The 57,671-nt window shown below is 40.5% G+C and carries 48 protein-coding genes, 3 pseudogenes and 1 riboswitch (1 of these 52 only partly in view); of the genes and pseudogenes, 38 read left to right on the forward strand and 13 right to left on the reverse strand.

Annotated elements, in window-relative coordinates; all coding sequences use genetic code 11:
• A pseudogene (locus BLW31_RS25165) lies at positions 1–288 on the forward strand (transposase); it begins 745 nt to the left of the window's first position.
• A 325-nt stretch (positions 289–613) separates the two neighbouring features.
• Here the strand turns inward: BLW31_RS25165 and BLW31_RS12605 are convergent.
• Positions 614–814: pseudogene (locus tag BLW31_RS12605) on the reverse strand (DNA polymerase III subunit epsilon); the annotation flags it as partial.
• A 74-nt stretch (positions 815–888) separates the two neighbouring features.
• Between BLW31_RS12605 and BLW31_RS12610 the strand changes: the two are divergent.
• Both BLW31_RS12610 and BLW31_RS12615 read left to right on the forward strand, forming a co-directional pair.
• The gene (locus tag BLW31_RS12610; protein WP_010538684.1) at positions 889–1,707 is read left to right on the forward strand and encodes a helix-turn-helix domain-containing protein; all 819 of its coding nucleotides are present in this window, start codon (positions 889–891) and stop codon (positions 1,705–1,707) included.
• 89 nt (positions 1,708–1,796) lie between these two features.
• Positions 1,797–2,213, forward strand: a complete 417-nt coding sequence (locus BLW31_RS12615) for a pyridoxamine 5'-phosphate oxidase family protein (RefSeq protein ID WP_010538683.1) — start codon at positions 1,797–1,799, stop codon at positions 2,211–2,213.
• A 151-nt stretch (positions 2,214–2,364) separates the two neighbouring features.
• Here BLW31_RS12615 and BLW31_RS12620 read toward each other — a convergent pair whose 3' ends face one another.
• Positions 2,365–2,640: a putative quinol monooxygenase gene (locus BLW31_RS12620; RefSeq protein WP_010538682.1), complete on the reverse strand. Its 276-nt coding sequence runs from the start codon at positions 2,638–2,640 to the stop codon at positions 2,365–2,367.
• A 393-nt stretch (positions 2,641–3,033) separates the two neighbouring features.
• Between BLW31_RS12620 and BLW31_RS12625 the strand changes: the two genes are divergently transcribed.
• The 3 genes from BLW31_RS12625 (at position 3,034) to BLW31_RS12635 (ending at position 5,391) form a co-directional block, all read left to right on the forward strand.
• On the forward strand, positions 3,034–3,873 hold the full coding sequence (locus tag BLW31_RS12625) for an RteC domain-containing protein (RefSeq protein ID WP_010538681.1): 840 nt from the start codon (positions 3,034–3,036) through the stop codon (positions 3,871–3,873).
• 107 nt (positions 3,874–3,980) lie between these two features.
• Positions 3,981–4,607 (forward strand): DUF1062 domain-containing protein, encoded by a 627-nt coding sequence (locus tag BLW31_RS12630; protein ID WP_010538680.1) that lies wholly within the window; start codon positions 3,981–3,983, stop codon positions 4,605–4,607.
• 85 nt (positions 4,608–4,692) lie between these two features.
• On the forward strand, positions 4,693–5,391 hold the full coding sequence (locus BLW31_RS12635; protein WP_010538679.1) for an SIMPL domain-containing protein: 699 nt from the start codon (positions 4,693–4,695) through the stop codon (positions 5,389–5,391).
• Between the two features lie 93 nt (positions 5,392–5,484).
• On the opposite strand, the gene BLW31_RS12640 is transcribed toward BLW31_RS12635, so the two are convergent.
• Positions 5,485–6,786, reverse strand: a complete 1,302-nt coding sequence (locus tag BLW31_RS12640) for a DUF4026 domain-containing protein (protein ID WP_010538678.1) — start codon at positions 6,784–6,786, stop codon at positions 5,485–5,487.
• Between the two features lie 168 nt (positions 6,787–6,954).
• Here BLW31_RS12640 and BLW31_RS25060 point away from each other — a divergent pair, with 168 nt between their 5' ends.
• From BLW31_RS25060 to BLW31_RS12680, 8 genes are all read left to right on the forward strand, one after another.
• A complete protein-coding gene (locus BLW31_RS25060) occupies positions 6,955–7,269 on the forward strand; it encodes a hypothetical protein (RefSeq protein ID WP_032837139.1) in 315 nt (104 codons plus the stop codon).
• An 86-nt stretch (positions 7,270–7,355) separates the two neighbouring features.
• Positions 7,356–9,512 carry a TonB-dependent receptor gene (locus BLW31_RS12650; RefSeq protein WP_010538677.1) on the forward strand — a complete coding sequence of 719 codons (2,157 nt, stop codon included), beginning with the start codon at positions 7,356–7,358 and terminating at the stop codon, positions 9,510–9,512.
• A complete protein-coding gene (locus tag BLW31_RS12655) occupies positions 9,512–10,006 on the forward strand; it encodes a DUF4625 domain-containing protein (protein WP_010538676.1) in 495 nt (164 codons plus the stop codon). The genes BLW31_RS12650 and BLW31_RS12655 overlap by 1 nt, the downstream gene beginning before the upstream one ends.
• A gap of 103 nt (positions 10,007–10,109) precedes the next feature.
• Positions 10,110–10,706, forward strand: a complete 597-nt coding sequence (gene nrfH / locus BLW31_RS12660) for a cytochrome c nitrite reductase small subunit (RefSeq protein WP_022302335.1) — start codon at positions 10,110–10,112, stop codon at positions 10,704–10,706.
• A gap of 44 nt (positions 10,707–10,750) precedes the next feature.
• Complete coding sequence (nrfA, locus tag BLW31_RS12665) at positions 10,751–12,232, forward strand: ammonia-forming cytochrome c nitrite reductase (RefSeq protein WP_010538674.1); 1,482 nt, start codon at positions 10,751–10,753, stop codon at positions 12,230–12,232.
• A gap of 12 nt (positions 12,233–12,244) precedes the next feature.
• On the forward strand, positions 12,245–13,480 hold the full coding sequence (locus BLW31_RS12670; RefSeq protein WP_010538673.1) for a cytochrome c biogenesis ResB family protein: 1,236 nt from the start codon (positions 12,245–12,247) through the stop codon (positions 13,478–13,480).
• A complete protein-coding gene (locus tag BLW31_RS12675) occupies positions 13,477–14,268 on the forward strand; it encodes a cytochrome c biogenesis protein (protein ID WP_010538672.1) in 792 nt (263 codons plus the stop codon). Before BLW31_RS12670 ends, BLW31_RS12675 begins: the two co-directional genes overlap by 4 nt.
• A 7-nt stretch (positions 14,269–14,275) precedes the next feature.
• On the forward strand, positions 14,276–15,565 hold the full coding sequence (locus BLW31_RS12680; protein ID WP_029425620.1) for an alginate export family protein: 1,290 nt from the start codon (positions 14,276–14,278) through the stop codon (positions 15,563–15,565).
• Between the two features lie 90 nt (positions 15,566–15,655).
• On the opposite strand, the gene BLW31_RS12685 is transcribed toward BLW31_RS12680, so the two are convergent.
• Positions 15,656–16,345: a Crp/Fnr family transcriptional regulator gene (locus BLW31_RS12685; RefSeq protein WP_010538670.1), complete on the reverse strand. Its 690-nt coding sequence runs from the start codon at positions 16,343–16,345 to the stop codon at positions 15,656–15,658.
• A gap of 226 nt (positions 16,346–16,571) precedes the next feature.
• Between BLW31_RS12685 and BLW31_RS12690 the strand changes: the two genes are divergently transcribed.
• On the forward strand, positions 16,572–17,111 hold the full coding sequence (locus BLW31_RS12690) for a flavodoxin family protein (protein WP_010538669.1): 540 nt from the start codon (positions 16,572–16,574) through the stop codon (positions 17,109–17,111).
• Between the two features lie 174 nt (positions 17,112–17,285).
• Here BLW31_RS12690 and BLW31_RS12695 read toward each other — a convergent pair whose 3' ends face one another.
• Positions 17,286–17,831, reverse strand: coding sequence for a methylated-DNA--[protein]-cysteine S-methyltransferase (locus BLW31_RS12695; RefSeq protein ID WP_010538668.1), 546 nt, complete (start codon positions 17,829–17,831; stop codon positions 17,286–17,288).
• A gap of 213 nt (positions 17,832–18,044) precedes the next feature.
• On the opposite strand from BLW31_RS12695, the gene BLW31_RS12700 reads away from it, so the two are divergent.
• The 5 genes and pseudogenes from BLW31_RS12700 to BLW31_RS12720 all read left to right on the forward strand — a co-directional run bounded on the left by BLW31_RS12700 (position 18,045) and on the right by BLW31_RS12720 (position 28,152).
• Positions 18,045–18,866: an MBL fold metallo-hydrolase gene (locus BLW31_RS12700; RefSeq protein ID WP_010538667.1), complete on the forward strand. Its 822-nt coding sequence runs from the start codon at positions 18,045–18,047 to the stop codon at positions 18,864–18,866.
• Positions 18,867–18,906: 40 nt separating this feature from the next.
• Positions 18,907–19,833, forward strand: coding sequence for a homocysteine S-methyltransferase family protein (locus BLW31_RS12705; RefSeq protein ID WP_010538666.1), 927 nt, complete (start codon positions 18,907–18,909; stop codon positions 19,831–19,833).
• Between the two features lie 67 nt (positions 19,834–19,900).
• A complete protein-coding gene (locus BLW31_RS12710; protein WP_010538665.1) occupies positions 19,901–23,197 on the forward strand; it encodes a S41 family peptidase in 3,297 nt (1,098 codons plus the stop codon).
• A gap of 118 nt (positions 23,198–23,315) precedes the next feature.
• Positions 23,316–27,542, forward strand: a pseudogene (locus BLW31_RS12715) (acyl-CoA dehydratase activase).
• Complete coding sequence (locus tag BLW31_RS12720; protein WP_010538664.1) at positions 27,529–28,152, forward strand: TetR/AcrR family transcriptional regulator; 624 nt, start codon at positions 27,529–27,531, stop codon at positions 28,150–28,152. Before BLW31_RS12715 ends, BLW31_RS12720 begins: the two are co-directional and overlap by 14 nt.
• Before the next feature lie 43 nt (positions 28,153–28,195).
• Here BLW31_RS12720 and BLW31_RS12725 read toward each other — a convergent pair whose 3' ends face one another.
• Positions 28,196–28,867 carry a YczE/YyaS/YitT family protein gene (locus BLW31_RS12725; RefSeq protein WP_029425619.1) on the reverse strand — a complete coding sequence of 224 codons (672 nt, stop codon included), beginning with the start codon at positions 28,865–28,867 and terminating at the stop codon, positions 28,196–28,198.
• A gap of 156 nt (positions 28,868–29,023) precedes the next feature.
• Here BLW31_RS12725 and BLW31_RS12730 point away from each other — a divergent pair, with 156 nt between their 5' ends.
• Complete coding sequence (locus BLW31_RS12730; RefSeq protein WP_010538662.1) at positions 29,024–29,938, forward strand: helix-turn-helix domain-containing protein; 915 nt, start codon at positions 29,024–29,026, stop codon at positions 29,936–29,938.
• 61 nt (positions 29,939–29,999) lie between these two features.
• Here BLW31_RS12730 and BLW31_RS12735 read toward each other — a convergent pair whose 3' ends face one another.
• The 3 genes from BLW31_RS12735 to BLW31_RS12745 form a co-directional block, all read right to left on the reverse strand.
• A complete protein-coding gene (locus tag BLW31_RS12735) occupies positions 30,000–31,757 on the reverse strand; it encodes a 1-deoxy-D-xylulose-5-phosphate synthase (RefSeq protein WP_010538661.1) in 1,758 nt (585 codons plus the stop codon).
• Between the two features lie 169 nt (positions 31,758–31,926).
• The gene (locus BLW31_RS12740; RefSeq protein ID WP_010538660.1) at positions 31,927–32,823 is read right to left on the reverse strand and encodes a helix-turn-helix domain-containing protein; all 897 of its coding nucleotides are present in this window, start codon (positions 32,821–32,823) and stop codon (positions 31,927–31,929) included.
• On the reverse strand, positions 32,820–33,725 hold the full coding sequence (locus tag BLW31_RS12745) for a helix-turn-helix domain-containing protein (protein WP_029425618.1): 906 nt from the start codon (positions 33,723–33,725) through the stop codon (positions 32,820–32,822). Before BLW31_RS12745 ends, BLW31_RS12740 begins: the two co-directional genes overlap by 4 nt.
• A gap of 307 nt (positions 33,726–34,032) precedes the next feature.
• Here BLW31_RS12745 and BLW31_RS12750 point away from each other — a divergent pair, with 307 nt between their 5' ends.
• From BLW31_RS12750 to BLW31_RS12790, 9 genes are all read left to right on the forward strand, one after another.
• Positions 34,033–34,749, forward strand: a complete 717-nt coding sequence (locus tag BLW31_RS12750) for a flavodoxin family protein (protein ID WP_224207192.1) — start codon at positions 34,033–34,035, stop codon at positions 34,747–34,749.
• 14 nt (positions 34,750–34,763) lie between these two features.
• Positions 34,764–35,969 (forward strand): MFS transporter, encoded by a 1,206-nt coding sequence (locus BLW31_RS12755; protein WP_074759570.1) that lies wholly within the window; start codon positions 34,764–34,766, stop codon positions 35,967–35,969.
• Between the two features lie 335 nt (positions 35,970–36,304).
• On the forward strand, positions 36,305–37,336 hold the full coding sequence (locus tag BLW31_RS12760) for an alpha/beta hydrolase (RefSeq protein ID WP_010538655.1): 1,032 nt from the start codon (positions 36,305–36,307) through the stop codon (positions 37,334–37,336).
• A 35-nt stretch (positions 37,337–37,371) separates the two neighbouring features.
• Positions 37,372–37,947, forward strand: coding sequence for a cyclophilin-like fold protein (locus BLW31_RS12765; RefSeq protein WP_029425617.1), 576 nt, complete (start codon positions 37,372–37,374; stop codon positions 37,945–37,947).
• Between the two features lie 71 nt (positions 37,948–38,018).
• Positions 38,019–38,882 (forward strand): DUF3737 family protein, encoded by an 864-nt coding sequence (locus tag BLW31_RS12770; protein ID WP_010538653.1) that lies wholly within the window; start codon positions 38,019–38,021, stop codon positions 38,880–38,882.
• 3 nt (positions 38,883–38,885) lie between these two features.
• Entirely contained in the window at positions 38,886–40,046 is a 1,161-nt protein-coding gene (locus BLW31_RS12775) for a MalY/PatB family protein (RefSeq protein ID WP_010538652.1), read from the forward strand.
• Positions 40,047–40,113: 67 nt separating this feature from the next.
• The gene (locus BLW31_RS12780) at positions 40,114–41,052 is read left to right on the forward strand and encodes an EamA family transporter (protein ID WP_010538651.1); all 939 of its coding nucleotides are present in this window, start codon (positions 40,114–40,116) and stop codon (positions 41,050–41,052) included.
• Positions 41,053–41,215: 163 nt separating this feature from the next.
• On the forward strand, positions 41,216–42,253 hold the full coding sequence (locus tag BLW31_RS12785; RefSeq protein ID WP_010538650.1) for a cyclophilin-like fold protein: 1,038 nt from the start codon (positions 41,216–41,218) through the stop codon (positions 42,251–42,253).
• A gap of 48 nt (positions 42,254–42,301) precedes the next feature.
• Positions 42,302–43,507, forward strand: coding sequence for a cupin domain-containing carboxymuconolactone decarboxylase family protein (locus tag BLW31_RS12790; RefSeq protein WP_010538649.1), 1,206 nt, complete (start codon positions 42,302–42,304; stop codon positions 43,505–43,507).
• 53 nt (positions 43,508–43,560) lie between these two features.
• Here the strand turns inward: BLW31_RS12790 and nrdG are convergent, their stop codons facing one another.
• Both nrdG and nrdD read right to left on the reverse strand, forming a co-directional pair.
• Positions 43,561–44,046: an anaerobic ribonucleoside-triphosphate reductase activating protein gene (nrdG, locus tag BLW31_RS12795; protein ID WP_010538648.1), complete on the reverse strand. Its 486-nt coding sequence runs from the start codon at positions 44,044–44,046 to the stop codon at positions 43,561–43,563.
• A complete protein-coding gene (gene nrdD, locus BLW31_RS12800; RefSeq protein ID WP_010538647.1) occupies positions 44,030–46,123 on the reverse strand; it encodes an anaerobic ribonucleoside-triphosphate reductase in 2,094 nt (697 codons plus the stop codon). Before nrdD ends, nrdG begins: the two co-directional genes overlap by 17 nt.
• Before the next feature lie 130 nt (positions 46,124–46,253).
• Positions 46,254–46,475: riboswitch (cobalamin riboswitch) on the reverse strand.
• 925 nt (positions 46,476–47,400) lie between these two features.
• Between nrdD and BLW31_RS12810 the strand changes: the two genes are divergently transcribed.
• The 7 genes from BLW31_RS12810 (at position 47,401) to BLW31_RS12840 (ending at position 53,409) form a co-directional block, all read left to right on the forward strand.
• On the forward strand, positions 47,401–48,534 hold the full coding sequence (locus tag BLW31_RS12810) for an OmpA family protein (RefSeq protein ID WP_010538646.1): 1,134 nt from the start codon (positions 47,401–47,403) through the stop codon (positions 48,532–48,534).
• A 195-nt stretch (positions 48,535–48,729) separates the two neighbouring features.
• Entirely contained in the window at positions 48,730–49,293 is a 564-nt protein-coding gene (locus tag BLW31_RS12815; protein ID WP_010538645.1) for a Crp/Fnr family transcriptional regulator, read from the forward strand.
• A 91-nt stretch (positions 49,294–49,384) separates the two neighbouring features.
• Positions 49,385–49,711 (forward strand): DMT family transporter, encoded by a 327-nt coding sequence (locus BLW31_RS12820; protein ID WP_010538644.1) that lies wholly within the window; start codon positions 49,385–49,387, stop codon positions 49,709–49,711.
• Between the two features lie 231 nt (positions 49,712–49,942).
• Positions 49,943–51,307, forward strand: a complete 1,365-nt coding sequence (locus BLW31_RS12825; RefSeq protein WP_010538643.1) for an MATE family efflux transporter — start codon at positions 49,943–49,945, stop codon at positions 51,305–51,307.
• Between the two features lie 38 nt (positions 51,308–51,345).
• Complete coding sequence (locus tag BLW31_RS12830; RefSeq protein WP_010538642.1) at positions 51,346–51,894, forward strand: Crp/Fnr family transcriptional regulator; 549 nt, start codon at positions 51,346–51,348, stop codon at positions 51,892–51,894.
• A 123-nt stretch (positions 51,895–52,017) separates the two neighbouring features.
• The gene (locus tag BLW31_RS12835; RefSeq protein WP_010538641.1) at positions 52,018–52,896 is read left to right on the forward strand and encodes an AraC family transcriptional regulator; all 879 of its coding nucleotides are present in this window, start codon (positions 52,018–52,020) and stop codon (positions 52,894–52,896) included.
• A 93-nt stretch (positions 52,897–52,989) separates the two neighbouring features.
• Positions 52,990–53,409 carry a pyridoxamine 5'-phosphate oxidase family protein gene (locus tag BLW31_RS12840; protein WP_010538640.1) on the forward strand — a complete coding sequence of 140 codons (420 nt, stop codon included), beginning with the start codon at positions 52,990–52,992 and terminating at the stop codon, positions 53,407–53,409.
• An 86-nt stretch (positions 53,410–53,495) separates the two neighbouring features.
• On the opposite strand, the gene BLW31_RS12845 is transcribed toward BLW31_RS12840, so the two are convergent.
• Positions 53,496–54,092, reverse strand: a complete 597-nt coding sequence (locus tag BLW31_RS12845) for a type 1 glutamine amidotransferase family protein (RefSeq protein WP_010538639.1) — start codon at positions 54,090–54,092, stop codon at positions 53,496–53,498.
• 282 nt (positions 54,093–54,374) lie between these two features.
• Between BLW31_RS12845 and BLW31_RS12850 the strand changes: the two genes are divergently transcribed.
• Entirely contained in the window at positions 54,375–55,739 is a 1,365-nt protein-coding gene (locus BLW31_RS12850; RefSeq protein WP_010538638.1) for an ATP-binding protein, read from the forward strand.
• Between the two features lie 772 nt (positions 55,740–56,511).
• Here the strand turns inward: BLW31_RS12850 and BLW31_RS12860 are convergent.
• Positions 56,512–57,447 (reverse strand): DUF6731 family protein, encoded by a 936-nt coding sequence (locus BLW31_RS12860; protein ID WP_010538636.1) that lies wholly within the window; start codon positions 57,445–57,447, stop codon positions 56,512–56,514.
• Positions 57,448–57,671: the final 224 nt, after the last annotated feature.

The raw sequence follows: 57,671 nt of genomic DNA on the forward strand, positions 1-57,671 counted from the left end.
GCTTCAAACCTCGAAATGAAGAGAGTGTAGGAGAAATCAAATCGCGTAGAATCCGCATGGTAATAAATATATTCGAAAGATAATGATTGAATGTGCATGGGGTGCAGCAAAACCCAGAACTGTTTCTTCTCGAAATTTAGTTATACACAAACTGTTATCAGAAAGAAAAATGCTATGAAAGTCAAAGTGGCTGTCGCTAGAAAAATGTAAATGGCTATTTGGTATGTATTATCAGAAAGCAAGCCTTATATCGATTATAAGAAGCCTGATACAATAGGCTACTCATAATATACCGCTTATTGTAAGGCCAGTATCTTTGTGGTAGTTTTTTGACACCGTCTTGTAAATAGACTGATGCTTTGCGGCTTAGGATGCCAGTGCTGGGACGTGAGAGCCCGAAGAGGAAAACGAAGAATAAAAAGCAACAAGACTACCCTGCTAAAGGTGCCCAAGAAACTCCATGTGCCTCAAAGAAGAAGAAAAGACAAGCGGGAGGCATAAAGACAGGCGTGATCTTGACTTAAATTCGTTTTCTTAGAGAAAAGATACTAATTTTGAAAGTAAATCACAACATGCTCTATATCTATTTGGGTATGTTTTAATAGATTGAAAACTCTGTTTCCATCGAATCTTTTTTATATGTCAATCCATGGATTTTTGTCATCCACTGAATATAATAATTGGGAGCCGGACGAATCATTCGGTATATCTTATCTACAATTTTCCCTCCTCTGACAATGACTACCCCAATGCTATATACACTGGTAAGTTTACCGTTGGCCGTTTCAAAGTTGATAGCTGCGAAGTTTTCCATTATTTCCGATGTTTTTAATTGTAAATATACAAATTAGCATTTATTCTCTTTATATTTGCGTATAAAATATACCGATGTACACAGAATATCAGCCCTCTTACTTACTTGCTCCCTATATCGATAATTATTGGGAATTTAAGGGAAAACCGGAATATGGTATGCGTATCCATATTTTGCCGGATGGTTGTACCGATTTTATTTTTACGTTGGGAGATGTGGTGAGTACGGTCAAAGAAGAAACGCTGGTCATGCAGCCTTATAGTGCTTACTTTGTAGGTCCGATGACGAAGTATTCGGAACTTGTTACTTATGCCGAATCTGTACATCAGTTCGGTGTCCGTTTTCTGCCTTGCGGATTATCCTGTTTTACAAAGTTACCTTTGCATGAATTTGCGAACCACAGAATCAGTACGAATGAGATGCAGGCAGTTTTCGATATTACCTTTATTGAAAGGTTGTGTGAGCAAAACCACGTGCAAGGCAGGATTCAGGTCGTTGAAGAATATCTCTTGACGTATCTTGCACATAATTACCAGCCTGTTGACTCTCAGGTTGCTGTAGCGGTGGATATGATCAATCAATCCGGTGGAAAACGTACGGTTCGCAGTCTGATGAATGAGGTATGCTTGTGCCAACGTCATTTTGAACGGAAATTTAAGTACTACACCGGGTTTACCCCTAAAGAATATAGCCGCATTGTTAAGTTCAGAAATGCAGTGGAATTACTGAGGAATACGACATCAGTCAATTTACTGACTACTGCTATTGATGCCGGGTATTATGATTTGGCGCATTTCTCAAAAGAGATCAAGTCATTGTCGGGCAATACACCTTCATCGTTTCTCTCGCTTACGGTTCCGGAAGATAGAACGCTGACATATATCGAGCCGTAGATCCCAATGAGTGAAAGTCGATTTTTTACAACAGAACGGTCTCATGTACTCTTATCTTTGTAGCGAAATAATATAAATACAATAAGAGTATGTCAACAAAAACGATGAAAGAGAAAGCTGCGGAATTATTGCAGAAATGTGAAATTGTAGTGCTGTCTTCTGTGAATAAAGAAGGTTATCCGCGTCCTGTACCAATGAGTAAAATCGCAGCGGAAGGGATTTCTGCTATCTGGATGTCTACCGGAGCAAATTCATTAAAGACGATTGATTTCTTGTCAAATCCGAAAGCCGGATTATGCTTTCAGGAAAAGGGGGACAGTGTGGCATTGATGGGAGAGGTGGAAGTCGTAACGGACGAGAAGTTAAAGAAGGAACTCTGGCAGGACTGGTTTATCGAACATTTTCTCGGTGGTCCTACAGATCCGGGGTATGTATTGCTGAAATTCACAGCCAATCACGCGACTTACTGGATTGAAGGTACTTTTATTCATAAAAAGCTTAATTAATCTTGTTGTAGAGTGATTGTGAAATACCGGACTTGATGAGTATCGGTACACTTGTATGAGAAAAAAGAGAAAAACAGATCCTCTTACAGACGGATTGTTCTTCTCTTTTATGTTTGGACTGAATGATTTATTTCGTCAGCCTGAAACTCATTTAGAATTCAAACTTTTCCAGCTTCATTTCAGCTAATTCCTGAATGATACCTACGTATTGGGCAAAATGAGCGGATTTCTCATGAGCTGCCAATACTTCGGCATTCTGCCATGTTTCGCAAATCATGAAAACATCACGGCGGGTACTACTTTCAAAAGTATCATAAGCAATACATCCTTCTTCTTTCAAAGAACAAGCTGTCAGTTCTTTTGCTGCTTCAATCGCTTTTTCGCGGTTTGTTTCGTTTACACGAACAAAAACATTTAATCTGATCATAGTCTTTTTGTTATTTATATGATTAAAAAGAACGGTTTCATCACTGTGTCTATGAAGAACCGAAGGCAAAGATACAATTTTTCTGTAGCTTCCAACAGGCTGTTTTCAAAATTTCATATAAACTTCACATAATCAAAAAAAACGGTTATATTTGCATCTAAATTCTAAAAGCAGCTATTTTGGGCACAATTCTTAAATTTGTTATAGCTTAATATTAGCCTCATAAACCACAGGCTAATTTCTTTTGTTTGAGTAGTTCTACTTGAACCGGTTTTTCATTTTATCAATTTTATTATTCACTGTATCGGTTTTTACAACGGATGCAATTGGGTATTCAGGCTTTTAGTCAGATTCCTTTTGACGGTCAGAAAGCTGCGGATACATGGAGAATGAATGGAAAATTTCGTAAGAAATACTAAGCTGAACATAGAAGAAGAAATAAAAAGGATAGAGCAACAGCCGATTGAAACTCTTGATAAGATAAAGAAGATCATCGATGTCATACAGGTTTCGCTTGCTTTGCTGAAAACGGCCGTTATCGGATATCAATTTCAAAATCCTGAAGAAGAGATTCTTTTCTTTAAGGTCTGGAAACCGCAGATTTCCGGGCTGCTGATGTTTTATGTCCGTTTATATCAGATTGAAAAGAATCGTGCTGACAAGTCCCTGTCAGTCCAATGCAGATATTTGAAGATGGAACTGGAGAATATACAGAAGTCTTTTTTGAATAATAGCTTTTATGATTATTACCGTGCCGGTCAGACTGTACTTGACAACCAATATTTTATCCGTGCGAATTATGATATTCTTTCTGACATTCATTATCATTTGCTGGACAGGGATTCCTTTTTTACCACTTTGCACGATTCAAGTGTCGCGATGATTCTGGCAAATCAGCATTTGATAGAATATATATCGGGTGAAATAGATTCGCTATCGGAAAAATTACAGTTTAAATTCATCTCCATAGTAGACAGTAAGTTGCTGCAATGGACGGATAGTAAAGTGGCTTTGGTGGAATTTATTTATGCACTGTATGCAGGGAAATGCTTTAATAATGGAAATACCAGTCTGAAGGACATTGCTTTCTGTTGTGAGGCTCTTTTCAATATTGAGATTGGCGACTTTTATCGTATCTTCCTGGAAATCAGAAACCGGAAGAAGAGCCGAACACAATTTCTGGATAAGTTGAAGGATAAAATACAAAAGATGATGGACGAACTTGACGGATAAATTTCATGGTATCTTGTGACATCTTGTGAATTTTACAAATGGCTTATATCCAACTTTGCGGAGACAAATAATTGATTCACAAAGAAAGATAACAGATTTGTATATTTATGGATGCAACATTTACCTGGGAGATAAAAGCAAAGAACTCTCCTTTATTAATTAAGAAATGCAGTCATTGTGATAGTGACCGATTCTATTGTAGTGATAAATTTAGAATGAATGCGCAGAAGAAGAACATTGATGTCTGGCTGATATATAGATGTGTGAAATGTGATCATACGTGCAATATTACTTTGCTGTCGCGTACCAAACCGGATCTGATAGATAAAACTCTGTTTCACAGCTTTTCCATGAATGATTGGAAAGCGGCCTGGAAATATGCTTTTTCAACCGAACTTGCCGGCAGGAATAATCTGAAACCAGATTATGATAGTGTGGAGTATGAGGTTGCAGGGCATTTTTCAAAAGAAGATATAGCTCATGTATCTGATGAGACAATAAAGATTCAGGTCAGATGTGAGTTTGAGTTTAATCTGAAACTGTCCTCCTTATTAAAAAGGAATTTTCTTCTCTCCAGTACTCGGTTAAAGCGCTTGTTCGAACAGGGAGCGATTTCGCTTCTTTCCGGTAAAGTACCACAGAAATATAAAGTAAAGGATGGGGATATCATATTGATAGACAAAGAATATTTGCTTGGTATGATGGATTTTGTTGATAGCTTTATTGCAAAATAGGGCATTGATTAATTTATTATTACTACTTTTGTTTTATGAGGAATAGATGAGTTCATAAACTAAGTAATATTATAAATTCAGAAGTATGAGAAAGTTATTTTTATTAGTTTTTGCTTTATGTGTATGGAGTGTCTTTGCCGATGCTCAGGAGGGTGCGGGAAGATATATTGAGGTGACCGGTTCTTCTGAAATTGAAGTTGTTCCGGATGAAATTCATTTTTTGATTCAGATAAAAGAATATTGGCAAGAGGAGTTCGTTCCGAAATCCAAGCCGGAGGATTATAAAACAAAGGTTCCATTGGAATGGATTGAGAAGGATTTACGGCGGGTTTTGAGTAGAGCCGGAATCTCGGATGAGGCTATTCGTGTACAGGAAATAGGAGATTATTGGCGTCAGAAAGGAAAAGAGTTTCTGATAGGTAAGCAACTGGATATCCGGCTCACAGATTTTGAACAGATCAATACTATCATTAAGAAAGTTGATACGAGAGGCATTGAGTCTATGCGTATTGGAGAGTTGAAGCACAAGGATTTGCCGAATTATCGGAAGCAAGGTAAAATAGAAGCATTGAAAGCGGCTCGTGAAAAGGCCTCTTATCTTGTGGAAGCGATGGGACAAAAACTGGGTGAGGTCATTCGTATCGTCGAACCTGCTTCGAGCTATGTAAGTCCTTATACTCTTTTTCAGGCACAAAGTAATGTCAGTATGGGATCGGCTGCCACCGAGCAATATCGTGTTATCAAACTACGATACGAGATGACGGCCCGTTTTGCTATTGAATAATAATGAATGAGGCGAAAATACCCACAAGAAAGTATTTTCGCCTTTATGATTACTCATAAGAGAGTACTACAAAAAATACTGTCACAATCTTATTTATGGTAGTTTTAGCAGATAGACGTCATCAGGAGAAACGACTTGTCCGTCAGTATACAGTTTCCAGTCTGTGATTAGTCGGGTGGGGTAAGTACCGACAGAGCCTTCGTGCATATTTTTAATATAATATGGTTCCTGAATAAGCACTCCCGTAATAGAGTCTTCGGTTACTTTTTCGACTTTAAACCAAATATGTTCCAGGTTGGAATTGCCTTCTTCTTTAAATTCTTCGTCAACGGTTAAACTGATTTTTACGAGGGCTGAACTTCCTTCTTTTTGCAATCCTTCTATTAGATAAGAAAGTTGTTCATGAGCCATGGCATTTAATCTTTCTGTTTCTTTGTCTGTGAAAAACAAAAGGGGATTCTCCATCGCAGATTCTTTAATACTCGTGATAAGCGAGTATTTTTGTTTCTCATAGGCTTTCTCTGAATGATAGATAAAGATAATACTTGTATTTTGATTATGTGCTTCATCCCTGTCTTCTGCTCCACCCAATATGTTTTTCTTGTAGCTTTTAAGACCTTCTTCCCAAGAAACCCAAGTTATCATTATGGGCTGGTGATTGTCCAGCCATCCAAAGTGCAGATTTTCTTTTGTAGGAGGGAGAGAGCCTTCGCTAATCACGTAATTTACTAAATGGCTTAAAAGGTTGGTATAAAAATCATAGTTCTTTTTAGAAATTTCACCTATCAGTTCTAGTTCCGGGATACCGCAGCAGTTGAGTCCGTGAGTATGTAGCCAATAGCTGGATTTACTGAAAGGTAACCATTTATTTTTATCTTCGTAAACAGCATGAATAGTGTACAGGCAGTTTGGAGATGGAGGGGTGGTAGTAGCAGCGGCACACTTTGCCCATACAGGAGACAAAAGGGAGTAACTGTTGCAATTGAATATTCCGATTTGTTTGGGTACGAGCAGGCATATAATTTTCAATAGCAGGTGAACGGATGTTTGTGCATCTGTTGTATAGAGCATTGAGAATTTTATTCCATTTGTAGCCTGTTGCAACGTAGCTATATTTTCTGTAGAAAATTGTTGGACCATAGTGTCTTCCACAAAATGGTATTCATACCAGTCAACATCTATCGGATAAACTTCTTTTTTATATTCAATGTATAATGTTGGACAATCAATGATATCATTGTGACGTATGTCAACGACATTGAAGTCCGTAGCATTGGCTAATGGCTCCAATAGTTTTTCCCAATTCTTTGTATTACCGGCTTCCTGAGGAAGAATGGCTATGAGTTCGGCCATACTTTTCCGGAAATAATCTTTTGATGATCCTTCGCTTTCCATAAACAGATTTGTTTGTTACTATTCAATGAAGCAAATGTAATGAATTAAAATTAAAGTTTCGTTTATTGCAGATTCTTTTAATAACACATATTAAGTCAGATAATTTGCATCTTCTATCTCATACAATTATCTTTGCCCCACTATTCTGTTAAAAAACGATAGGGGAGAATGTATCATAAGAGAAAAATAAGAGCATACATAGCATGGATGTTATTCATAACATTCATTCCCTTCTTTGTAGTGAAAACCTTTCACTATCATGGAAGTGAAGATGAAACGTCATGCTCTCATACCGACCATTCCCGGAGTCATGCTGAGGATTGTGCGATATGTAAATACTCTCTTTCCCTATTTACAGAACCTCAATCAGTAGAATATCATTGCACATTAACGCTCGTTCCTTACGAGCCGATTATTTATCAGGATAAGGTTGTCTGCAAACGAACTTATTCGCATCATTTACGCGCGCCTCCCGCTACATAATTACATATTCAGATTTTCAAAGAAGACAAGTGCGCGGTAACTTGTCCTCACATTCATTTTACACATTATATAAAAGATTGTAATTGATGCGTATCGGAATTATTTCGGGCGTAATAGGGCTGTTTGTAACCTTATCCGTCCATGCACAAAAGTCCGATTCAATCAAGAGCATGCTTTTGCCTGATGTTGTTGTGACGGAGTCGTATCAGCAACGTCAAGCCAAAAAGTCTGCACTCACGGTTGAAGTGGTAGAACAGGAATTTTTGCGCAAACATTTTACGGGAAACTTCATGCAGGCAATGGAGAACATTCCCGGAGTACAAGCCATGGACATAGGTTCCGGCTTCTCTAAACCAATGATCAGGGGAATGGGATTCAACCGGATCGCCGTGCTGGAAAATGGAATCAAGCAGGAAGGGCAACAGTGGGGAGCCGATCACGGGCTAGAACTGGACGCCTTTAATATTGGGGCGGTCAATGTCTTGAAAGGTCCTTCCTCGTTACTTTACGGTAGTGATGCTATGGGCGGGGTGATTGATATAACCCCTCCTTTGATTCCTTCTGTGGATATGCTGTTTGGTGATGTTACTCTGTTGGGGAAGTCCGTCAACGGAACGCTTGCGGGTTCGTTGATGCTGGGTCTTAAAAAGAATGCCTGGTATGCGCAAATCCGTTATTCCGAACAACATTTCGGTGATTATCGTATTCCTGCGGATACCATTGTCTACCTGACTCAGAAGATGCCCGTTTATGGGCGTAAGCTGAAAAATACGGCAGGAATAGAACGTAACATCGGACTTTTCGCCCAATATCAGCGAAAGGGATATAGAGCGGACTATTCCGTAAGTAATGTCTATCAGAAGACAGGCTTCTTTCCGGGTGCACATGGTGTCCCCGACGCGTCGCGGGTAGAAGATGATGGGAACAGCAGGAATATTGAGCTGCCTTACAGCAAGGTCAATCATCTGAAAGTAACCACTCACCAGCAATATGCATGGGAGAAGTTAATCCTGTCGGGTGATTTGGGATTTCAGAATAATCATCGGGAAGAATGGAGTGCTTTTCATACCCATTACGGCTCGCAGCCTGTACCGGAGAAGAACCCTGACAAAGAACTGGCTTTTGATCTTAACACTTATAGTGCTTCGGTAAAAGCTCGTATTATAGGTTCTTCTTCATGGGAACATACGCTGGGGTGGGATGGCCAGCATCAGCAGAACGATATTTCCGGCTATTCATTCCTGTTGCCGGAATACCATCGTTCTACTACCGGATTGCTTTGGCTTACGACATATAGACCTGATAATGTTTGGTCTGTCAGTGGAGGTATGCGATATGATTATGGTTATATTGACATTTCCTCTCATGAGGACGTTTATCTGGCCGATTATCTTCGGAAACAAGGATATGATGAAGAACAGATAAACTTCTACAAGTGGAACAGCCATCCGGTAAAAAAGCATTTCGGCGACTATTCCTTTTCTTTGGGACTGGTATGGACACCCTCCGAACAACATATGGTAAAAGTGAACATCGGACGTAGCTTTCGACTACCGGGGGCCAATGAATTGGCTGCTAATGGAGTACATCACGGTACTTTTCGTCATGAGCAGGGAGATGCTTCTCTGAAATCCGAACAAGGATGGCAGATGGATGCTTCTTATAACCTGCGATATCACGGACTTTCTGTTTCCGTTTCTCCTTTTGTCAGTTGGTTCAGCAACTATATCTTTCTGCGTCCTACGGGCGAATGGTCAGTTCTGCCGCATGCAGGACAGATTTACCGCTATACAGGTGCCGAAGCACTGTTTGCCGGAACAGAAGCTACGATAGACATTGATCTTCCGTATCATTTCAATTACCGTATCTCCGGTGAATATGTTTATACCTACAACTGTGACGAGCATATACCGTTAAGTTTTTCTCCTCCGTTCGGGATGCGGAATACTCTGACATGGCAGAAGAAACGCTATATGTTTTATGCGGAATGGCAATCGATTGCCCGTCAGAATCGTGTAGACCGTAATGAAGACCGTACACCGAGCGCCAACCTGTTTCATTTGGGCGGCTCGCTGAATATTCCGGTAGGTGGGAATAACAAAATAGAAATAACCCTGACCGCCCGCAATATTTTCAATACGCGATATTACAATCATCTTAGTTTTTACAGGAAAGTAGAAATCCCGGAACCGGGACGCAATTTCCAATTATTAATCAAAATCCCATTTAAAAAATTACTGTAATGAAAACAAAACTTTACCTCCCGATAATCAGCCTTTTGGCTATGTCAGTGTTTGCATTTATATCTTGTGACGATTCAGATAGCGATACTACCAAACCGGTGATTGAATTGCACGAACCGGAAGAAGGACAGGAACTAAAAATAGGTGGCGAGAACGGAGTACATTTTGAAATGGACTTGTCGGATGACGTTATGTTAAAGTCTTACATGATAGAGATACATAGTAATTTCGATCACCATTCGCATGGGAAGAGCAGGGCCGTCGGTACGGGCGAAGCAACTGTTGATTTCAGTTTCAACAGGTCTTATGATATTTCCGGAAAGAAAACGGCGCATATTCATCACCACGATATTGTGATTCCGGTAAATGCTACTCCGGGTGATTATCATCTGATGGTTTATTGTACGGATGCCGCAGGAAATGAAGCTTATATTGCACGCAATATTGTTTTGAGCACTACCGCCGAAGAGGATGATCATCATCACGATGAGTAAATAAATACTTTCTTTATTCGTATAATTTTCTTTAAAAGGTGTAATAGTTATTACACCTTTTGTGTTTTCAAAGCTTTACTTTTGTGAAAAATACTTTTTCACTATGATGAAGTTACCATTTATAAACCGAATTTTTCCTTCGTACAGGTCAAAGATTATAGCCGTCATGATTGGCGGTGTTATAGTGGGCGGAGGAGCTTTATTTATGTACATGCTTCGTGCGCATACATATCTGGGCGATGATCCGGCGGCATGTGTGAATTGTCACATCATGTCTCCTTATTATGCTACATGGTTTCACAGTTCACATGCACGGGATGCTACCTGTAACGACTGCCATGTTCCTCATGAGAACATAGTAAAGAAATGGACATTCAAGGGAATGGATGGGATGAAGCACGTTGCAGCCTTCCTCACCAAAAGCGAGCCACAAGTGATACAAGCTCATGAAGCCAGTTCACAGGTGATTATGAACAATTGTATACGTTGCCATACCCAGCTGAATACGGAATTCGTAAAGACAGGGAAGATAGATTATATGATGTCCATGGCAGGAGATGGAAAGGCTTGTTGGGATTGTCATCGGGATGTGCCTCATGGTGGTAAGAATTCACTGTCCGCTACTCCGGGAGCCATTGTTCCTCTTCCCGAATCGCCCGTACCGGAGTGGCTTCGGAAGATGATCGATCATAAAGAATGAGTATCTACATTAACTACGTAATAAAATAATAAAACCGATATACAATGGAAAAGAAATTAAAATCATGGCAAGGATGGCTATTGTTCGGAGGTTCAATGGTCGTTGTTTTTGTTTTAGGATTATGTGTTTCTGCGTTGATGGAACGGAGGGCGGAAGTCGCCAGTATCTTTAATAACCGTAAAACTGTCATCAAAGGAATTGAAGCACGCAACGAACTGTTTAAAGATGATTTTCCCCGTGAATATCAGACTTGGACAGAAACGGCTAAGACTGATTTTGAAAGTGAATTCAATGGAAATATAGCTGTCGACGCTTTGGAAAAACGTCCGGAGATGGTTATTCTGTGGGCAGGATATGCATTCTCAAAAGACTATTCTACTCCGCGCGGGCACATGCATGCTATCGAAGATATCACCGCATCACTTCGTACCGGTTCGCCCGCCGGTCCGCACGATGGACCTCAGCCGTCTACCTGTTGGACCTGTAAGAGCCCGGATGTCCCTCGCATGATGGAAGCATTGGGAGTAGATTCTTTCTATAATAATAAATGGGCTGCTTTTGGTGATGAAATCGTGAACCCGATTGGTTGTTCCGACTGTCACGATCCTGAGACAATGAATCTTCATATCAGCCGTCCGGCATTGATCGAAGCCTTCCAACGTCAGGGAAGGGATATCACTAAAGCTACTCCACAGGAAATGCGTTCATTGGTTTGTGCGCAGTGCCACGTAGAATATTACTTCAAGGGTGATGGCAAATATTTGACTTTCCCGTGGGATAAAGGTTTCACTGTGGAAGATATGGAAGCATATTATGATGAAGCTGGTTTCTATGATTATATTCATAAGCTGAGCCGCACTCCGATTCTGAAAGCGCAGCATCCTGATTATGAAATAGCACAGATGGGCATTCATGGTCAAAGAGGTGTTTCTTGTGCCGACTGTCACATGCCTTATAAGAGTGAGGGTGGCGTGAAGTTCAGTGACCATCATATTCAGAGTCCGTTGGCAATGATTGACCGTACTTGTCAAACTTGCCACCGTGAGAGTGAAGAAACCTTACGTAATAATGTTTACGAACGTCAGCGCAAAGCAAATGAAATCCGTAACCGTCTGGAACAGGAACTGGCGAAAGCGCATATCGAAGCAAAATTTGCTTGGGATAAGGGAGCTACGGAAGATCAGATGAAAGATGTACTTGCATTGATTCGTCAGGCACAATGGCGTTGGGATTTCGGTGTGGCATCTCATGGAGGTTCTTTTCATGCACCGCAGGAGATTCAGCGGATTCTTTCCCACGGTCTGGACCGCGCTATGCAGGCTCGTCTGGCTGTATCTAAGGTTTTAGCAAAACATGGATATACGGAAGACGTTCCGATGCCGGATATTTCGACAAAGGCAAAAGCACAGGAATATATCGGTCTTGATATGGACGCTGAAAGGGCGGCTAAGGAGAAATTCCTGAAAACGACTGTTCCGGCATGGTTGGAGAAAGCAAAGGCTAACGGACGTCTGGCACAAAAATAAAAAAGGTGATATATGTGGAGCAAACCGTGGAGTTATAAAGAAGGACTGGTGATTGGTGCAGGATTGCTGGTGATAGGTGCTTTGCTGCAAATGTCAGTGGGAACTATCAATTGGAGTCTGTTTGCTTGTCCGGTTAATGTAATTGTGTTGGTGGTTTACCTCATTGCCTTGATAGCCATGCACCTCCTTCGTAAACGTATCTATCTGTTTGGATGGTTGAGCCATTATTCTGCCGCTGTTTCTTCCTTGGTATGGGTAGTCGGTATGACAGTGATAATGGGACTGATCCGGCAGGCTCCTTCCGGCCATGCTTCGAATGATATGCTGGGATTTTCACAAATGATTTCGTCCTGGCCTTTTGTCTTGCTTTACTTCTGGATGGTTACAGCATTGGGATTAACGATACTTCGTGCCGGTTTCCCTTTCAGAATTGGCAGACTTTCGTTTCTTCTCAATCATACCGGATTGTTTGTCGCATTGATTACGGCTACTTTGGGAAATGCCGATATGCAACGGTTGAAGATGACCACCCGGATGGGAAATGCAGAATGGCGGGCTACGGATGATAAAGGGAAGTTAATAGAACTTCCGCTGGCTATCGAACTGAAAGATTTCACGATTGACGAATATCCTCCGAAACTGATGTTGATTGATAATGAAACCGGTGGAGTACTTCCCGCAAAGTCTCCTGTGCATTTATTGCTTGAGGAAGGAGTTTCCGATGGTCATTTGCTCGATTGGGAACTGTCTGTCGAACAGTCTATTCCAATGGCTGCTTCCGTGACTACTGAAGACACACTGAAGTTTACGGATTTTCATTCGATGGGAGCAACATATGCAGTATATCTGAAAGCTGTCAACCGGAAAAATCAACAGACGAAGGAAGGCTGGGTGAGTTGTGGGAGTTTTCTCTTTCCTTATAAGGCATTGCGTCTTGACTCTTTGACGAGTCTGGTGATGCCGGAACGGGAACCGCAGCGCTTTGCGTCGGAAGTAAAAGTCTATACACAGGAAGGAACGATAACAGAAGGTACGATTGAAGTGAACCGTCCGATGGAGATAGAAGGATGGAAAATCTATCAACTTAGTTATGATGAGTCGAAAGGGCGATGGAGTGATATCAGTGTCTTTGAACTGGTTCGTGACCCATGGTTACCTGTTGTTTATGCGGGAATTATCATGATGATGCTCGGAGCTGTCTGTTTGTTTGTCAATGCACAAAAGAGAAAAGGGGAGGATAAGGAATGAGCTGGGAACATTTTATACTGTTTGCGATAGCCGCATTGATTTGCTGGGGCTTGGGAGCTTTTACTGCATGGAAAGGCAAGAAGCCGGCATGGACTTATGGTTTTACTTTGTTGGGACTGGCTATCTTCTTCAGTTTTATACTTGGCATGTGGATTTCGTTGGAACGTCCTCCGATGCGGACGATGGGAGAGACGCGGTTATGGTATTCCTTCTTTCTTCCGTTGGCAGGATTGATAACGTATGTGCGTTGGAAATATAAATGGATTCTTAGTTTCAGTTGCATTCTCTCTTTGGTATTTATTTGCATCAATCTTTTTAAACCGGAGATTCACAATAAAACATTGATGCCTGCATTGCAGAGCCCGTGGTTTGCTCCTCACGTCATTGTGTATATGTTTGCTTATGCGATGCTGGGAGCTGCGGTGGTAATGGCTGTTTATCTGCTTTGGTTCAAAAAGAAAGAGATTGAACGGAAAGAAATGGATTTATGTGATAACCTCACTTATGTAGGTTTGGCGTTTATGACATTGGGAATGCTGACAGGGGCTATTTGGGCGAAAGAGGCTTGGGGACATTACTGGGCCTGGGACCCCAAAGAAACATGGGCGGCAGCTACCTGGTTCTCTTATCTGGTGTATATCCATTTCAGATTGGGCAGACCGTTGAAGAGTCGTCCGGCATTAATCATTCTGTTAGTATCATTTGTCTTATTACAAATGTGCTGGTATGGAATCAATTATCTTCCATCAGCACAGGGAGTTAGTGTACATACTTATAACTTAAATTGAAATATCAATGAAAACATTTTATTGGTCACTCGTTCTTATGCTATTGCCAAGCATGGCATACACACAAACTACAGAGAAGGAAAACGAATTTTCGATGTCTATGCAAATCAGACCTCGTGCGGAGTATCGGAATGGTGCCTTGTTTCCTCGTCTTGAAGGGCAGGAAGCTGCATCATTTATTAATAACCGTGCCCGGCTGTCGATGGATTACAAACGTTCGGATTTAGAAATAAAGATGTCGGCGCAACATGTCGGAGTCTGGGGACAAGACCCGCAGATTGATAAAAATGGGCGATTTATATTGAATGAGGCATGGGCAAAACTGGATTTTGGAAAAGGTTTCTTCGCTCAGTTAGGTCGTCAGACCTTATCTTATGATGACGAACGAATCTTGGGTGGGCTGGATTGGAATGTAGCCGGACGTTATCATGATGCGTTGAAGTTGGGGTATGCCAATAAGAAGAATGAATTACATGTTATTCTTGCTTTCAATCAGAATGATGAGAAAACGGCAGGTGGTACTTATTATTATTCAGATGCCGCTACAGGTCAGCCTTATAAGAATATGCAGACGGTCTGGTATCACTATAAAGCAGACAATGTTCCTTTCGGAGCTTCTTTGTTGTTTATGAATTTGGGATTGGAGACAGGAGACAAGTCCACGCAAGACTCTCACACCCGTTATTTGCAAACAATGGGAACTTACTTTACTTATAAGAATAGCAGTTGGAATTTCGATGGTGCTTTTTATTATCAGATGGGTAAGAATAAGAATGCTCAGAAAGTTTCAGCCTTCATGGTTAGTGCTACGGCTGCTTATGCGTTCAATAATACTTGGGGTGCAGTGGTTGGTTTTGATTATCTGAGTGGTGATAAAGGTGGTGGTGACAAATTTAAGGCGTTTGACCCTCTTTATGGTACGCATCATAAGTTCTATGGAGCAATGGACTATTTTTATGCTTCTGCTTTCAAATATGGAGCTCCCGGATTGATAGACGGTCGTCTTGGCATTCGTTTACGTCCCTCTTCCAAAGTGGATATGGAACTCAATTACCACTATTTTGCTACGGCTGCCGATATGGACATTAATGAGGATTTGAAGATGGTATTAGGTTCGGAAGTCGATTACCAGATCAATTGGACAATAATGAAAGATGTGAAACTTTCTGCAGGATACTCTTTCATGCTCGGTACGAAGATGATGGATTTTGTGAAAGGGGGCAATCATAATAGTTGGCAAGATTGGGGATGGGTATCTATAAATATCAATCCGAAAGTATTCTTTGCAAAATGGTAATTGAAAGTTAGTCAGGGTTCTGATTAAACCATTGGTAGAAATAAGGAAGTGGCACCGCTTTGAAGTTGAGGCTGTGTCACTTTCTTTTTATTATAAGTATTTCTCCAGAGCCATTTTATTCAGAATCTCGATTTTTTTTCCTTCCATTGTGATAAGTCCTTCCTTGATTATTTTATTAATTTCTTTAGATAAAGCAGGACGTGACACATTCAGATATTCGGCAAGTTGAGATTGAGTATGCATGATTTCCACTGTCAGAGAGTCTGTCTTTTTGTGCTCGAATAAGTAAACAATAAACCTTTCACGTACAGTCTTGCGTGACAGAGGCTTCAGACGTGACACGGTGCATATATTACAATTTCCAGCGATACAAAGAAAGTTGTGTAATACCTGAGGGTCCTGACTGATGACTTTAAAAGTGGAATCTTTGGTTGCCATAAGTACTACACTGTCTTCCAAAGCTGTGAAAGTAGCAGGTAAAGTATTGTTAGAACTGAAAAGGTGGGGAGTGGCAAAGGTACGAGGTGCAATGATATACTCAATCATCACTTCATTTCCTAGTCCGTCAATGATATCAGTACGTAGTTTTCCTTCCAATAACACATATAGTTTGTTACAAGGTGTGCCTTGTGTAACAACTATTTCTTTTTTATCCGCTGCATAGATGACGAATTCCAGTTTATCTAACAGAGATTCCTTAATATTCAGAGGTAAATCCCGAAATAAAGGGATTTGAAATAGCTTTTCTTTATGTGAGTTGGTCAGCTGTATTTTTTTCATTGTACTATGTTGTTCGTATCATGGACAAAGATATAAATTATAAATTAGTAGAAAAAAAATACAGGAAGTATTGTTTGTAAGGTGGATAAGATAATGAAGAAAGTAAAATCAGTAATTAGGGTACATATCTCTGTAATTTATCTACATTCATTATATTATTATTTGTCTATTTTTGCAGAGTTAAAAAACTGACTAATAAAATACTAAAGATAAAAGTAATAAAGTTATGTCTAAAAAAGTTCTGATTATTTCGTCCAGTCCGCGAAAGGGCGGTAATTCTGATTTGCTTTGTGACGGATTTGAGAAAGGCGCCCTCGAAGCTGGTAATGAAGTGGAAAAGATTTTTCTGAAAGACAAAACGGTTCATCCTTGTACGGGATGCAGTGTTTGTAGTATGTATGGTAAGCCATGTCCGCAGAAGGATGATGCAGCCGAAATTGTAGAGAAAATGATTGTGGCTGATGTCATTGTAATGGCAACTCCGGTTTATTTCTATACGATGTGCGGACAGATGAAGATTATGATTGACCGCTGCTGTGCACGTTATACAGAAATTACGAATAAGGAGTTCTATTTTATTATTGCAGCAGCAGAGAATGATAAGTCGATGATGGAACGTACTATTGATGGTTTTCGCGGTTTCCTTGATTGTCTGGAGAATCCACAGGAGAAAGGAGTGATCTATGGAATAGGTGCATGGAAGGTGGGAGAAATAAAAGATACTCCCTATCTACAGGAAGCTTATGAAATGGGGAAATTGGTGTAAACGTTAGTTTTAGATACGCATTTTCTGTATCATATAACAGACTTTCGGGATGGTGTCACTATACTGATCATATAGTGACGCTATACCTGTAGGATAGTGACACTATAGTAATGGGATAGCGACACTATCTTTTTGATATATATTTGTATAAAAAAATCAGTTTAATTACCCTGATTATAATAATCTTCTTTCGTTCGATTCCAGCTCCAATAATGTCTTTTTGGCTGTAAGACCACCTGCATATCCGGTCAATTTATGGTCACTGCCGATCACTCTGTGACAAGGAATAAGTATTGAAATCGAATTTGCTCCATTAGAAGAGGCTACTGCACGGATAGCTTTCGGATTGTTCAGCCTTTGTGATAATTGAGTATACGATATCGTTGTTCCATAGGGGATATTTTGCAGTTCATTCCACACACTTTTCTGAAATTCCGTCCCGACAAGAAGCAGAGGAACATCGAATGCTATTCTTTGGCGGGAAAAATATTCATCTAACTGGCTAATCGTTTTTGCGATTACTTCAGAGTTTTCTGTTACATATTGAGCGTTTAGGGCTTTTTGTATCCGTTTGTCAATTGCAGCTCTGCGTTTTTCACTCACCACCCAGTCACACATACAGAGTTTGTCTTCAAAAGAACCGAGTATCAATTTCCCGCATGGAGATTGATAGTACTGTATCTGAACTGCTTTTGCTTTACCTTTTTCTTCTTTCTCCATTTTAATTCTTTATTTGAAGGGTTAAATATGGATGTAAAAGTAATTATTTACATTCAAACTACAAAATGAATCATTCGGCAGTGAAAGCCTGAAACAATAGATTTTACCCCTACAATGGATTTAAATCGGTTGATTGCTTGTTCTGCCATAGAATTATTCTAATTTTGTAGCAGAACTTTTTATTTCGTATTATTTGATTAATAACCAAGCTACATGAACTATAAAATAACGACTCTTGTAGAAAATTGTGTCTATGGACGTAAATTGCAGGCAGAACATGGGCTTTCACTCTATATTGAGACTCCGGAAAATAGATTACTTTTTGATACGGGAGCTTCCGATTTATTTATCCGTAATGCCCGTTTATTACATATTGATCTGCAAAAGGTGGATTATCTGGTATTATCTCATGGTCACAGTGACCATACAGGCGGATTGCGTTATTTTATGGAATTGAATACGAAAGCGACAGTTGCCTGCAAACGCGAAGTGTTTTTACCTAAGTTTAAAGATGAACGTGAAAATGGAATAAAGCATACCCATTCGTTTGATCTTTCCCGATTCCATTTTATTGATGATTTGACTGAGCTAGTTCCCGGAGTATTTCTTTTCCCTTCTGTGGATATTATAGACCGGAGAGATACCCATTTTGAACGGTTTTGGATTCAGAAAGAAGAAGGTTCTAAAGTGCCGGATACTTTTTCTGACGAATTAGCTATGACATTGGTTGCGCCTGAAGGACTTTCTGTTTTAAGTGCTTGTTCTCATCGTGGTATTACCAATATATTGCGGACTGTACGAACCGTATTTCCGGGACTACCCTGCAATTTACTTTTAGGTGGTTTTCATATTCATAAAGCAGAAGAATTTAAATATAAAATTATTGCTGATTATCTGCATGAATATTTACCTCAAAAGATGGGTGTCTGCCATTGTACGGGAGTAGATAAATATGCTTTCTTTTATAAGGAGTTTGGTGATAGAGTATTTTATAATCACACAGGGAACTTGATTCAGACGAATTCTTTGATATAATTATCTAAGATGACTTGACAGAATGTAAAAAATGAACTGGATGAACTTTAAAGACTGCATAGATTCTTATCCCTTTATACTGATGGAAGGTGCTTTAGGAGAGCGACTAAAGAGGGAGTTTGATTTGGATATCAGTGGTACCGTTGCAATGGCTGACCTAATTTATCAGCAAAAAGGCAGAATGGCATTAAAAACGCTATGGAATGAATATATGGATATTGCACATAGATATCAGTTGCCATTTCTTGCAATAACTCCAACAAGAAGGGCCAACAAAGAGCGGGTTTATATGGCTGGATACAATGAATCCATCATCACAGACAATGTGGATTTTCTTCGTACAATAAAAGAAACGGTGAATGTGAACATGTATATCGGTGGTTTGATGGGATGTAAGGGAGATGCATATACAAGTGAAAGAGCTCTAAACCAAGAAGAGGCAATAGCCTTTCACAGTTGGCAAGCCAGTCTGTTCAAATCCGTTGGAGTTGATTTTTTATATGCGGGTATAATGCCTGTATTGTCGGAGGCTATCGGAATGGCAGTCGCTATGTCTGATACAGATATTCCATATATTATCAGTTTTACCATTCAAAGAAACGGAAAATTGATAGACGGCCATACAATTAATGATGCTATATATTACATTAATAATCATGTATCAAACAAGCCAGTGTGCTATATGACAAATTGCGTTCATCCTGATATCGTTTACGAAGCACTTTCTCATAAGTTCAATCAAACACAGATGGTAAAAAATCGCTTTTGGGGTATACAGGCAAATACTTCCAGACTTTCATATAAGGAATTGGATGGAGCAAAGAATTTGCGTACTTCTTCGGCAGTCGATTTAGGTAAGGCTATTTTAAGGTTAAAATCAGATTATCATCTTAAAATATTTGGTGGGTGTTGTGGAACAGACAGCAGGCACATGGAAGAAATCGCTGGAATATCAAAAGTGGTTTAAAGCAGCTTTAAATATAGTCTTCTTGTGAAATTTAGAATATAAATTAAATATATAAACATACAATAATATGAAGAAACTTATAACTTCTTTAGCATTGGTACTGGTTGCATTATCCAGCCATGCTATTACCCCTCTGTGGATGCGTGATGCACGTATTTCACCGGATGGATCGGAAATCGTCTTTTGTTATAAAGGGGATATCTACAAAGTTCCTGCACAGGGAGGAGCTGCTGTTCAGTTAACGACACAAGCCTCTTATGAGGCTAATCCTGTTTGGTCGCCTGACGGAAAACAAATAGCCTTTGCCAGCGACCGAAATGGTAATTTCGATCTCTTTATTATGCCGGCTGACGGTGGAATAGCACGTAGATTGACCTTTCATTCCGCTTCGGAGATTCCTTCAGCTTTTACTCCTGACGGTAAATTTGTACTTTTTTCTGCATCTATTCAGGACCCGGCGAACAGTGCCCTGTTTCCTACCGGAGCAATGACGGAGTTGTATAAAGTTCCGGTTTCCGGAGGACGTACCGAACAGGTGCTGGCTACTCCTGCCGAATGGGTGTGCTTTGATAAATCGGGGAAAAATTTCCTTTATCAGGATCGTAAAGGTTTTGAAGATGAATGGAGGAAACATCACACATCTTCTATAACAAGAGATATCTGGTTATATGATACCCAAACCGGGAAACATACCAATCTGACCAACCGGGGAGGGGAGGATCGTAACCCGGTATATGCACCGGACGGCACTTCTGTTTATTTTTTAAGTGAGCGTAACAACGGTTCATTCAATGTATATAACTTTGATTTGAACGCTCCGCAAGAAGTGAAAGCTATTACTACTTTCCGCACGCATCCGGTACGTTTCTTGTCCATCAGTGACAAAGGAACATTGTGTTATACGTATGACGGAGAGCTTTATACGCAGGAGCCCAACGCCCGTCCGAAGAAAGTGAGCGTTGACCTTGTACGTGATGATGAAAAAGAGATGGCTGCTCTTCGATTTTCTCAGGGGGCAACTTCCGCTTCTGTGTCTCCGGATGGTAAACAGGTGGCTTTTATTGTACGTGGTGATGTTTTTGTGACTTCAACTGATTATGCTACAACCAAGCAAATAACGAATACTCCGGCAAAGGAAGCCAGTGTATCTTTTGCTCCCGACAATCGTACACTTGTATATGCAAGCGAACGGACTGGTAACTGGCAACTTTATACCGCTAAGATAGCTCGTAAAGAGGAGGCAAACTTTCCCAATGCAACTCTTATTGAGGAAGAGGTGCTGCTTCCTTCTAAGACCGTAGAGCGCGCTTATCCGCAATATTCTCCGGATGGTAAGGAACTGGCTTTTATTGAAGACCGTAACCGGTTGATGGTACTTGACCTGAAAACAAAGAAAGTGCGTCAGGTGACAGACGGTTCTACTTGGTACAACACCGGTGGCGGATTCGACTACGAATGGTCACCCGATGGCAAGTGGTTTACGCTTGAATTTATCGGCAATCGTCACGATCCTTATTCTGATATCGGTATTGTCAGCGCGCAGGGAGGTACTATCATTAATTTGACTAATAGTGGTTATATTAGCGGTTCTCCACGTTGGGTGCTGGATGGAAATGCCATTCTGTTCCAGACGGAGCGTTATGGTATGCGTGCGCATGCTTCCTGGGGTTCTCAGCAGGATGTGATGATGGTGTTTTTGAATCAGGATGCTTACGACCGTTACCGTTTGAGCAAAGAGGATTTTGAACTGCTCAAAGAATTTGAAAAGGAACAGAAGAAAGCAAAGAAGAAAGACGATGATAAGAAAAAAGACGGAAACAAGTCTAAAAAGGAAAAGGCAGATAAAGAAAAAGATAAGGCAGACAAAGCGGGAGATGAAGAGGAGTTGGAGGATAAGAATGACATTATTGTAGAACTCAATGGCATTGAAGACCGTATTGTACGCTTGACTCCCAACTCTTCTGATCTGGGTAGTGCCATCCTCTCAAAGGATGGGGAGAATCTGTATTATTTCTCTGCCTTTGAGGAAGGCTATGACCTTTGGAAAATGAATCTTCGTGAAAAGGATACGAAGCGTCTCCATAAACTTAATTCCGGCTGGGCATCGCTGATGCTGGACAAAAAAGGAGATATCTTTTTACTGGGAAGCAGAAATATGCAGAAAATGGATGCTAAATCGGATGCTCTGAAATCTATCAGTTATCAGGCTGAAATGAAAATGGATTTAGCTGCTGAACGTGAGGCGATGTTCGACCATGTGTATAAACAGCATCAAAAGCGTTTTTATAATCTTAATATGCATGGAATAGACTGGGATGCTATGACGGCTGCCTATCGCAAATTTTTGCCGCATATAGATAATAACTACGACTTTGCAGAGCTGTTAAGCGAATGGTTGGGTGAACTGAATGTTTCGCATACCGGAGGTCGCTATTCTCCAAGAAGCAATGGAGATGTGACTTCTAATCTGGGATTACTGTTTGACTGGAATTATCAGGGAAAGGGCATGCAGATTGCTGAAATGATAGAGAAAGGTCCGTTCGACCATTCTCGCACCAAGGTAAAGGCAGGATGCATTATCGAGAAAATCAACGGAGACGAAATAGCTCCGGATAAAGACATCACTGCTCTCTTGAATAATAAGGCAGGAAAGAAAACGCTGATTTCGCTGTACGACCCACAGAACAAGGAGCGCTGGGAAGAAGTGGTTAAGCCTATCACAAGCGGACAGCTCAATGGCCTGCTGTATAAACGTTGGGTAAAGCAACGTGCTGCAGATGTGGAGAAATGGTCTGGCGGTCGTTTAGGATACGTTCATATTCAATCGATGGGAGATGGAAGTTTTCGTACTGTTTATTCGGATATTCTGGGAAAATATAATAACTGTGATGGAATTGTGATCGACACTCGCTTTAATGGGGGTGGTCGCCTGCATGAAGATATTGAAATACTTTTTAGTGGTCAGAAATATTTTACTCAGGTGGTACGCGGACGTGAAGCCTGCGATATGCCAAGCCGCCGCTGGAATAAACCTTCTATTATGTTGCAGTGTGAAGCCAATTATTCGAATGCTCATGGTACTCCGTGGGTGTATAAGCATCGGAATATTGGAAAGCTTGTGGGAATGCCTGTTCCGGGAACAATGACAAGTGTGTCTTGGGAAACATTACAAGACCCTTCATTGGTATTCGGAATTCCTATCATCGGTTATCGTTTGCCTGACGGCAGCTATCTGGAAAATACTCAACTGGAACCTGATATTAAAGTTGCCAATAGCCCGGAAACAGTGGTGAAAGGTGAGGATACACAACTGAAAATGGCTGTGGATGAATTGCTTAAAGAGATAGACAGCCAGAAGAAGTAGATATCTTCGTTTGTGTTAAAAGAATCGAAAAGAACACTCCTGTTGAAATGATGTATCAAAGTTATTTCTACTTTTATGTTTGACAATAGTGTCAAGCTAAGGGGACATAGTGTAGAACATGATTAAAATAGGAATTGACGTAGGTTCAACAACTGTGAAGTTAGTTGCTATCGATGAAAATGATAATTTATTATTTTCGAAGTACGAGAGACACAATGCGAAAGCAAAAGAGACAATTTTATCATTCCTGAAAGAGCTGTTATCCGAAATTGGAGATAAAGATATCTCCTTAAGAATAACGGGCTCTATCGGAATGGGAATTTCCGAGAAATGTTCATTGCCATTTGTACAGGAAGTTGTTGCAGCGGCGAAAGCGATACAAAAAGATTATTCTCATGTGACTTCTATGATAGACATCGGAGGGGAAGATGCGAAAGTTGTCTTCTTCAAAGATGGCGAAGCGACTGATTTGCGCATGAACGGAAATTGCGCAGGAGGAACAGGTGCTTTTATTGATCAGATGTCGATCATACTGGGGGGAATATTGATGAATTGAATCATCTTGCCATGAATGCGAAACAGGTGTATCCGATTGCCTCCCGTTGCGGTGTTTTCTGTAAAACAGATATTCAGAATCTGATTGCTAAAAATGTAAGTCGTGAGAATATTGCGGCTTCTATCTTTCGTGCAGTAGCTGTTCAGACAGTCGTGACACTGGCACATGGCTGTGATATAACAACTCCCGTATTGTTTTGCGGTGGTCCGTTGACTTTCATTCCGGCACTGAGAAAAGCCTTTATTGATTATTTATCTTTTGATGAACAAGAGATAATACTGCCTGCCAACGGTACTTTACTTCCTGCATTGGGGGCTGCTTTATTTCATATCGAGGGTGAGGATTATTATAAACTGTCTCATTTGATCGATAAGATCGACACTACTTTAAACTGTGCAGGAAATCTTACTGCAACAGGGCTGAACCCCATTTTTACGAGTAGTGAGGAATATGAAATATGGAAAGAGAGAATATCTCGTCATAAGATGATGTCTTCCGGTTTGAAAGCCGGAAAACAAGATGTTTTTATTGGCATTGATTCCGGTTCTACCACGACAAAGATTGTTGTATTGGATGGAGATTCAAGAGTATTGTATTCTTACTATAATATGAATGGAGGAAATCCGATAAAGGCCGTAGAGGATGGTTTGAATCGGTTGGGCGAAGAATGTTTGAAGCAGGGCGCTGTACTCGATATAAAAGGAAGTTGCTCTACCGGATATGGTGAAGACCTTATAAAATCGGCCTTTCAGCTTCATTCGGGAATTATCGAAACGATTGCTCATTATATGGCAGCACACTATCTGAATAAGAATGTGTCTTTCATCCTCGATATCGGAGGACAGGATATGAAAGCCATTTTTGTGAATAATGGAGTGATTGACCGGATGGAGATTAATGAAGCGTGCTCATCCGGATGTGGTTCATTTCTTGAAACATTTGCTAAGTCTTTGGGGTATTCAGCGCAAGAATTTTCATTGGCAGCCTGCCGCTCGGAAGCACCGTGCGATTTGGGAACAAGGTGCACTGTTTTCATGAACTCAAAAGTGAAACAGGTGCTCAGGGAGGGAGCAACTATCAATGATATTGCCGCCGGACTGGCATATTCTGTTGTTAAGAATTGCTTGTATAAGGTACTAAAACTGAAAGATATATCTGTTTTGGGGAACGATATTGTTGTACAGGGGGGGGACCATGCGCAATGATGCGGTGGTCCGTGCTATTGAACTTCTCACAGGAGCAGAAGTTGCAAGATGTGATACTCCTGAGTTGATGGGAGCCTTCGGATGTGCATTATATGCGATGAAGCATCAGGGGGAATCCGTATCATTGAATGAGATTATAAATAAAGCTCAATATTCGGCACGTTCTCTGTATTGTAAAGGTTGTGATAACCGCTGTCTGGTCATTCGTTATCAGTTCGAAAGCGGTAAAAGTTACTATTCGGGAAACAGATGTGAGAAAGTTTTCACGAATGGGGAGAGCAGTAATCGAAAAGGTCTGAATGTTTATCGACAAAAAGAAGAACTTTTGTTTCACCGCAGTGTGGAGATTGCAGTTCCTAAACAGATCATCGGTATCCCCCGATGCCTGAATATGTACGAGGAATATCCTTTCTGGCATACTCTCTTCACTTCCTGTGATATACAAGTCTGCTTGTCTGATCCATCCAATTTCAGGAGGTATGAGCATAGTGCACGGATGGTGATGTCGGACAATATCTGTTTTCCGGCTAAGTTGGTACATAGCCATGTACAGAACCTGATAGAAAAGAAGGTGGACCGGATATTTATGCCTTTTGTCATCTTTGAAAGAAAAGGGAAGGAACAAAACAGTTATAATTGTCCTATTGTAATAGGGTATTCGGAGGTTATCAAGAGTGTACAGTCCGAAGGTATACCCATTGACTCTCCTGCAATAACTTTCAAAGACCGGAGGCTGCTATTTAAGCAATGCCGTGAATATCTGAGCAGTTTGAATGTGGATGATAAAATGATTCAGCAGGCATTCAATAAGGCGGAAAGCGAACAGATTTCTTTTATTAATACATTGGTTGAGTATAATAAAAATATATTGAAGCATGCAGGGGGAGGGGAGACGCTGACTGTCATGCTTGCCGGACGCCCTTATCATACCGATTCTCTGATACAGCATAAAGTATCGGACATGCTTTCGGATATGGGAGTGAATGTGATAATGGATGATTGGGTGCGTCATTTGGATATTCCGGTGGATGATGCGCATTTTGTTGCTCAATGGGCCTATACGAATCGTATTTTAAAAGCAGCGAAATGGTGCGCAACACAAGGACAGAATGTTCAGTTTGTAGAAATGACGTCATTCGGGTGTGGTCCGGATGCCTTTCTGGTAGATGAAGTGAGAGATTTGCTGATGCGTCATAATAAATCGCTGACCTTATTGAAGCTGGATGATATCAATAATATCGGTTCAATGAAGTTGAGGGTACGTTCAATGATCGAAAGCCTCAAACTTGCGAATATGAATGAAACAGAAGATATCGGTGTAAAAGACTTTGCGACTGTCCCTGTTTATGATGAGTTTTACCGTGACCGTAAAATATTAGTTCCTTACTTTACTCCATTTATTTCACCTTTGATTCCTGCTATAATGAAAGTAGCCGGTTATGATGCGGAAAATCTTCCTCTCAGTGATAGTGATTCAAGTGAATGGGGATTGAAGTATGCCAATAATGAGGTCTGTTATCCGGCTACTTTGATAGTTGGTGATATCCTGAAAGCGCTTAAAAGTGGAAAATATGATGTAGCCAAAATAGCAGTGGCAATCACTCAAACGGGAGGGCAGTGCCGTGCTAGTAACTATATTTCTTTGATAAAAAAGGCACTGATGGATGCCGGATATACGGATATTCCTGTAATCTCTATTTCTGTGGGCAGTGAAATAGATAATAATCAACCTGCCTTCAAGGTCAACTGGATGAAAGTAATTCCGATTACTTTTCATGCTGTTTTGTATAGTGACTGCATTGCAAAGTTTTATTATGCGTCGGTAGTACGTGAGAAAGAGGCAGGTGTATCGGCTAGGTTACGTGATAAATATTTGCAGCTTGCATCTGAAGTGATACTGAGAAGAGATATAAAAGGACTTCATTCTTTGTTGCAATCGGCTATCGCTGAATTTAATAGTATATGTAAGGCTGTTGATACCCCTAAAGTTGGAATTGTAGGAGAAATTTTTTTGAAATTCAATCCTTTTGCTCAAAAAGAGATCATTGATTGGCTGATAGACCGGAAGATAGAAGTGGTTCCACCGATTTTAGTTGACTTTTTTATGCAGGGATTTGTGAATAGGAAGATCAATACGGACTCTTATGTAAAAAACAGGCAATTGCCTGAGTTTATTTACGATTGGATTTACAGGTTTGTAAAAAAACAGATTGATAAAATAAACAAGACTGCAAATCAGTTCCGTTACTTTGTCCCCTTCAATGATATTTTTGAAGAGGCGGAGGGAGCTAAAAATATTATTTCCTTGAATGCTCAATTCGGTGAAGGTTGGTTATTACCGGCTGAAATCGTGTCTTACGCCCGGCAAGGAGTGAAAAATGTCGTGAGTTTGCAACCTTTTGGCTGCATAGCAAATCACATCGTATCCAGAGGAGTCGAAAAACGTATAAAAAGTTTCTATCCGGATATAAATTTACTATCTTTAGACTTTGATAGTGGTGTGAGCGACGTAAACATAACAAACCGTATGCTTTTATTTATTGATAATCTGAAAAATGCGACAATGAATTATGACAACAACTAATAACAATGAAGATGTGGAGAAAAAGATAGTTGAGGCTGCCAAGGAACTATTTATAGAGAATGGTTTTGCGGAAACCAGTATGAGTGATATTGCTGCTAAAGTTGGTATCAACAGACCGGTGCTTCATTATTATTTCAGAACGAAGGATAAGATGTTCCAGGCCGTTTTTGGCAACATCATACTTTCTTTTATTCCCCGAATACATGATATCATCATTCAGCAGGACAAATCTGTTTCCGAGAGTATTGGTGAAATTGTAGATGCTTATTATAAAGTATTTACTGAAAACCCATGTTTACCATTGTTTATGGTGAGAGAAATGCATCGTGATATGGACCATTTAAGTACTACGATCAAAGAGTTACGTTTGGAACAATATCTCCATAAGATTATGGATGTTTTGCAGGAAGAAATGAATGGTGGGAGACTTAAAACAGTTCCTCTGCCATTTGTGTTTTATACTTTTTATAGCGCATTGACAGTACCCTTTCTGACAAAAAATCTTAGTGCTTCTTTCTTTTTGGAGAAGGAGGATACTTTTGAGGATATACTTGTTCAGTGGAAACCTTATATAGTCAGGCAGATGGAAGCGTTACTGGTAGTAGGTTAGAGAAATAAAAACTTATTTCTCTAACAGTTTACTCTTATGCAATTTACTTCAATGCGGGTAATAACTTGTAGAGAGTCTTCCTTGTCATTATTTTCTGATTCAGGAAACTGACGATATATCCTGTGATACAGGCGGCGATAAGAGAGCCCTCGCGAACACCTTCGATACATTGAGAAAGCAGGAGAGAGAGTATGACTGCCAGAGTGACCAGCGTAACATCAAAACAGACTTTGAACTTTCCAAACTCTTTGTTGTAGCGTCGGGAGGCATACTTCACAAAAGCCTCTGCGCTCATCATAGCTACTTTAGGTTTGAGTTCGAGTACTACTCCTATGGATTGTATCATACATCCTGTGAGTAATAAGGCTATTGACATCCCGTAATTGTCGGGATGTAGATCACTGGTGAGTGCCATATTGAAATCAATGAATGCTGAAAAGATAAGGGAGAACGGCAATTGAAGAAGTATTTCAATGGTATCCTGTTTGGTATTATTTTTTCTGATTAACCAAAACTGTCCCATAATAAGCAGCATATTGATGAGAAATGTACAAGTCCCTAATGACAAGGGACTGTTCAGACTTAATACATAATTGACGCTGGATATAGGTGTCGTTCCCAACGCGGAACGCACGATCAATACTATTCCGGCAGCCAGAAAATACAATCCGATAACAAATACTAAATACCTTTTAAAAACGTCCTTCATTTCCATGTCTTTATACTCTATATGATTGGTTTCTTTTCCATTCTGTAAAGAAGAGTATGCAAAGGTCCCGTTTTTTTGCCTGAAATGAGTTATCCAATTCCACACAGTTTTTGTCATATCCGAAACAAATTGTATTTTTACGTCGAAAAGGAGGAGGCATAAATGGTAAAATCCCGTATTTTTGATAATAGGCAGTTGCTAAAGGAACATCCGGAAATTCCTCATTATAAAGAGGAGGTAGTCTGCTTTATGAGTGAATATAAAGATAGAAGTTATCCGGAAAATGAACGTTACTTTAACCGTGAACTTTATATGATCCTCGTTCTTGAAGGTCGTTCCGAGATTTTGCTGAATGGTGAGTTTATTGCGATAGAGCCTGATATGCTACTTGTTCATGGAGCGAATTATCTCACTGATCATCTTTATTCGAGTCCGGATATAAAGTTTATCACCCTCTCTATTTCCGAATCCATGCGGACAGACGATTCTTATCTTACCCAGATAACAGCCATCCTGTTGGCTACGATGAGGCAGAATAGGCAATACACCATACAACTAACCGCCTACGAAGCTCAAATTATCCGCAATGAATTGGAAGTGCTGATGCATCTGCTGAATATAGAACATCAGTTTCTTTTCCGGAGAATACAGGCGGCATGTAATGCTTTGTTTCTGGATATAGCCGATTTTCTTTCCCGGAAAACCATTATCAGAAAGCAGGTCAGCCATAAAGACCACGTTTTACAGGAGTTTCATGCGCTTGTTACCCGAAATTTCAGAGAGGAACATTTTGTCAGTTTCTATGCGGATAAGCTGGCTATCAGTGAACAATATCTTGCACGTATCGTTCGTGCCGGAACAGGAAAAAGTGTGAATACTATTATTAATGAATTGTTGGTAATGGAAGCCCGTACCTTGTTAAGTTCCACTAAACTCACGGTAGGGGATATTGCCTCCCGGCTAGGTTTTAGTGATGCTGCCGGTTTCTGTAAATTTTTCAAGAGAAATACAGGACGGACTCCACTCAGCTATCGGAAAGGATTATTGATTTTGATTGAAAAAAGTAGGTTGATGTAGCCTCATAACGAGCGGATACATCAACCTGCATGAAATTATATAGTGAACCGGTTTTGACTCATTAGCCAACCAAGGATATGATATCTTCTACAATCTGTTTATCTGTCAGGTGATTGGAGCGGAGCAATTCTTGTACGTCGTAACGGTCTACAAATTCCTTTTTGGCTCCGTAGTTGAGAACTTTCATATCCGTCGCTCCATAATAACGGGCAATCTTTTCACCAAAACCGCCATCCAGCACTCCGTCTTCCAGTGTAATTACTAATTCGTGGTCAGCTTTCAGTTCATCCATTAATTCGCTGTCTACGCCTGTGATATAACGAGGATTGATAAGGGTGGCATCAATATTGGCTTTATTTTTCAGCAATGACAGAACTGACTGACCTAATCCAAAGAAGGAACCTAATGCAACGATAGCTACTTTGGAACCGCGGTGGACAACTTTATAACGATTGAGATTGCTATAGTCAGACTCTGCCGGTTCGCCGTAACTGATAACCTCTGTGGCAGGTACACGGATAGCAACCGGATGTTCATTCTGGCGGATACTCCATTCCAGCATGGCAAGATATTCCTCTTTGCAGGTGGGTGCCAAGTAAACCATATTGGGGATATTGCTGATCAGTGGAATATCGAAGAAGCAGAGGTGAGTAACATCATTCATGCCGGATAATGTTCCCCAAAATACCAACAGAACTGCCGGATTGTTATTGATGCAAAGATCTTGCGAGAGTTGGTCGTATGAACGTTGTATAAATGTACTGTATACTCCGTAAACCGGTTTTCCACCATTGGCTGCAATGCCAGAAGCAAGAGCTACTGCGTGTTCTTCGGCAATGCCGACATCTACAAACTGCTTGCCTGCTTCCTGGCGACGGGCAGGAGTAAATCCCAAAACAGCAGGAGTACCGGAAGTAATAGTAACCACCCTTTTATCTTCTTTCATCTTTTTCAGCAGATATTGAGCGGTCACTTCACTATAGTCTTCTGCATCATCGTTTACTTTCGATTCTCCAGTTACTATATCAAACGGTGTACGCCAGTGATATTTTTCCTTATTTTGTTCCGCAGGCTCGTAACCTTTGCCTTTTAATGTATTAATGTGGATTACGATCGGATGCAGGATGTCTTTTACTTTAGAGAAAGCTTCAATCAGTGCTTCTACATTATTGCCGTCATTCACATACATATAGTCCAGTCCCATCGCTTTGAAAAAGTTACATTCACATTGGCCGTTGCTGTCGCGTAAGTCTTTTAAATTCTTATATAAGCCTCCATGATTTTCGGCAATAGACATCTGATTGTCATTGACAATAATAATCATGTTAGTACCCATTTCTGCAACATAATCCAATCCTTCGAATGCTTCGCCTCCGCTTAATGAGCCGTCGCCTATTACAGCGATGATGTTTTCGTTGCCACCTGTCAGATCACGTCCTTTAGCTAATCCACTTGCCAGACTGACAGAAGTAGAAGTATGACCGATCACAAAGAAATCATGTTCACTTTCCTGTGGTTCCGAGTAGCCGGATACATTGTCATATTCAGCCGGATGCAGGAAAGCATCTTTACGACCGGTCAGCATTTTATGTACGTAACTCTGATGTGATACATCATATACAATTTTATCTTTCGGTGAATTGAAGACATAGTGCAAAGCAATAGTTGCCTCCACCATTCCGAAGTTAGGACCGAAGTGTCCGCCGTGTTCACTCAACTTTTGTAAAAGTGATGTGCGGATTTCATGACTTAAGTCATTTAGTTCCTGAAACGATAATTTCTTTACGTCTGCAGGAGAGTCGATATTTTCCAGATACATATCAATTTGTTTTTTATGTTTATACCTATATTTTTATTTCACTGCAAAGATACTGCCCGATTTGAAATCAGTTTGTATATGAATTACAGATTCTTTTACCCATATTACAGTTCTGCATAGAATAGGGATTGATCAAAGCATTAATAGGGGGAGAGGATATAGAAAGAAGTTAGTTTTGGGATATCTGATATTCGTTGGGAGTTATTCCTGTCATCTTTCTGAATAGGCGGCTAAAAAACTGTACGCTGGGGAATCCTAACTGATCAGCGATCAGACTGGTTGTGAGTTTTCCTGTCAATAACATCTTTTTGGCTGTCTCTATTCGTTTAAATTGAAAATACTCATCAGAGTTTTTTCCTGTTTCAATCTTTAACAGGTCATTAAAATAATGAGGTGACAAATGAAGTTTTTCCCCACAATATTCTATTGAAGGTAAACCTTTACTTTTTAATAGTCCCATTTCGATATACTCAACCAGAAAATTATCAGTCTGCTTTAATATCATTTTATTCGCCTCATTTCTCGTAATGAACTGGCGTTCGTAAAAGCGGGAACAATAGTCTAACAATAGTTCAATGTAACGTGAAATCAAGGTTTTACTATGGCAGTCTATCGCATGTTTTAATTCTTGTTCTATGTTACAGATGCATTCTATGGCCTTCGTCTTTTCGCGCAGAGAGAGATGAAGGGATTCATTCAGTTGATAGAAAAGAAATGTATACCTATCTATATGTTCATCTAAGGAAGTACCGCAAAGCAGCGTAGGATGGAATGCCAATAACCATCCTTTTTGTGGGAAGATTTTATCCTCACTCATGTTAATAGATTGTCCCGGAGTAAGAAATATCATCGTTGCATTGGAGTAGTCATAATATTTGCGTCCGCATATAAAGTCCTCCGCTTGTCCTTCCATCAGCAAGATAGTGTAAAAGTCAAACTTGAGGGTACGTTCCGTCAGGTTTGCTTTAGACAAGTCGATGGCGCTAACCAATGGATGCAAGGTTTTATTTCCCATGCAATGGTTACATTGATGTACAGTCTTTAAGTTTAATATTTTTTCTTTCATGTAAATGCTTGATTTCTATATTCGTTCGGAGTACATCCGACACGCTTTTTGAATAGTCGGCAAAGATGTTGCGGATACTGGAATCCGAGTGAGTAGGCTATCTGGCTGACGGTTTCCTCTGTGTCAACAATACGTTCTTTTGCAAGTTCGATCACCTTTGTCTGAATATGTTCTTGTGGAGTTTTTCCTGTTTCCTTTTTCACCATATCTCCGAAATAGTTGGAAGAAAGGCAGATCTTGTCTGCGAAGTACTTCACGGAAGGCAGACCGTCCTGCATGGGAAGTTGACTCTGAAAGTATTCATCCAGAAGTTGTTCGAATTTGGTGAGAGCATCTTTATTAATGTTGCTTCGTGTGATGAACTGCCGTTCGTAGAAACGCATACAGTAATTTAGCAGCAATTCAATATTCATAGCAATTAATGCTTTGCTGTGTTTGTCTATGGCATGTTCCAATTCTATGCTGATTTTCTTCAGGCAATCCATCACTATTTCCTTTTCCTGATCTGACAGGTGCAATGCTTCGTTCACTGCGTAAGAAAAGAAAGTATATTTTTTTATTTCTTTTCCCAGAGAAGTACCGCGAATCAAGTCGGGGTGAAAAACAATGCCATAGACAGGTGGACTTACCTCGTCTTCAAAGGTTTCTACACTTGCTGTCTGACCGGGACCAAAACAAACGATAGTGCCTTCCTGATAATCATAATATTGGCGGCCATATTTGATATCGCAACTTTTAGTCTCTTTCAGAAAAAGTGCATAAAGACCATAATTCATTTGGATGTGGTTAACGGATTTAGTAGCTTTAGTCAAGTCGACGATGCTAACCAAAGGGTGCAAGGTTTCAAGTCCGTATAAGCTATTATACAGGTCTACATTCTCTAATTTTATAACTTTATCCATACCTGTTGATAGTTGAATTGTAACAAAGATACACATAAAAAAACGATCTTCATAGAGGTGGAACTGCGAATCTGTAATTGAGGTTATGATATCCGTAATCTGTATACACAAAGCAGGTGATACGTGTGCGTAATCATTTATATAATAGCAGAATGTGATTCTATCATAATTTCTAATCTTGTGTGGAAAAAGACAAAAAACGCTAATCTGTAATTGGGGTAATTATACCCGTAATTTGTCTACAATCCTTTCATCTTATTCTTCCGACCTTTGTACCGTCGAACGAAACTCTATACTTTTTGGGTATATGAGATTAATTATAAAGAATATGGATAGAAAAGGCTTTTTAAAAAATACGATGATAGCAACCGGAAGTTTACTATTAGGAGGGGCGGGCATCTATCGGTTGCTGAATGATAAAGGACCGGCAGATAATCCGCTTCCCCGAACAATAGAAAAAATACATCATGGAAATATGAAAAAGGTACTTGTCATTATGAGTGCGGGGACAAAACTAGGTAATACAGATCGGTTGACCGATGCTTATATAAAAGGATTGGTTGAACGGGGACATTCGGTGACAAAAGTCTATCTGGGCAGTATGCGGATAGAAGGATGCAGAGGATGCGGGGTATGTCAGCGGCTCGCTCATCAATGTGCGGTGAAGGACGGTATGCACGACATATATCCTTTGTTTGCAGAATGTGATACTGTAGTAATGGCTTCGCCTCTGTACTTCTGGACGATCACATCGCAGTTGAAAGCTTTTATAGAGAGGCTTTACGCCATCTCTGCCGACGACAAATATCCGCAGAAGGATTCAGTATTGCTGATGACAGCCGGTGATGATAATGAGAGCACCTTTGAGCAGCCCAAACGCTATTTTCGGTTTCTGAATCAGGCGTTGGGCTGGAATGAAGTCGGAGTATATTGTGCCGGTGGTTGTACCGGATGTGAGAAGTTGGTACGGCAAATAGATAAAGAACATCTTGAAAATGCCTATAAAATGGGATTGGAGTTGTAAATAGCAGATTAAATATGGAACAAAAGAATAAATTAAAACTTAATTCGGGCGGTTTGCTCGTATTTATCCTCACAGTCGGTGTTTTTGGAATTATAAATACCGAAATGGGAGTGGTGGGCATACTGCCTTTAATAGCTGAAACTTTTAAGGTCTCCGTACCGCAGGCAGGCTGGACGGTGAGTGTTTTTGCATTGGTGGTAGCGGCATCGGCTCCTATCACTCCGTTGTTGTTTTCGGGAGTAAACCGGAAGAAAGTCATGCTATTGGCACTGGGATTGTTTACGCTGAGTAATATCATATCCATGCTTACTACCAATTTTACAGTATTATTAATTGCACGGATACTTCCCGCTTTCCTTCATCCGGTATATGTATCCATGGCTTTTACGGTAGCTGCAGCATCAGTAAGCAAGGAAAAAGCTCCAAAGGCGGTCTCAAAGGTCTTTGTCGGTGTATCTGCCGGTATGGTGCTGGGGGTTCCGGTGACCAGCTTTATAGCCAGTGAGGTTTCGTTCTCTATGGCAATGTTGTTTTTTACAGTTGTAAATGCATTGGTTCTTATAGCTACTATTTTGTTTATTCCCTCCATGCCTGTAAAGGAAAAAGTATCTTATGGTGCACAACTCAGTGTATTGAGAAAAAAGGTGATGTGGCATTCTATTATTGCCGTTACTTTAATCAATGGGGCTATGTTCGGGTTCTTCAGCTATATGTCGGACTATTTGAAAACAGTGACGGAAGTATCATATAGTGTAATTAGCGTCGTGTTGCTTGTCTATGGTTTGGCGAACATTGTAGGTAATGTACTTGCCGGAAAACTATTATCTATCAATGCGCGGCGTTCAATCATTATCATGCCCTTTGCGTTGTTGGTTTCCTATATATGTCTTTTTATGACGGGAGAATGGATTACAGCTGTGGTAATTATTATTCTTATTTTGGGTGTATTGGCGGGTATAGCCAGCAATAATATGCAATATATGATTGCGGAAGCTGCTCCCGAAGCTCCGGACTTTGCTAACGGGATGTTCCTGACCTCTGCCAATCTGGGAACAACAATCGGCACAGCCATATGTGGAGCTTTCATCACAGAAATGGGTACACAATATTCTGTATTCGGTGCATTGCTCTTCCTGATTGTCAGTATGGTGTTTGTTTATTTGAGGATTCGTGTGCCGCATTCACCGAAACAAGTTAAAATGAATATGGCAACAGAATGATGAAATCTACTAATATAGAAAACTCAGCCTCGATTCAGTCTAAAGAACATTATATTCTGCTGGATGCTTTATGCGTTAGTCGGACTCTTTTTGCCTTTGTTTCGTAAAGTTTCCAATAAGGGATTATTGATAACTTCCGCCTTTTTTTATTATTGCCGGCTGGATTGGCGAGTGGATATGGCGTATGCTCACTTACAAGAAAAGAATAAAAATATATAATCCGTAATTGGGGTAATAATGTCAGTAATTCATCTACAAACACTCTTTTTATTTCACCGTATTTTTGCAATGTAGAAAGTAGACAATCAATTCATTAATAATTAAATGTAAGAGATATGAAACGAATATTATTATTAACCGCTGTATTTATTATGATGCTTGGAACCAGTTTTTCTTTCGCACAGGCTGATGCGGATAACTTTTATAAAAGTGATTGGGTAAAGGTAGAAAAGGTTTCTTTTTCTAACCAGTATAAAATGAAAGTAGCCGGCAATCTGTTTTTGCCGAAGACCATGAAAGAGGGAGAGAAATATCCTGCCATCATTGTCGGACATCCGATGGGAGCGGTCAAGGAACAGAGTGCGAATCTGTATGCTACTAAAATGGCGGAACGTGGTTTTGTAACGTTGTCCATCGACTTGTCTTTTTGGGGTGGAAGTGAAGGTGAGCCGCGCAATGCTGTTTTGCCAGAGCTATATGCGGAGGATTTCGGTGTCGCAGTAGATTTTTTGGGTACACGTCCGTTTATCGACCGGAATAATATTGGTGTAATCGGAATTTGTGGCAGCGGAAGTTTCGCTATCAGTGCGGCCAAGATAGACCCTCGTCTGAAAGCGATTGCAACCATCAGCATGTACAATATGGGTACAGCCAGCCGCAACGGACTGAAACATGCGCTGACTTTAGAACAACGGAAACAAATCATGGCTGAGGCAGCAGAACAGCGCTATGCAGAGTTTCTGGGCGGAGAAACTAAATATACCGGTGGCACTGTACACGAAGTGACAGAAAGCTCTGGTCCGATAGAACGCGAATTTTATGAGTTCTACCGCACTCAGAGAGGAGAGTTTACTCCCGAAGGAGCAACTCCGATGACTACCACACACCCTACACTTTCAAGTAACGTGAAATTCATGAATTTCTATCCTTTTGCTGATATTGAGACTATTTCACCTCGTCCTATGCTTTTCATAGCAGGGGAGAATGCCCACTCACGCGAATTTAGTGAAGATGCCTACCGACTGGCTGCCGAGCCCAAAGAACTGTACATTGTACCCGGTGCGGGGCATGTAGACCTTTACGACCGTGTGGGTCTTATACCATTTGATAAATTGGAATCCTTTTTTAAGGAATATCTGAAGAAATAAGTATGAACAGGAGAACCGGAAAAACAGAAACAGTTATGAAGCGCTTATTTATGACAACTTTGGTAATGTTGACGTTGTCCGTCAGTTTCGCCTCGTGTGGCACGGATGATACGGAGTTTGCTCCGAATACAGGAGTGCCGGCTCCACCGGCAAACAATGACGATAATAGTTCCAGTGGTGGAGGCAGTGATAATCCGGGTGGTGGGAACGATAATCCCGGAGGAAATAATGACGACAGTGACGATGAAATAATGAGTAATAAACTTCGGATTACAATAGGTTCTTCCTCGTTCGATGCTACGCTGGAAGACAATGAAACGGTAAAAGCATTCAAAAAGTTACTGCCTATGACAGTGAATATGCCGGACTTGAATAGAAATGAGAAATATTATTATTTATCAGGTAGTCTGCCAACGGCTGCATCCAATCCGGGCACTATCCTTACAGGCGACCTGATGCTCTATGGTTCTAATTGCGTCGTACTTTTCTACGAGAGTTTTTCCACCTCATACAGCTATACCCGGCTGGGACGTGTGAATAACTCTTCCGGACTTGCTTCGGCATTAGGTTCAGGAAGCGTGACAGTAACTTTCGAACTGCAAAAAGAATAATTGCATCACGATCATTTTAGAATAATCATCAAGAAAAACAGATAACTATTTAAATAAAAGACAATCGAATCATGAAACAAATTAAAAATACACATTACGAAGGCGAACGTCCTTTGTTCGCATCCCACGGGCTTTATTTGGAAGAAGTAACCATTCATGCCGGTGAATCGGCACTGAAAGAGTGCAGTGATATAGAAGCGGTAAACTGTCGTTTCGAGGGAAAATATCCGTTTTGGCATAATGATGGTTTTGTAGTTAAAAATTGCCTCTTTACCGAAGGAGCACGTGCCGCACTTTGGTATTCCAAAAATCTGAAGATGAAGGATACCTTAGTGGAAGCACCGAAGATGTTTCGCGAAATGGACGGAATCGAACTCGAAAATGTACAGTTGCCCAATGCTTTGGAAACACTCTGGTATTGCCGGAATGTAGAACTGAACAATGTGAAGATAAATAAAGGAGACTATCTCTTTATACACGGAGAAGATATCCGCATCAAGAATTTTGTATTGAATGGCAATTACTCCTTCCAATATTGCAAGAACGTAGAAATCCGCCATGCTGAAATCCATTCGAAGGATGCATTTTGGAATACGGAGAATGTGACAGTCTACGATTCTGTGCTGGACGGTGAATATCTGGGCTGGCATTCTCAAAACTTACGTTTGGTGAATTGTAAAATCTCGGGTACACAACCGCTTTGCTACGCACACGACCTGATAATGGAAAATTGTACGATGGCAGATAATGCTGACCTTGCTTTCGAACATAGCAGTGTACAAGCAACGATTAAAAGTCCTGTTCATAGCGTGAAGAATCCGCGTACGGGACGTATTGTTGCTGAAAGTTTCGGAACGATTATTCTGGATGAGAATTTGAAATCTCCGGGAGATTGTGAACTGAAACTTTGGGATGGCCTGACCTGTTTTGATTGAGATATGAAGTATAATTTCGATGAAGTTGTTCCACGCAGAGGTACGAACTCCTATAAATGGGATTCTGCCGGAGATGCGGATGTGTTGCCGATGTGGGTGGCTGATATGGATTTCCGTACAGCTCCCCCTGTTGTGGAAGCGTTGAAGAAACGGGTAGAACATGGCATTTTCGGATATGTGCGTGTACCCGATGTTTATTATGGGACGGTGGCAGGATGGTTTGCCGGACGTCATAACTGGCAGATCGAAAAAGAATGGATTATTTATACTACCGGAGTAGTACCGGCCCTGTCGGCTGTAATCAAGGCACTGACCACTTCCGGTGATAAGGTAGTGGTGCAGACCCCCGTATATAACTGCTTTTTTTCTTCTATCCGCAACAACGGATGTGAGGTGATTACCAGTCCTTTGATTTATGAGAATGGAACTTATCAGATGGACTTTATAGATTTAGAACAGAAAGTGGCTGATCCGGGTGTAAAAGTGTTGTTATTGTGCAATCCGCATAATCCTGCCGGAAGAGTCTGGACAAAGCAGGAACTAACTCGTTTGGGCGAAATATGTCTCCGAAATGATGTGTGGGTAGTATCAGATGAAATTCATTGTGAACTTGTTTTTCCGGGACATACGTATATTCCTTTTGCTTCTGTCTCGGAAGAGTTTCAGATGCATTCCATAACTTGCACTTCGCCCAGTAAAGCTTTTAATCTCGCGGGGATTCAGATTGCCAATATTGTTTCTGCCGACGCTGATATCCGTATGAAAATAGATAAGGCAATTAATATAAATGAAGTCTGCGATGTAAATCCGTTCGGTATAGAGGCGTTGATGGCTGCCTACACTGACGGTGTGGAATGGCTGGAAGAACTCAATCGATATCTATTTGCCAATTACCATTGTTTGAGAGCTTATTTTGATGAATATCTTCCCGAATTTTCAGTAGTGTCGTTGGAAGGTACGTATTTGGTATGGGTCGATTGTTCGGTGTTGAAACAGCCGTCAGAAGCTATAATGAAAACTCTGCTGGATAAGGAGAAGCTTTGGGTAAACGAAGGAAGCTTATATGGAGAGGCTGGTGAAGGTTTTATCCGCATCAATATCGCTTGTCCGCGGCAGCAGTTGATAGAAGGATTGAAAAGATTGAGGCGGGCGTTGAAACAATAAAATAATTGTCAATTTATTGAGAGGTCCCCCTTCTCACTCCCTGTAAATACTGGTTGAATGAAGTAACATGGAAAGATTGAATTGCTTGAATAGGAAGGTGGTAGGTGTTATCGTCGCTTATTTCCTTATTTATGTAGTCTGGGGTTCCACCTACTTTTTCATAGGTGTGGCTTTGAAAGACTTTTCACCTTTCCTGCTCGGAGCATTGCGGTTTACAGCTGCCGGGTTGATACTTCTTGGAATCTGTTATTTACGGGGAGAACAGATATTTAAGAAAAGCTTAGTGAAGAGTTCTGCCATTAGTGGTATTGTATTGTTGTTTGTAGATATGGCTGTTGTAATGCTGGCACAACGTTATCTCACAAGCAGCCTTGTGGCTATTATTGCTTCCTCCACAGCCCTTTGGATTTTACTGCTGGATATCCCGATGTGGCGCACTAACTTTTGTAATCCTTTCACAATCATAGGTGGCATGATTGGTTTTTGGGGAGTAGTAATGCTTTATGCCGAACAGTTCCATGCTGAATGGTTGCATCCATATAGTGAACGTGGTGTTTTGCTTCTTATTTTCGGATGTATCTCTTGGGCATTAGGAACGTTGTATGCCAAATATCGATCATCCCGTGAAGAAGAAGTGAACGCTTTTGCCGGTTCTGCGTGGCAGATGCTTTTTGCCAGTGGAATGTTTTGGATTTGTGCCGCTATGAGCGGAGATGTTCAGGAAGCGGATTGGGGTAAAATATCGGCAGGAAGCTGGTTCTCCTTGTTATATTTGATTTCTTTTGGTTCTTTGCTGGCATATTCGGCATATGTCTGGTTGTTGAAAGTGCGTCCGGCTGCAGAAGTAGGGACACATGCTTATGTCAATCCTTTTATAGCTGTTCTTTTAGGAGTCTTTTTAGGAAATGAGCAAGTTACTTTTATTCAGATATTCGGTTTATTAGTGATTCTCTTGGGGGTGATGCTGATTAGCAGGAAATATAACAGGAGAAAACCATCTTTGTAGCTATTACTTTCAGGATTACAAACGAAATTTGTTAGGAGTTATTTTTGCTCTATCCTCAAAATCCATGATTGTGGTATAAATATCTGTAAATCGTATACATTCGGGTCGGACCATTTCCCGTAATTTTGTAACTGGTAATTTAATATTAAAAAGGTATAGTAATATGAAAAAGATTTTATTAATTCCATTGATGCTGCTGACGATGATACCGATGGCGGCATGTAGCGGATCAAATGCAGATCTGATTCTTCCGGAACAACAACCTGAGAATTCCGGTAGTGGAGATGAGGACGATTCTACAGATCCGGCAGACCCCACTCCCGGGGGTAACGGACGATATCTGGTGCTTTATTGCTCGCGCACAGGCAGTACAGAGCGTATGGCACAGCAGATTCAAAAAATACTTGATTGTGATATTCTGGAAGTGGAACCCCAAGTGGCTTACGACAGTGATTACGATGGAATGCTCAGTCGTGCGCAGGAGGAACTGTCTGCTATCCGTCAGGGAAATTATCCGGTGATTAAGACTTCGGTTGAAGATTTTGACGACTATGATATTGTGTTTGTCGGCTATCCGATCTGGTACAGTAGTATTGCCACACCGATGCAGACGTTCCTGCACAATCATGCTTCGAAGCTCTCAGGTAAACGTATTGCCCTTTTTGCCACCAGTGGTAGTAGCAGTATCTCTACATCGGTTGATGAGGCACGGGTGCTTTGCTCCGGTGCCACTTTCACCGAAACGCTGCTTCTGACTTCTTCGACGCTTTCACAGATGGAAAGTCGGGTGTCAGCGTGGCTCGAAACACTTGGTGTCAGTCGTGAAAACAATTATCCATCTACTTCTATGAATTTAAAGATTACAGTCGGAAACCGTACAATTACCGCCACAATGGAAGACAATGCTGCTGCGAAGGACTTCCTTTCGCGTTTGCCACTGGAGGTAACGCTGAATGATTATAATAATATCACTGAGAAAATCTTTTATCCGTCGCCTGCGCTGACTACGACAGGAGTGACACGTGGCTGTGCACCTGTGCCCGGTGATATAACGATTTATGTGCCATGGAATAATGTGGCGATCTTTTGTAAAAGCTGGTCGCAAAGTAACGACTTGATAAAGATTGGCCACATTGACGCTGACGGAATGGCGGCATTGAACGTTACGGGTAATATTGCTGTGAAATTCGAGCGACAGTAGCTCAGTGAGATGCGGAAGTTTCTGAATCATAAAACAATATATATCACTATGAGAAGATTATTTTTTATTTTTGTAACAGTCATCGGAGTTTTGCAGATTCCGATGCAATCTATAAATGCACAGAATATGAAAAAGGAAGAAGTACCTCAAAACCTCAGCGCATTTCCGGTAGGAAAGGAAAATGCAGGATTCGAACAATACTTTACGGGAAAATCCTGGCTGGCGCCGCTGACCGGTAACAAAGACTTGAATGTCCCTATGTTCAATGTTACTTTTGAACCTGGTTGCCGAAACAATTGGCACAGCCATACAGGCGGACAAATCCTGATAGCCGTTGGAGGCGTAGGATATTATCAGGAACGGGGTAAGGCAGCACGTCGTTTGCTTCCCGGTGACGTCGTTGAAATAGCACCTGATGTAGAACATTGGCACGGTGCCGCTCCTGATAGTTGGTTTTCGCATTTGGCTATTGAATGCAATCCGCAGACCAACAAGAATACTTGGCTGGAACGGGTGGACGATGAACAGTATGCTGAAGCTACGAAAGATGACAGAGGAGGCGGACTAAGTGATACTGACCCCGAACTGGACGCGATATGGGGTCATTTTGCCAAAGAAGTGCAGGAATACGGTGACTTGAATACTAAAACCCGCCTGATGGTGACATTGGCATCCAATATTGCCTCGCAGGCCCGGACTGAATACCGGATGATGCTTGAAAGCGCTCTTAATGCAGGTATTACTCCGATAGAAATAAAGGAGATCCTTTATCAGGCAGTAGCCTACGCAGGTATGGCTAAAGTGATGGATTTTATCGGTATCACTAATGATGTATTATTGGCCCGTGGTGTTCGTCTTCCCTTAGAGGGACAGTCGGTTGTTTCTTCCGAAACCCGTTTCGACAAAGGACTGGGGTTGCAGAAATCCATTTTTGGTGAGCGGATAGATCAGATGCATAAAAACGCTCCCGAAAACCAAAAGCATATTCAGCGTTATCTTTCTGCCAACTGTTTCGGAGACTATCAGACACGTAACGGACTGGATGTGAAGATGCGCGAACTGTTAACGTTCTCAATCCTTGTTTCTTTGGGAGGTTGTGAATCGCAGGTGAAAGGGCATATACAGGGGAATGTCAATGTAGGTAACGATAAAGATACTCTGCTGGCTGTTGTAACCCATCTATTGCCTTATATCGGTTATCCGCGCACACTCAATGCGATAGCTTGTCTGAATGAGGTGATTCCGGAAAAATAATCAAAAAATAACACTCAAACGATAAACAGTATAATCTGTTTGAGCGTATCTTTTTAAGAATTCTTTTTGGAGTGATGCGGAAGGAAACGATAGGTAATGTCCTCCATTGTCCCATTTACGATATGGTACAGACGCTGATTGGTTGTTTCAGACTTTAATCCGCCCAGAGTTTCTATGTAAGGTCCTAACTTTATATATTGGAAATAAGACACATTAAAATGATCCGGTAATTTCGATTTCCCGGAATACCAGCCGACTTTTACCGGAGCGATAGTCTGCCTGCTTAGATATTCAGCCAGCCGTTCTACTTCCGCAGGTGAAGCATCGCCACCCATAAAGCAGACGCACGTGACAGCCTTTCCGTACTTGTCGAGCAGTACGGAAAGGCTGTTTTCATTCAAGGGCTCTCCAACGTTCTCCATCAGGTAAGGACTATGGCAGCCTTTGCAGTGATTGGGGCAGTTGGAGAGATTGATAGCCAGCGTTACTTCGTCCGGTATCTCTTGAAATACAATATCGTAATCAGCGTACCGAAGCATAATATCTGAGGTCTGCCTCCTTTTGACGTGCCTGGGAGAAATTGCTGATACGTTTCATGTAGCCGATAACGCGGGTCAGATAGTCCACATCCTCGCTATGACATTCGGGACACTCGTGCAGATACCGTTTGTCGATGTGATGACATTTATTACATACGGTGTTCGGAATGTTGAATGTAAAGTAATTGCAGCCTTCGGTAGCAGCCACACGGAGTAATTGCCGGTATTGTTCTTTGCTAAGATGTTCTTCCAGGTTCATGTGCAGAGCAGAACCACCTGTCAGATGTTCGATATAGCGATGGCCATGCAGACGGAATTTATCGACGATGTTCAGCGATTGATCTTCTACGATATAGAAGTAACTGTTATAGCATTCGCGGTAAGTCTGGAATCCTGCTTCCTTGTCCCATTTCGCATGCTTCACTCCGACATTTTCGGCAGGAATCATTTCACAGTTGAACAGAATGTCTTTTGTACGGTATTTCTTGTTATATTTTTCAATCATGCCGAGAATTTCCTGTACAAAAGCTTCATATTTAGGATTATCATTAATGTCGATTCCCATGAACTGCGCGGCTTCCACCAGTCCGTTTACACCGATAGTAAGATACTGACGACTCATATTGATGTAACCGGCATCAAACAGCGGCAACATTCCTTTTGCCTGCAGTTGCTTCAGATTCTCATTATAGGCCAGTTGTACTTTATGAACCAGATCGACTACTTCTTCCAGAAAGAAAGGATAAAGCATGCCGGATTTTACAGCGTGCTGGATACAGCGGTTCAGATTGATGGTGAGCACACTTTTAGAACCGGTAGAAACTCCTCCGGCTCCCAGCGTATAACTGAAACCGTTGTCTTGTATCTCATTACGCAAGCGGCAGCAACTGCTCAAAGAATCGGCCTTGTCGCTCATATAAGTAAAGAAGGAATGCCCCTCTGCATACATCTCGGCAGTGAAGTCACCGTATTCTTTATCCAGCACGTCACCGTCTTTTGTCAAGAGTGCCATTGTCTCGACAGGGAATGTCAGTACGGTGCGGGTGCGTTCTTTATTAAACCATTTCATAAAACGCTTCTGCAACCAGCTGAGTGAATCCCAGTCGGGCTTGCTTCCATCCGGGAAAACGAAGTGCTCGAAAAGGCTGTTGAAATAATACTTGTCATAATAAGCTACATTCCAGAAGACAGCCTGGAAGTTGCGTGCTCCTGTAGGCTGGTTGATGGAATAGACGATTTGTTCGAAACAGTCCGTTATGACTTTGTCAATCGATCTTTGTTTCAGGGATAGGTCTGCGAGTTTATCGGGGTTCTTATAATAATCCTGTCCGTATTCCAGTCCTATGAAATAGTTCATATACATCAGAAACTCGGGCGTAGCGCATGCCCCGCTCAACATACTCGATACGATGAATACCATATTGACGAATCCGCCACAGAAAGATTTCAGATTGGTGGGGGCAGTGGAATTGCCTCCTACGGCTGTTGTGCCTGCTATCAACCAGGGATACATCGTAATACTTGCACAGTAGTTGGCAAGATTGGTTTCATCATTCTTGTAGATGAAGTGATGATTCAGCAGGTCCAGATAACGGTCGGATATTTCTTTGCCGTACATATCTTTCAGGCGGTCTATCAACAGGCGGCGGTTGAGGCGGATAAAATTCGATTTGGGGAGTTCGCCTATCAGTGTGGCGATATTCTTGTTCTCCACATTGGCGTTGGAATCGTATTTGCTGCCGGTAGCCGGATTGGAAGCGTCGCAATAATCGAGAAGAAATTTGAGCTTGTCCCTTACTTCCCGGTCTTCCAGATGTTTCTGGCGATACAGCATATATGCCTTGGCAACGCTGTAATAATGCTCTGCCATCAGGGCGACTTCCACCTGATTCTGGATTTCTTCTACATTTGTCCCGTCACTGATACTGACACGACTCAACACGTTGGTGATAACATCCTGTGTTGCAAAACTTCCTACTGACAAGAATGCCTTGGATATTGCATTCTTAATTTTGTCGAGGGAAAAAAGTTCTTTCTTCCCGTCCCTTTTGATAATAAATATCTCCGAACTGATCATACCTATATTTTAAGAATTAACAAATATAATTTGTGCTTACATAGTTATTCGTGCACGACAATTTCCGGAGCTTGTAATAAAATGGATCTGTGTAGGATTCGTTCTATTGCCTTTCACCCGAAAGCCTGGAATAACGGCTATCATATCGGCAGGTCTTCTGACTTGTTTCTGTTGTGACGCCTTCCCGGTTTGTTCAGCAAACCAGTGGCGGATGAATGCCACAACATTTCTCTCATTCTGATGGAGGGATAAAACTTACAGCTACGGGGATAGTTCCTGATTTTCACGGGATTCCCTTTTAATTCCGTTTCATGTTGATGATGATTCGGAAACCGATGTTACCGGCAAAGTTAGAAATTAAATCAATAATCTAACTGAAAAGGGGATAAAATTATTCGGCTATTATTAGCATATATCTGAAAGCCGTTATGCTGATTCCACTGTGCATAATAAAAAGAAAAAAATCTTTTTCGAAACAGGATACACAAACCTGGATACTGTCGCAAAGTGAAAATAAAGTGTTAATCTCATCGATTTGTGTCTTTTATCAATGTTCTGTTTTTAATATTTAGAATGAATGTTTTCGGTATGATTTTCTTCAGATAGAGAAAATTATGCATATAAAGATGAAATAATATACACTTTCTGAAGGTTTTATTGCATCAATATAACTGTTATATGTATCATAACAATGCATGAAACAGGTTGTTCCTTTAAATGAAACGGTCCGTTGGTTTTAAAGGAACGGGGCATTGGTCGGTGAGGAAGGTTTGTTTTCTTTGCAAGGAAGGGGAAAATCTCTTTTTCAACCAGCTTTTTACGCTGGTTGTTTTCATTTTCCATCACTATATATTGTGTTAACTTGGAGTAATATTCTTACAGTTGACATTATTTTGGGTGTAACGGCTATAGAATTGTATCATATCGCAATATAATAATCGATATTCCTGTTCATTGGATATTTTTAGATTGGAAATCCAGCCGTTTTTTCGATCTTCCTTCTGATCCCTCTGTATATTTCGTATCCAGTTTTTGCATAATAGTCGTTCTTTCATATTTGTTCTCTAACAGGGAATGCCGGAACATACATGTATCGTTTCTCCTGGATGGATTGAGTAAATAGATGTTAATTCAGCTAGAGACCTGCGAACTAATATTTGATATGGAATGTTGTTTAATCTAAATAACGAGCTTTAATTATGAACTAAAAAGTTAGACATGAGCAAATAAAACATTTCTAATAATTTAGCAAATGAAACATTACAATTTAAAAAAGAATGATTATGAGAAAATCTATTATTTTATTAGCTATGGTATTGGGCGCTTTTACAGCGAATGCCCAGACTGTTGTGGAAGGTACAAAGTTTGCAGATAATTGGTCTGTAGAAGTAAACGCCGGTGTGATTACTCCTCTTACTCACAGCGCTTTCTTTAAGAATGCACGTCCCGGTTTCGGAATCGGAGTCTCCAAACAATTAACTCCTATATTTGGTTTAGGATTGCAAGGCATGGGATATATCAATACTACCCAAAGCAAAACAGCTTTTGACGCATCTGACGTTAGCCTGTTGGGTAAAGTAAACCTGATGAACCTGTTTGCAGGTTACAAGGGTGTTCCTCGTTTGTTTGAGGTTGAGGCAGTAGCCGGTGCGGGTTGGCTGCACTATTATGTGAATGGCGATGGCGATCAGAATTCATGGTCTACCCGCTTCGGATTGAATCTGAACTTTAACCTTGGTGAAAGCAAAGCCTGGACTTTAGGAGTGAAACCAGCCATTGTATATGATATGCAAGGTGACTTCAATCAGGCAAAAAGCCGTTTCAATGCCAACAATGCGGCATTTGAATTGACTGCCGGACTGACTTATCACTTTAAGACCAGTTCAGGAAACCGTTACTTCACTGAAGTGAGAGTTTACAACCAAGGCGAAATTGACGATCTGAACGCTTCTGTCAATGCTCTTCGTGGACAGGTGAATAATAAGGATGGTGAGTTGAACAGCGCTAACCAGAAAATCAGCGGATTGCAGCAGGAACTTGAAGCATGTCGCACTAAGGTTGTTCCGGTTGAAACTGTGGTAAAGACTGCCCGTGTTCCCGAATCTATCATTACTTTCAGACAAGGCAAATCATCGGTTGATGCTTCACAGCTCCCGAATGTAGAACGTGTAGCTTCTTATATGAAGAAATATGCCGACTCAAAAGTAGTGATCAAAGGATATGCTTCTCCGGAAGGTAGTGTGGAAGTCAATGCCCGAATAGCTGCGGCTCGTGCAGAGGCTGTAAAAACGATCTTGGTCAACAAATATAAGATTAATCCGGCACGTATCACTGCCGAAGGTCAGGGAGTAGGTGACATGTTTACCGAACCGGACTGGAACCGTGTAAGTATATGTACTATTGAAGATTAATAGGATATGTAAATAGAATAGGTGAGGGCTGTCCTTGTATGGGGCAGCCCTTATTTTGTTTTAAAACAAAATACGAATGGACGAAGTACAGAAAAATGGGTAAAGTCATTGTTTGTTTATTTAAAGTGACTATTTTTGGCAAACCATCCGTTTTATGCTGAAAAGAGTGGCAAAGCAATTGAAATAAAACTATTTATGGATATACATGATATCATTGACAACATATATAAACTGCCGGATGTTTCGAAAGAAGCATTATTGAGTGATGCTTCCGAAGTGGTATATCCTAAAGGTTTCCATCTGTTTTGGGCAAACCGTAAAAGCACTAAATTTTATCTGATGAAGAAAGGGATGCTGCATGCCTACACCCATAAGTCGGATAAGAAAGTTACATTCTGGTTCGGGAAGGAGGGAGATGCTATTTTCCCGTTGCAAACTCTCTATGATAATCAGGCGGGATATGAGAATATTGAACTTTTGGAAGACAGCGCCCTGTATGAACTGAGTGTTGATAAATTGCATAATCTCTATCTGGAAGATATACACATAGCCAACTGGGGAAGGAAATTTGCCGAAAGAGAATGTATCAAATCAGAGAAACTTTTTATTTCCCGACAATTCAAAACTTCATTGGAGAGATATCAGGAACTGATATCCGACTATCCTGATATACTTCAACGCGTACCGCTGGGTATTATAGCGTCATATTTAGGTATCTCGCAGGTCAATCTAAGTAGAATCCGGGCAAAGATCAGGTGATTTTTTATCAAATGTAAAATTCCTTTTTTACAAATGTAAAATAGAGGTGGACGGAAATTCATGACCTTTGCAACTAAAAACAATAAGTGTTATGAACTGGATTCTTTTGATTTTGGCAGGATGTCTCGAACTGGTATTTACCTTCTGTCTGGGAAAAATAAACAGGGTTATAGGAGTAGAGAAATATCTGTGGTCATTGGGGTTGCTGATATCTTTATGTGTCAGTATGCTTCTCCTGATAAGAGTAACAAAGGCATTGCCCGTTGGCACAGCTTATGCTATATGGACCGGTATCGGTGCGGCAGGCACTGTGTTGATCGGTATCTTTTTCTTTAAAGAACCGGCAAGCTGGAGCAGAATGTTCTTTATCTTCACATTGATTTGCTCCATCGTTGGTTTGAAATTGGTATCACATTGATACCTTATGGTATCATAAAAAAATAATTATCGATTATAATTTGGTAGTTATGAAAACAAAGCCCATATTTGCAGCCCAAAAATAAGGACAGGCATAGAAAATCCTCATCGGAGGGTGCTATAATAATAATTATGGTGCTGGATAAGATGAATGGTGCGAATCATTCAGCTTGTCCGGCACTATTTTATTTTGTAACAAATAGAGATTAGAGGAATAAGTAGCGAAGAAACTATGAAGGAGTTAAATTTGACACAAGGGAGCGTTCCGAAGGTATTACTGCAATTTGCGGTTCCTTTTCTGATTGCGAATGTGCTTCAGGCGCTTTATGGCGGGGCTGACCTCTTTGTTGTGGGACAATACGATGATTCTGCAAGTGTAGCGGCTGTGGCTATCGGCAGCCAGGTGATGCAGACAATTACAGGTATTATTCTTGGTATTACGACGGGAACAACCGTGCTGATTGCTATTGCTACCGGAGCCAAGGATGACAAGAAGGTGGCTTTTACCATCGGTTCTTCCGTGTGGCTGTTTTCAATGATCGGGGTACTGCTTACTTTGGTCATGGTGGCCTTTCATGGTCAGATAGCGGAGTTGATGCATACGCCGATGGAAGCAATGGCAGATACGAAAAGTTATATTCTGGTGTGTTCGGTCGGCATCTTGTTTATAGTAGGATATAACGTCGTATGTGGTATTCTGCGTGGGTTGGGAGACTCTAAGACACCGCTCTGTTTTGTAGCGCTGGCATGTGTGATTAATATTGTACTTGATTTTATACTGGTAGGATATTTCCATTTGGGAGCTACAGGAGCAGCAGTTGCCACCATAACGGCGCAGGGAGTCAGCTTTGTGATATCTCTTTGGTTCTTATATCGGCATGGATTCCATTTTGGGTTTACACGAAAAGATATCCGGCTGAACCGGAATCTGGCTAAAAGAATCATGACATTGGGGGCACCTATTGCGTTGCAGGATGCGTTGGTTAATATCTCCTTTTTGATTATAACCGTTATAGTCAATCAGATGGGAGTGATCGCATCGGCCTCTTTAGGTGTTGTAGAGAAAATCATAGTGTTTGCCATGTTGCCTCCGATGGCGATTTCATCGGCAGTGGCAACGATGACAGCACAAAACTACGGAGCCGGACTCATACAGCGGATGAACAGATGTCTGGCTTCCGGGATAGGTCTTGCACTTGTTTTCGGTATATCGGTTTGTGTCTATTCGCAATTCCTGCCGGAAACGCTTACCGCATTCTTTACGAAAGATGCTGCGGTTGTGGCAATGGCGGCGGAGTATCTGCGAGGATATAGCATCGACTGTATTATAGTAAGTTTTGTGTTCTGCATAAATTCTTACTTCAGCGGACAGGGAAATTCACTATTCCCGATGATTCACAGTTTGATAGCGACTTTCCTGTTTAGGATTCCGTTGTCGTACTGGTTCAGCCAGATAGATAGTTCTTCCCTGTTTATCATGGGGTTTGCTCCGCCTGTTTCAACAGTGGTTTCATTGTTGATATGCATTTGGTATTTAAGGTATACACGGAAGAAAGTTTATTTGAAAGGCACAATGATGCCTGCTATGTCGAATTAGGTGTTTTTAAGTGGATATATTAACTAAAATCAATTTGTATGGAAGCTTATTTGAAGAAACTCTGTTTTGAGTATCAGGTTGAAGAAAAGGAAGTGAAAGAGCTGTTGGCTCGCATGGAAATGGTGTATCTGGATAAAGGAGAAACGATTGCTTCTGCTACAATGCCCGAGCAGAGCTTGTATATTATCGTTTCCGGCATCCTGCATACATTTACTACCCGGCAGGGAGAGGACAAAACTGTCAGATTCCTGTCCGAAGGTGATGCTATCTTGTGCTACAATACAAGTAAGCATTCTATAAAAACACTGACAAGGTGTGTTGCCTATTACATCAGTGAAGATGAGATTGAAGAGTTATGCGCAACATCCATAACGTTTGCCAATCTGATGCGTCAGCTGATGGAATATCAGTTTTATTTGAAAGAGGAAATGAATGTAAATACCCGTAAACTGACAATCAGAGAAAGATATCTTTCTTTATTGACAGAGATACCCGATATCCTGTACAGGGTCCCTTTGAAATACATTACTTATTATTTAGGGGCTGACGTGACAAGTCTGGGATACTTGGCTGGCAGTCATAAATAAGAAACATTTTCTTGTGATCCGTCTCTTTAATATATTCCTTATTAAATAGTCTGTGGGCTTCCTGTTTTTTTAGTTGGAGAGGCTTTGGATTATTTGATAAGGAATATTATTTTTGTATCTCAAATGAAGAACTCGATCCCCCGATATACTTTCTATAAGAATAAGTATGGGAGTGAACTTTTAGTAGATGTCGTCGAACTGAAGTATGTAAAGAAGTTCCTCGCCCTAAGTTCTGTCCATACGCTGACTTACTATGATATCACGTTTGTCACAGAAGGAGAGGGCATGTTCTCGATAGATAATCAGACTTGTGAAGCGGTTTCCCGTGATGTGTTTTTCTCTAAACCGGGAGAGATTCGGAATTGGGATACCCATCGTATAGTCAATGGCTATGCCTTGATCTTTGAAGATGAGTTTTTATCTTCTCTTTTTAAAGATTCTCTTTTTGTGCAGCACCTCTCATTCTTCAAATCGGGGAAGACATCATCCAAATTACAGTTGTCGGATGAACTTTATATGCGTATCCTTCAGATATTGTATAACATTAAAGCGGAGATTGATTCGTACAAACAGAATGATGTACATGTATTGAGGGCATTACTCTATGAAGTACTGATGTTGTTGAACCGGGCCTATCAAAAAGCGGATATCGGGGGAGAGAGTACAAGTAAAGAAACCAACAATATCCATATAAACAAATTTATTAAGTTAGTTGACGCCCATTTGAAAGAACAGCATTCTGTTCAATATTATGCAGATAAACTTTGCATTACTCCGAATTACCTGAATGAGATTGTAACTTCAATAATGGGACTCAGTGCGAAGCAATATATACAGAATAAAGTAATGGATGAGTCTAAGAGACTACTTGCCTATACAGATTCCTCTATATCGGATATTGCATTTGAACTTCACTTCTCAACCGTTTCTTATTTTATCCGTTGCTTCCGACAACATACGGGAGAAACGCCTCTACTTTATCGAAAAACGCATAAACCGTAAAAAGTGCTATTTCTCCCTTTCTTTTTATTGCACTGATTGTGTTCTATATTCCTACTTTCGCATCAGATAATAACCATTTAAAATAATTGAATAATGAGAGATGCAGAAAAGACAGTAGGGAACATGATTGATAAGTTGAAAACGGCTTTTATCGGTTCCATAGATAATGAAGGATTTCCTAATATCAAGGCCATGTTGCAACCCCGAAAGCGGGAAGGGATAAAAACAGTTTATCTGACGACAAACACTTCATCAATGCGTGTCGCGCAGTATAGGGAAAACAATCATGCCTGTATTTACTTTTGTGATGCGAGGTTTTTTAGAGGTGTGATGCTGCGTGGCACTATGGAAGTGCTGACTGATAGTGCCAGTAAAGAGATGATCTGGCAGGAGGGTGACACCATGTATTATCCGGAAGGCGTGACAGATCCCGACTATTGCGTGCTGAAATTTACGGCAACTTCCGGAAGGTTTTACAGCGGTTTTAAGTCTGAGAGTTTCATGGTTGAATAAAGCTTGGAAACAGGAAGCGTATGGGATAACTTGCTTTGTGTATTTCCGTACAGGCACGTTATCCCATCATATCCTTCTACTTCATTTTATCCTTTCGGACAGAACCCATTCTTATAAAACAGATAACTTTCTTCTATCGCTTCAGCCGTATCAGCTTCTAATGCATATAGTACTTCCCTGCAAAATTCCAGTTGTCCGATGCCATTGGCAGTTACAATATTTCCATCTCTTACAGCCTGTTTATTCATATAATTGGATTCGCCTGTATATTGATCTCCGGCGTATTGTTTCAAGTAATCGAGTGTATTGCTGGTATGCTTTACCTCATTAAGGAACCCATGCATACCAAGAAAGACAGAAGCGTTGCAAATACCAGCAACCAGTTTCTTATCTTTGAGTGCTTTCTTTACAAGCGGAACAATTAATTCGGCTTCCGGTGAAAACCATCTCATGCCGCCGATTAATATCAGGCCCGCATAGTCTTCCGGCATATCTTTTAGATCATAATCGGGTAATACTCTGAGTCCTCCTATTGAAGTGACAGGCTCTTTGGTTATTGAGAGGTATTTTACTTTATAATTGATGGGGTTTCCGGGTTTAACACCCTGATTCAAACAGATGGCTGTAAATGCACCCTCCCAATCGGCAAAACCATTTAATAATACAAATATTACTTCTTTCATACGTTATTCTATTTTTTTGTATGCACAAAGATGCTATATTTAATTGAATTATGAGTCCATAGCCGGACGAATAAATTTATGTACTTGAAGATTTTGTGTAACGGAGAGTGTTTCAGTTTCGGGAAAACGTTCCGTCTGACTAATTTGAGAATGTAAAATAGGTGCAAGTGGCATTAAAAAGAAGTTGGGCATAGAAGAAGAGGACTTAAATGAGAAAAACAAGTAAGATGTTTGTTATTATGGAGTAGAAACATTATTTTTGTATTCTATAATAATTGAAATATGGAATTCGTAGATCGGATAGAAGAACAAAAACGGCTCCAAAAAGCGTTGAACGGTGAGAAATCTGCATTTGTCGTTGTATATGGCAGGCGCAGGTTAGGAAAATCCACCCTGATAAAAAAAGTGCTGACTTCAAATGATGTGTACTATATGGCTGACCAAACCGAGCGTGCGCATCAAATCAGCCTGCTTGCCAAAGAAATCGGTATGGTAATACCGGATTTTGATAAAGTAGTATATCCTGATTGGGAAGCAATACTGACAGCTCTTAACCATCGGACTCAAGAGCGTTTTTCACTCTGTTTGGACGAGTTCCCGTATTTGGTCAAGAGTTCTCCTGAACTCCCTGCCCTATTGCAAAGGTTGATAGATTCCCGTAGCCTTAAGTATAACCTGATTATTTGTGGGTCTTCCCAACAATTGATGCAGGGATTGATATTGGATGGTAGTGCCCCGTTATACGGACGTGCAGACCAGATGCTGAAACTATCTCCTATACATATTAAGTATTTACAGGAAGTATTGCATTCGGATGCTGTGAGTACGGTGGAAGAATATGCTATATGGGGAGGTGTGCCCCGTTATTGGGAGCTTCGGTTACAAGATGACGGCTTGCAGGAGTCAATAGCTTATAATATACTCAATCCGTTAGGTACACTGTACGAGGAGCCGATCCGTCTGTTTATGGACGATATGCGGGATGTGATTCAGGCATCGACGCTTCTCTCTGTGATTGGGAGCGGTGTCAACCGATTATCGGAAATTGCCGCACGTCTGGAAAAGCCGGCTACCCATTTATCCGGTCCATTAGAGAAACTACGCCAACTGGATTTTATCGAACGGGAGATTCCTTTCGGTGAGAATCCGAAGAGCAGCAAGAAGAGCCTGTATAAGGTAAGTGACCCATTTATGGATTTCTATTTTCACTTTGTAGTTCCCAACCGCTCGCTGATAGAACTCGGACGTTCCGGTTTTGTGACGGATGCTATCTGCTCACAGTTTTCTCGATATGTATCTGCTTGGTGGGAAAAACTATGCCGTCAGGCCGTCAGTGGTGGAGTAATCGGCGGAGATATGTACAATCTTGCTGGACGTTGGTGGGGCAATGTATCAAGGGATGAAGCTATCGAACTGGACGTAGTGGCACAGAGTATAGACGGTAAGAAACTGCTTGTCGGGGAATGTAAATGGACAGAAGGTGAAGATGCAGGCAGGCTAATTTATGAACTGACTGCCAAAGCTCGGAAACTCCCTTTCCTGAAAGGGCAGGAAATCGTTCCGGTATTATTCCTGAAACAAAAGCCGCTTCGTGAGAGTGATGCTCTGGTGATAACACCTCAGGAAATTATTGATGCTATCGGCTAATTAAAGTAAAGAACCCGCTATTTTTGCTAAAGTGAAGAAAAAGAAAAAGCTCTGAAATCCTTGAATTTCAGAGCTTTACTATTTGCTTTCGCGGTGCGTACGGAAGATGAACCTTAGTTTTATTCTTCACATACTCAATATCTTAGCAATCTCTAAAATCTTTCTCCCACTAATAACCCCACGTGTGCAATTCTTTGGATTGCTTGGTGTTGCGGTGGTTGTTTGAGTTGGTGCAAAAATACGAAATAGTTCATATAATAACCATCAATAGCCTATAATTTTTACAAAAAAATATTGTATCTTTACTGCAAATAAAGAAACTTAGTATGTTTGAACAGATAAAGTTATACATATCCAACAAATGGGAGAAATTATATCCATTACTATTTTCTTCGATGATATGTTTGCTATTGTACTTTTTCAAAGATAATGAAATAATAGATAAGTGTTATTATAAATGTTTTGATAAAACATTTATATCGGCTTTAGTTACAGCGGAAAGTATTGTTTTTGGGTTTTTATTGACAACGATGGTAACTTTGATGCAGTTAAACAATTCCGCTATTAAAAATTTAATTGATACTAATAGATTTCCAGAGTTAATACAATACAATAAGACAGCGGTAATATATTCTTTTTTATCTGTTATCTTAACCTGTGTGTTTTTATTAACATTAGAAATTCAAATACCTTATTACAATATATTTGTTGCAATATGGATATTTGTTATGAATATGGTCATATTCCTAAGTTATAGATTTTTGAATATATTTTACTCCTTTCTTAAACGCTGAATACTATCTACCACAGTAGAAACTTCTTTATAAAGTTTCATATAAACCGTATTAATACCATTTTTTCTATCCATAAATTGAAGGTTTGAAGCTATAATAGGTTCTTCTATTGAAAAACGAAAATCAATTTTGTTTAGTAAAAAATCTACAACATCCTCTATTTCAGTTCCATCTTCATCTAAGATATTTCCTTTAATTATAAGTTTATTACCTTTTTCTCGTCCTAATTCTGTTGCCTCTGAATGAATACGTCCAAAACTATCTATAATATTTAAGATTTCCCCTTTCTTTAAGCTTTTTACTTTATCCGCAGTAAAAGAACATTGCATGTATTTATCTGCATTAAGCTGATCGGATATACTTGCCAATCCTCTTAATGACCCTTTAGACAAATTATTTCTAAGAAGCCCGGTTGGTTTAGCTAATTTCAAATTTACATATTTTATTCTCACCATGTTTTCAACTCTTTCATACGCCTCTTTTTTTAAAAGAGGACTGATTTCAATCCAAAAAGTAGGAATAGAGTCCCTAATAGCCCTCGCCTCAAAATATGCACATATTTTTGACGGACTAACTCCCATTCTATTTGTCTCTAAATATAGTACTTTAAATTGGGGATCATATAAAAATACATTAGGATAGGCTAAGCCTTGTCCATCATCTAAGGGCAATGCTGTATAATCGTCTCCATTTCCAGGTTTATGAGCCGGTGGAATATTTTTTCGACTTGTAGTTACAAATAGACCAACAATACTTCCATTTTTCTGTATTTGAGTATATTTAAGTTCGATTGTTCTATATTGATCAAGAACAAAGGGTTTTAACGAAGATTCTTCGTTATCTAAAAGGAGTTGTACAAAATCCATGCTTTCTGGAATATTCACTGAATAGCATGTTACTTTTTTATTAACCATAGTATTATCGTCTTTTGTTACTTACAAAAGTATTACGTTACAACGAATTAAGCAAATTTTTAAATAGAAAATATTAATAATATACACAATCAAACTTGACCTTTATTCATTTTTTGGTATGGCTAATAAGAACGCAAATTTATAAACGCCATTATATTGTTGGTTAATTTTCTAAAGTTCAAATGATTACAAAAATATTTTTTTGATAAAGTAGGGCACTACCC

Source organism: Bacteroides faecis MAJ27 (assembly GCF_900106755.1).
Classification (GTDB): domain Bacteria; phylum Bacteroidota; class Bacteroidia; order Bacteroidales; family Bacteroidaceae; genus Bacteroides; species Bacteroides faecis.

Bases quoted from the DNA above. Each gene is read 5' to 3' on its own strand.
- BLW31_RS12680 (WP_029425620.1), top strand. From the start codon at position 14,276: ATGAAAACATTTTATTGGTCACTCGTTCTTATGCTATTGCCAAGCATG.
- BLW31_RS12635 (WP_010538679.1), top strand. From the start codon at position 4,693: ATGAGAAAGTTATTTTTATTAGTTTTTGCTTTATGTGTATGGAGTGTC.
- BLW31_RS12695 (WP_010538668.1), bottom strand. From the start codon at position 17,831: ATGGAGAAAGAAGAAAAAGGTAAAGCAAAAGCAGTTCAGATACAGTAC.
- BLW31_RS12720 (WP_010538664.1), top strand. From the start codon at position 27,529: ATGACAACAACTAATAACAATGAAGATGTGGAGAAAAAGATAGTTGAG.
- BLW31_RS12740 (WP_010538660.1), bottom strand. From the start codon at position 32,823: ATGAAAGAAAAAATATTAAACTTAAAGACTGTACATCAATGTAACCAT.
- BLW31_RS12815 (WP_010538645.1), top strand. From the start codon at position 48,730: ATGGATATACATGATATCATTGACAACATATATAAACTGCCGGATGTT.
- nrfH (WP_022302335.1), top strand. From the start codon at position 10,110: ATGATGAAGTTACCATTTATAAACCGAATTTTTCCTTCGTACAGGTCA.
- BLW31_RS12830 (WP_010538642.1), top strand. From the start codon at position 51,346: ATGGAAGCTTATTTGAAGAAACTCTGTTTTGAGTATCAGGTTGAAGAA.
- nrfA (WP_010538674.1), top strand. From the start codon at position 10,751: ATGGAAAAGAAATTAAAATCATGGCAAGGATGGCTATTGTTCGGAGGT.
- BLW31_RS12760 (WP_010538655.1), top strand. From the start codon at position 36,305: ATGAAACGAATATTATTATTAACCGCTGTATTTATTATGATGCTTGGA.
- BLW31_RS12655 (WP_010538676.1), top strand. From the start codon at position 9,512: ATGAAAACAAAACTTTACCTCCCGATAATCAGCCTTTTGGCTATGTCA.
- BLW31_RS12640 (WP_010538678.1), bottom strand. From the start codon at position 6,786: ATGGAAAGCGAAGGATCATCAAAAGATTATTTCCGGAAAAGTATGGCC.
- BLW31_RS12835 (WP_010538641.1), top strand. From the start codon at position 52,018: ATGAAGAACTCGATCCCCCGATATACTTTCTATAAGAATAAGTATGGG.
- BLW31_RS12810 (WP_010538646.1), top strand. From the start codon at position 47,401: ATGATTATGAGAAAATCTATTATTTTATTAGCTATGGTATTGGGCGCT.
- BLW31_RS12765 (WP_029425617.1), top strand. From the start codon at position 37,372: ATGAAGCGCTTATTTATGACAACTTTGGTAATGTTGACGTTGTCCGTC.
- BLW31_RS12785 (WP_010538650.1), top strand. From the start codon at position 41,216: ATGAAAAAGATTTTATTAATTCCATTGATGCTGCTGACGATGATACCG.
- BLW31_RS12670 (WP_010538673.1), top strand. From the start codon at position 12,245: ATGTGGAGCAAACCGTGGAGTTATAAAGAAGGACTGGTGATTGGTGCA.
- BLW31_RS12775 (WP_010538652.1), top strand. From the start codon at position 38,886: ATGAAGTATAATTTCGATGAAGTTGTTCCACGCAGAGGTACGAACTCC.
- BLW31_RS12735 (WP_010538661.1), bottom strand. From the start codon at position 31,757: ATGTATCTGGAAAATATCGACTCTCCTGCAGACGTAAAGAAATTATCG.
- BLW31_RS12690 (WP_010538669.1), top strand. From the start codon at position 16,572: ATGTCTAAAAAAGTTCTGATTATTTCGTCCAGTCCGCGAAAGGGCGGT.
- BLW31_RS12610 (WP_010538684.1), top strand. From the start codon at position 889: ATGTACACAGAATATCAGCCCTCTTACTTACTTGCTCCCTATATCGAT.
- nrdD (WP_010538647.1), bottom strand. From the start codon at position 46,123: ATGATCAGTTCGGAGATATTTATTATCAAAAGGGACGGGAAGAAAGAA.
- BLW31_RS12825 (WP_010538643.1), top strand. From the start codon at position 49,943: ATGAAGGAGTTAAATTTGACACAAGGGAGCGTTCCGAAGGTATTACTG.
- BLW31_RS12770 (WP_010538653.1), top strand. From the start codon at position 38,019: ATGAAACAAATTAAAAATACACATTACGAAGGCGAACGTCCTTTGTTC.
- BLW31_RS12700 (WP_010538667.1), top strand. From the start codon at position 18,045: ATGAACTATAAAATAACGACTCTTGTAGAAAATTGTGTCTATGGACGT.
- BLW31_RS12620 (WP_010538682.1), bottom strand. From the start codon at position 2,640: ATGATCAGATTAAATGTTTTTGTTCGTGTAAACGAAACAAACCGCGAA.
- BLW31_RS12625 (WP_010538681.1), top strand. From the start codon at position 3,034: ATGGAAAATTTCGTAAGAAATACTAAGCTGAACATAGAAGAAGAAATA.
- BLW31_RS12790 (WP_010538649.1), top strand. From the start codon at position 42,302: ATGAGAAGATTATTTTTTATTTTTGTAACAGTCATCGGAGTTTTGCAG.
- BLW31_RS12840 (WP_010538640.1), top strand. From the start codon at position 52,990: ATGAGAGATGCAGAAAAGACAGTAGGGAACATGATTGATAAGTTGAAA.
- BLW31_RS12650 (WP_010538677.1), top strand. From the start codon at position 7,356: ATGCGTATCGGAATTATTTCGGGCGTAATAGGGCTGTTTGTAACCTTA.
- BLW31_RS12860 (WP_010538636.1), bottom strand. From the start codon at position 57,447: ATGGTTAATAAAAAAGTAACATGCTATTCAGTGAATATTCCAGAAAGC.
- BLW31_RS12755 (WP_074759570.1), top strand. From the start codon at position 34,764: ATGGAACAAAAGAATAAATTAAAACTTAATTCGGGCGGTTTGCTCGTA.
- BLW31_RS12710 (WP_010538665.1), top strand. From the start codon at position 19,901: ATGAAGAAACTTATAACTTCTTTAGCATTGGTACTGGTTGCATTATCC.
- BLW31_RS12615 (WP_010538683.1), top strand. From the start codon at position 1,797: ATGTCAACAAAAACGATGAAAGAGAAAGCTGCGGAATTATTGCAGAAA.
- BLW31_RS12745 (WP_029425618.1), bottom strand. From the start codon at position 33,725: ATGGATAAAGTTATAAAATTAGAGAATGTAGACCTGTATAATAGCTTA.
- BLW31_RS25060 (WP_032837139.1), top strand. From the start codon at position 6,955: ATGTATCATAAGAGAAAAATAAGAGCATACATAGCATGGATGTTATTC.
- BLW31_RS12750 (WP_224207192.1), top strand. From the start codon at position 34,033: ATGAGATTAATTATAAAGAATATGGATAGAAAAGGCTTTTTAAAAAAT.
- BLW31_RS12820 (WP_010538644.1), top strand. From the start codon at position 49,385: ATGAACTGGATTCTTTTGATTTTGGCAGGATGTCTCGAACTGGTATTT.
- BLW31_RS12780 (WP_010538651.1), top strand. From the start codon at position 40,114: ATGGAAAGATTGAATTGCTTGAATAGGAAGGTGGTAGGTGTTATCGTC.
- BLW31_RS12845 (WP_010538639.1), bottom strand. From the start codon at position 54,092: ATGAAAGAAGTAATATTTGTATTATTAAATGGTTTTGCCGATTGGGAG.
- nrdG (WP_010538648.1), bottom strand. From the start codon at position 44,046: ATGCTTCGGTACGCTGATTACGATATTGTATTTCAAGAGATACCGGAC.
- BLW31_RS12675 (WP_010538672.1), top strand. From the start codon at position 13,477: ATGAGCTGGGAACATTTTATACTGTTTGCGATAGCCGCATTGATTTGC.
- BLW31_RS12685 (WP_010538670.1), bottom strand. From the start codon at position 16,345: ATGAAAAAAATACAGCTGACCAACTCACATAAAGAAAAGCTATTTCAA.
- BLW31_RS12725 (WP_029425619.1), bottom strand. From the start codon at position 28,867: ATGGAAATGAAGGACGTTTTTAAAAGGTATTTAGTATTTGTTATCGGA.
- BLW31_RS12630 (WP_010538680.1), top strand. From the start codon at position 3,981: ATGGATGCAACATTTACCTGGGAGATAAAAGCAAAGAACTCTCCTTTA.
- BLW31_RS12730 (WP_010538662.1), top strand. From the start codon at position 29,024: ATGGTAAAATCCCGTATTTTTGATAATAGGCAGTTGCTAAAGGAACAT.
- BLW31_RS12850 (WP_010538638.1), top strand. From the start codon at position 54,375: ATGGAATTCGTAGATCGGATAGAAGAACAAAAACGGCTCCAAAAAGCG.
- BLW31_RS12705 (WP_010538666.1), top strand. From the start codon at position 18,907: ATGAACTTTAAAGACTGCATAGATTCTTATCCCTTTATACTGATGGAA.